We start from the raw sequence: 57158 nt of genomic DNA, 5'->3' as shown, positions 1-57158 counted from the left end.
CCCCGCTCGGGGAGCGCTACTCGAAGGACGCCAACGACGCGTCCGAGCGATCCGGGTCGGCCCGTGTCTCACCATCCGATCCGTCGCCCTCGGTGCTGGCGACCGCCGTCGTGAGATCCGGCATAGCGTCCTCGGCGAGTTCGACGACGGACTCGTGGACGCCGACGAGTTTCACGGTCTCCGAGAGCGCGCTCAACACCTGCTCGACGGGCATGTCGAGTTCGTACTCCCGGTACGTCCCGCCGCGACGGCCCTCGTTGCGCTCGGTCACGGAGATGATCCCGAGCATGGCGAGTTCGCTCAGGTGATCGCGCATCCGGCGCGGGACGAGCGGATCGCGTTCCGCGAGTTCGGCGAAGCGCGTGTACCGCGGGCGGACGTCGCGCGAGCGGATCGGCGTTTCGCCCTCTAGATCGTTCGTCACGAGCGCGTAGAGGACGAGGTGGCCGTGTTCGGTGAGCCCCCTGATCCCCTCTTCGATGCGGCCGCGTTCGAGCGCGGTGCGGCCGCGATCGACGTGGTCTTCGGTAATCGTGGTCGCCTCGTCGTCGCGCGCGACGTCACCCGCCTTCATCAGGAGGTCGATCGACTGGCGGGCGTCGCCGGCGTCCTTCGCGCCGTAGGCCGCACAGAGCGGGATGACGCCGTCGTCGAGAACGCCGTCGTGGAACGCGACGTCCGCGCGCTGTTTCAGGATGGCCTTCAGGTCGGTGGCGTCGTAGGCGGGGAAGTGGATCTCGTTCTCACAGAGCGAGGACTTGACCTTGGGGGAGAGGTCGTCGCGGAAGGAGAAGTCGTTGGAGATGCCGATGAGGCCGACCTGCGTGTCTTCGAGCTTGCCGTTCGCACGGGCGCGCGGGAGCTGATAGAGAATGGAGTCGTCGCCGATGTTGTCGATCTCGTCGAGGACTATGAGGACGGTCCCGCCGTGGGAATCGAGGTCCTCCCAGAGCATCTCGTACACCGTCGCGAGCGGGTAGCCCGTCGTGCTGATCTGATTGTGCTCGGCGCGCAGTTCGTTCACGAGATGGGTCGCGACCTGATAGGAAGAGGAGAGCCCGTCACAGTTGAGGAAAATGATGTCGAGGGCGATGTCGTCGTACTCCTCGGCGTCCTCCCGGAGGTGGTCGAGGAGGTAGCGCGTCGCGGCGGTCTTCCCGACGCCAGTCTTCCCGTAGAGGAAGACGTTGTTCGGCTGCTCGCCGTTGATGACCGGCTGGAGGGCGGACGTGTAGGTGGAGAGTTCCTCGTCCCGCCCGACCAGCTCGGCCGGCTGGTAGTCCTCCCGAAGCGCGTCGCGGTCCCGATAGATATCGGTGTCCCGCTCGAAGAGTCCCATACGAACACCCCTCGTCGGATCGCATAATAAAACCACCGCGTCCGCAGTGTCCGCAGTTCTACAGAATATATATACGACGAACGATGGCACATCAAGATTTCGGCCACGACCCTCCCCCCACTTTGTCCGCAGTAACGAGAAAAATAGTGGGGCGGGAGTGAGAGAAGAGTTTCTAGATGGACGATAGTTCTAAGTAGGAGTATAGCAAATAGTACCCGTACTGGGTTATTAAGGAAATGTTAGTTATTAGAAACGTTGGAGTTCCCGACAGCGTCGTCCTTTACCGATCCCGACAGAGGCGGTGAAAATATCCTCGTGCCGCATTTACCAGCAATATACACTTCTTCTTTCTCCCCCCGTCCGTGCCCCCGAACGCGATTACTGCGGACAAAGTGGGGGGAGGGTTCGTCCCGTCGTCGCGGATCGCGGACGCTCGAAGAACAGCGGACATCGTGGGGTGTCCCTCGTCGGTCATCGTCTCGAATCACGCCGGTTGTCGCCACCCGGTCGTACCGTCTCGCTCTCGACTCGTGTGACCGACACACGTCGTCGGCTCGTACTCCTTTCGACTCTTCGGCCGTGAACCGATCGTCCAACTGCACCGTCTGCTTCCGTCTCGGACCGATTTACTGCGGACAGAGTGGTGTTGCCCGTCGATCCAGTCCCTCGCTGTTGCACCGTCGACGGGGACGATAGCCGTCGATAGAGTTCGGGATCGGTGGATCGATGTGCGTCTGTTCCGTCTTGGCCCAGCGCGACCGACACCACTCTGTCCGCAGTATCGTCGGTCGTGACCGTCTCAGGTTGCAGATTATCGGAACGTCGAATCACTCGACACGAACCTGAACGGTGTCGTCCGACGCGGCCGCCTTCTCCCGGAGACGCTCGACTCGCTCGTCGAGATCCGGGTGCGTGGAGAACCACCGCTCGATCGGGTTCTCCACGTCGTCGTCGTCGCTGTGCACGTAGAACGGCGAGAGGACCGCCCACGTGGGCCGGCTCGCGCGTTCGATCTTCCGTAGCGCCCGCGCCAGCGCGATCGGGTCGTCGGTCACGTCGGCCGCGCGGTCGTCCGCGGCGAACTCCCGGTGTCGCGAGTGCGCGTTGACGGCGAACGTGAGCGCGATGAGGCCGAACCCGATCACCCCATCGAGGACGCGCCGAACCCGTCCGACCGGGTTCTGCGTCCACGTGTCCGGTCGACCGCTGAACCACGCCCAGGCCTTCGCCAGCCCGGTCGTCGACAGGACGGCCGGGAAGAGCACGATCGACAGGAGCCCCGTGAGCGTCTCGCCGACGCTGAACGCGAGCGTCCGGACGAACCCGTCGTGGCTCTCTAAGTGCGCGAGTTCGTGCGCGAGAATGGCGTCGAGCTCCGTCGTGGTGAGGAGACCGAAGAGCGAGCGATCGAGGACCACGACGCCGGTCCCGATGCCGCCGAGTGCGAACGCGTTCGGCATCGCCATCCGGCCGACGTAGAACGCCGGGACGTCCGTGTCCATCCGCTCGCAGAGCGTCGCCGCCCGGTCGTAGAGTCCGGGCGCGCGCTCCCGTGCGATCGGCTCAGCGTCGAGTCGCGCCAGGAGGTGTCGCGTCCCGAACGCGTAGCTGAGAGAGCCGACGACGATCACGGCGACGGCGACGATCGTGAGCGCCGTCGTCGGATCCGGTCGAGTCGTCCAGAGGACGGCGAGCACCCAGTACGCGAGGGCCGCGGCGCCGACGTATCCGACGAGGAGCGCGACACCGACCGCCGCCATCGCCAGTCGGAGCCCGAGTCGCTTCATCGCTCGCGTCTACGGTCGCCTGCCCGAAACGCGTTCCGGCGGTCGCCGTTCCCGCCGGTCGATCGAGTCGCCCTCGGCTCCGCGTCCTACGCCGAGGGTTCCACCTTCGACTCGAAGGCCTCGCGCACCTTCTCGACCTTCGGGCGCGCGTGCATCGTGCAGTACGCGTCGTTCGGGTTCTTCTCGAAGTAGTTCTGGTGGTACTCTTCGGCGCGGTAGAAGGCGTCGAGCGGTTCGATCTCCGTCGCGACGTCGTCCGCGTACTCCCCGTCGAGCGCCTCGATGTACGCCTCCGCCTCCTCACGCTGGCGGTCGTCGTGGGTGAGGACGATCGAGCGGTACTGCGAGCCGACGTCGGGACCCTGCCGGTCCACCTGCGTCGGGTCGTGGATCGTGAAGAACACCTCCAGCAGGTCGGCGTACGAGACGACGCCCGGATCGTACTCGATCTGGACGACCTCCGCGTGGCCCGTCTCGCCCCTGCACACCGCCTCGTACGTCGGATCTTCGACGCTCCCGCCGGCGTAGCCGGACGTGACGTCGACGACGCCTTCGAGTTCCTCGAACGCCGCCTCGATACACCAGAAACACCCGCCACCGAACGTCGCGGTCTCGGTCGCAGTCATACCCCCACGTACGCCACCCACACATATGTAGTTAGCGCGCGCGATGACGCGACGGCGGAATTACCTCGTTGCTAGACTATGTGTGTATCTGATTATTCGGTGGTATCTTCCCGGCTTGGACCGTCCCACGTGCGATCGGGGGTTCGTTTCGAGTCGGCATCGAGACCGCGGACGAACCAAACTATGATTACCGATGGGATCCAACTCGAAAACATGCGCGCTGGCCGAACCGAACGGACGCGGGTCGTATCGACAACACTGCGAACCGAGCGGCTGTCGAGGGTGCGTACGTAGATGTACGAGATCCTCGTGCCGCTCGACGACCCGGATCGCGCCGATAAACAGATCGAGTCCATCCTCGATATGCCACTCCAGATGGACGAGGTCCGCGTGACGCTCCTCCACGTGTTCACGGACAACCCGGAGGGCGCGTCGGTCGGACAGATCGAGTCGGTCCACGAGGCCCAGGACTTACTCGACGACGCGGGCGTGGAGACGAACCTGATCGAACGGAGCGGGGACCCCTCGACCGAGATCGTCGAGGCGGCCCGCGACCTCGACGCGGACCTCATCGCGCTCGCCGGCCGCTCGCGGAGCCCGACCGGCAAAGCGGTCTTCGGAAGCACGACGCAGCGCGTCATCCTCGAGGCCGAGCGCCCGGTCGTCGTCCAGAGCGTCTCGGAGTAGCGCACCCCCGGCCGCGTTGCTCCGGGCGGTTCGGACCGCCACCGTCGACGTTACCGACTGGTGCTGTCGGCCATGCTACACCCACCGAAACTGGTTTGTTCGTTCGCATCCGACTACGCGCGTGAGCAAGCAGTACGTTCGTCCCGTCACCGACCGGGGAACGTTCCGCGCGGCGGCGCGTGACGCACCCGACGGCGCGCGCGTCCCGGTCGAAGTCCGCCTCTCCGTCGAGGACCCGTTCGAGGCCTACCGCCGAGCACGCGGCGGGCGCGTGGCGGACGTCGGGACGCGCGAGCCGTCGTTCTTCTACGAGACGGGCGGGGACGCCGACGGCTGGGGCTACTTCGGTGTCACGCCCGCGGACGTGACGACCATCGGTCCCGAAGACGAGGGGGCCTTCGCGGCCATCGACGCGCTCCTCGCGGACGAGACGCTCGTTCGTGGGGGCTGCGACGTCCCGTATCCCGGCGGCTTCTTCGGCTACCTCTCGTACGACGCGGCGCGGGAGACCGAGGCCATCCCCGAGACGACGACCGACGACCGTGCCCTCCCGCGCCTCGAACTCGCCGCCTACGAGTGCCTCGCCGCGTGGGAGGCGCCGTTCGAACCGGGCGACGACCTCCGCGTGGTCGCCGCGCTCCGCCTCGACGCGCACGACTCGATCGACGAGGCCTACGACGCCGCGCTGTCGCGGGCGACGGCGCTGGCCGAGCGTGCCCGGGAGGGCGATCCGGCCGTCGGGCCGGCGCCCGCGCCGGACGCGACGACGGCGGCGTTCGAGAGCGACGCGGGCCGCGAGGCGTTCGCCGGGCGCGTCGCTCGGATCAAGGAGGCGATCCGCGCGGGCGATACGTTTCAGACGAACGTCAGCCAGCGCCTCCGTGCGCCGGCCGCCGTCCATCCCGTCGAGGCGTATACGGCGCTCCGCGACGTGAACCCCGCGCCCTACGCTGGCCTCGTCGAGTTCCCGTCCTGCGATCTCGTTTCCGCGAGCCCCGAGCTCCTGCTCGAACGGGCGGGCGATCGCCTCGTCACGGAACCGATCGCGGGGACGCGGCCGCGCGGCGAGAGCGACGCCGAGGACGTCGAGTACGAGGCCGACCTCCTCGGCGACGAGAAGGAACGCGCCGAACACGCGATGCTCGTCGACCTCGAACGCAACGACCTCGCCAGGGTCTCGGAGCCGGGATCGGTCGCCGTCGAGGAGTACCGCCGCGTGGATCGCTACTCGCGGGTCATGCACCTTGTCTCGCTCGTCACCGGCCGGATGGCGCCCGATACGTCGCTCGGCGAAGCCGTCGAGGCCGTCTTCCCCGGGGGGACGATCACGGGTGCCCCGAAGCCGAAGACGATGGAGCTGATCGAGTCGGTGGAGACGACCCGCCGCGGACCGTACACGGGCAGCATGGCGGCGATCGGGTTCGACGGCGACGCCGCGTTCAACATCGTCATCCGGACGCTCGTCCGCACGGACGCCGAGTACGCCCTCCGCGTCGGTGCCGGCGTCGTGCACGACTCGGATCCCGACGCCGAGTACGACGAGACGCTCGATAAGGCCCAGGCCCTCGTCGACGCGCTCGATCGCGCGCTCGCCGCCGACGCCGGCGGGATGGAGGTCTCGAAATGACCGTCCTCGTCGTCGACAACTACGACTCGTTCGCGTACAACCTCGTCGACTACGTGGCGAGCGAGAGCGACGCGGACGTCGTCGTCCGCCGGAACGACGCCATCGACGTCGACGACGTTCGCGCGCTCGACCCCGACGCCGTCGTCGTCTCCCCGGGTCCCGGGACGCCCGCGGAAGCCGGCGTCTCCGTGCCGCTCTTCGACACCGACTATCCGATTCTCGGGGTCTGTCTCGGCCACCAAGCGCTCTGCGCCGCCCGCGGTGCCGACGTCGTCCGCGCCGACGCCGTCGTCCACGGCAAGCCGTCCGCGATCCGCCACGACGGTACCGGGATCTTCGCGGACCTCCCCGACGCCGTCACGGTCGGTCGGTACCACTCGCTCGCCGTCGACGCCGACACGCTCCCCGCGCGACTCGCCGAGACCGCGTGGACGGCGGACGGCGAGCGCGACGACGTCGTCATGGCGGTGCGGGACCGCGAGAAACCGCACGTCGGCGTCCAGTTCCACCCGGAGAGCGTTCTCACCGGCCGACCCGACGATCCCGCGGATCTCTCGCTCGGCCGTCGGCTCGTGGCGAACTTCCTCGCGGGCACGGGCGCGGAGCGCCAGCAGTGACGATGCAGTACCACGTCGACGGCGCGCTCGTGGACGCCGACGCGGCGAGCGTGAGCGTCGCCGACCGGGGCTTTCGCTACGGTGACGCGGCCTTCGAGACCCTCCGCGCCTACGGCGGGACGGTCTTCCGGTGGGACGACCACGCGGCGCGCCTCCGGAACACGCTCGACGCGCTCGGCTTCGAGCGGTATCCGGACGCCGCCGACATCCGCGCGCGCGTCCGGGAGACGCTCGCCGCGAACGACCTCGCCGACGCCTACGTTCGCGTCTCCGTCACGCGCGGCGCCCAGCCGGGCGCACTCACGCCCGGCCCCGCGGACCCGACCGTGATCGTCGTCACGAAACCGCTCCCGCGCGGCGGTACCGCCGGCGACGACGTCTGGGACGCCCCGGCGAGCGCACGCGTCGTCGAGACGCGCCGCGTGCCCGACGCGGCCGTTCCCGCGGCCGCGAAGACGCACAACTACCTGAACGGCATCCTCGCGCGGAACGAACTCGACGGAGAGGACGAAGCGCTCCTGTGTGACGTCGACGGCCGACTCGCCGAGGGCGCGACGAGCAACGCCTTCTGGGTTCGCGACGACACCCTCCACACGCCGACGCTCGACGGCGACGTTCTCCCGGGCGTGACGCGACGCGCCGTCCTCGATCTCGCCGCACGCGAGGGGATCGACGTCGAGACCGGAACGTACGACCCGGTGGCTCTCCGGCGCGCCGACGAGGCGTTTCTGACGAACACGACGTGGGAAATCCGACCGCTCGTCGACGTCGACGGGACGGCGCTCCCGGTCGGTCCCCTCACCGAGCGGCTCGCGGCCCGCTTCGACGCGGCGGTCGAGGCGGCGCACTACTAGCGGTCCGCGACTCGCGGCGCCGCGGCCGCGGACTCCCTATTCGCCGCCGTCGACTTCCTCGCGGAGCTGCGCGAGGGGAGCGACGCGTTCGGCGTGGGCGTTGTGCTGGTGGATGGACTCGTCGTTCGACTGCTTCATCGTGACGACGGTCCCGTCCGGCAGGTCCGGATACTCGTCGACCACCCGCTCGGCCATCGCTCGCACGCAGTCCTCGACGAACCGGGCGTTCGCGTGCGCTTCGTACGTCATGTGGTCCTCGTCCGGGCGCTTCGCGAGGTTGTAGATCCGCGCGCTCATCGCGTCGCGCGCGATCTCGATGAGGTCGCGCAGATCCACGTCCGGCGTTCCGGCGGTCTCGACGGTCAGCGTCGCGTGTCCCCGCTGCGAGTGACCGGCCTGCGGGACGTCGCGGAGGAACGACTTCACGTCGTCCTCGTCTACGCCGAGGTCGGCGAGCCGCTCTGCGGCGCGCGCCGACATCATCTCCTGACTGCAGGGACAGACGGTCATCCCGGTCACGCGGACGCCGACCTCCTCTCGGGTCTCCTCTCCCTCGCGTGCCGTCGCCGACGCGATGATGTCCAGCGTCGACTGGGTCGCGCGCTCCGACTCGGGCGTTTCCTCTCGCGTCATGTACGCGGCCTCCATCGAGACCACCGCCTGCGAGGTGTAGTCGTGCTTCTCGAGGAGTCGATCGGCCACCTCGCCACAGACGTCCTCGACCTGGTACGTCGGTTGGTCGATCGCCGACTGGAGCGTCTCGTCGATGACCTCCATGTTTCGGCTCATGTCGATCCCCTTGCGTTCCCGCGGGAGATCGACGTAGACCTCGAACTCCGCCATCAGGACGACGGGGCGCTTCTCCGAGCGTTCGAGCGTCACTAGCTTCTCGACGCCCGTCACGCCCACGTGGCTCAACCCCACCGAGACGTCCGGTGCCGATGCCTGCACGTCCGGAAGCTCGTCTGGCATTACCATTCAGTGGACTGGCATCCGTTTATTCCTTGCTCTTTTCGCTCCCGTCGCCGGACGCTCTCACGACACCGCGTCTCCCCCGGTTCGACGCGAGCCACAGCCGAATCGGACCGACGGAACGTATCCGCGAGTATCGGATATTTTCCGATTCGTGTCGGAAATAAGTGATTCTTTCGCCCTCGATCGACGCCCGACCCGACGGATATTTACGACGTTATGCGTGTAAACGCAATCCGGAGGCGTGTGCTTATCTCCCGAACGATCGCCGGACAGTCGAAAACATCCGATTTTATCGGACGCGTGTCGCGAGGGCCCTCAGGGCGACGTGGCGATGTACTGATCGGCCACTCGCTCGCCCTCGACGATGTTCCGGACGTTCTCCGTCAGCTGGTCGATCGTGTCTTCCCGGCTCGCTTCCGTCATCGCCGCGACGTGCGGCGTCGTGACAACGTTCTCGAAGTCGAGGAGCGGCGGGTCGCTCGGGAGCGGTTCCGTCTCGTACACGTCGAGGCCCGCGCCCGCGATCGCGTCCGAGTCGAGCGCGTCGAGCAGCGCCGCCTCGTCGACCACGGGACCGCGGGCCGTGTTGACGAGGATTGCGCTGTCTCGCATCGCCTCGAACTCCGCCGCGCCGATGAGATCCGTCGTCTCCTCGGTCAGCTCGGCGGTGACGATGACGAAGTCGCTGTGGGCCAGCGTCTCGTCGAGCGACGTGAGCTCGGCCCCGGAGAAGTCGGCGTCGATGCTCGGCACGTAGGGATCGCTCGCGTACAGCTCGACGTTGAACCCCGAGAGCAACGAGGCGACGCGCTTGCCGACGTCGCCGAAGCCGACGATCCCGACGGTCGATTGCGAGAGGCGCGTTCCCAGCGGGTACTCGTCGCGCCACTCGTCGCGTTCGATGATCGAGCGCGCCGTCGGTAGCCGCCGCGCGCTCGCCAGCGCGAGACAGATCGCGTGCTCGGCGACCGAGAGCGCGTTGTGTCCCGGCGTGTGCGTCACGGTGATCCCGTGCTCGGCGGCCGCCTCCAGGTCGACCGAATCGATGCCCGTACCGAGCTTGGCGATGATCTCGAGGTCCTCGGCGTGTTCGATGACCTCGCGCGTCATCGGGATCCGCGAGGTGACGAAGACGACCTCGACTCCCTCGACGGCGTCGAGGAGCGCGCCGCCGCCCTTCTCGATCCCGATTCTGACGTCCCACGACGATGGGAGCGCGTTCGTCAGTCGTCCGCTCGGCGTGATGTCCTGATCGACGATCGCTCGCATAGGCGTGCATCTCGGGCGCGTCACTTGTGCGTGCCGATTGCGCCGACGGCTCCCCCGAGCGCGACGTTTGACCGATAGGTTTTTGCACCCGTTGGATAAATCGGGATGCACAGCGAGCACGGTCACGTGCTGGTGTCACAGATGAATCCGAACCTAACCGAGGTCACCGTTATCGGTGACGACGATACCGGGGTACTCACCCGAGTCACGTCCGTGCTGTTCGAGCACGACGTCGAACTCGAAGAACTCGACCAGCAGGAAGAACAGGGCGTGTTCCGCGTCAAAGCGCTCGCCGACACGTCCGACGCGGACGAGTCGGCCCTCGAGGCGGACCTCGCGGCGGCTTGCGACGATCTCGGCGTCGATCTGCGCGTCCGCTTCCCCGAGGATCAGGGCGGCGATTCGCTCGGTATCCTCGTCACGAAAGAGAGCCACTGCCTCGAGGCGATGCTCGAGGCGGTCGAGAGCGGTGCCCTCGACGCCGACGTGGAGGTCGTCATCGGGAACCACTCGACGCTCGCCGATATCGCCGAGGAACACGATGTCCCCTTCTACGACGTCGGCGACGAGAACGGGAACCCCGACGAGAGCGAGATCCTCCGCCTGCTCGAGGAGCACGGCGTCGACGTCGTCGCTCTCGCGCGCTACATCCAGATAATCAGCCCGGAACTCGTCTTCCACTACGAGAACCGGATCATCAACGTGCATCCGAGCCTCCTTCCGGCGTTCCCGGGCGCGGCCGCCTACCGACAGGCCGTCAACGGGGGCGCGCGGATCGCGGGCGTCACCGCCCACTACGTCACGCCGAATCTCGATCAGGGCCCGATCATCACGCAGCGCGCGTTCAACGTCCCGGACGACGCCGAGGAGGCGGACCTCAAAGAGCAGGGCCAACCGCTCGAGGCCGACGCGCTCATCGAAGCCGTCCGGCTCCACGTTCAGGGCGCGCTCGAAGTCGCGGACGGGCGAACGTACGTCGACGACGCGGACGCCGATCTCGGTCTTCCCATGGAGATCCGAGAGCTCAATCCGTCCGAGCCGACCGACCGGAACTGAGCGACGCGGACGCGTCCGAGCGCTCTCGCTCGCGGGGAAAAGTCGCGGAGAAGTCCGCTCAGAAGACCCCCGATAGACGGTATCCTCCCTGTTACTCACCCGGTCGCCGAACGCCGACCGTCGAGTCGGCCCCGGCCGTTACTCGCCCAGCCGACTCTTCCGCCACGACTCCGTGTCCGGCACCTGGTTGAAGGTGTAGATGTGGAGCGACTGGATGTTGTACTCGGGGTCGTCGGCGTGCGGCTGGAGGCCGTCGATCAGCGCGTCGGGCGTGTAGTTCCCGCGCGAGCCGATGAACTGGCGGAGGAAGCCGAGGATCCCGTTCGTCTTCTGGAGGAAGCGAATGGAGTCGCCGACGCCGACCTTCCGCGAGATCGAGAGGAGGCGGGAGTACTTCATGACGCCCGGGATCCCGACGACGACGGGGAGGTCGACGCCGCGCGCCCGGATCTCCTCGATCCACTCGAGCACCGCGTTCGGATCGAAGCAGAGTTGCGTGGCGATGTACGTCGCGTACGGCGCCTTGTTGTCCATCGACTCGGCGAGCGTCTCGTCCGAGAGGAAGTCGTGACCCTCGGGGTAGCCGGTGATCCCGATCTCCTCGAAGTCGTAGTCGATGCGTTCGAGCCCCTGCAGGAGGTCGTACGCGGACTCATAGTCACCGATCGGCTCTTCGCGATCGCCCCCGGGGACGAAGATGTCGTCGACGCCGATCTCTGTGAGCTGTTCCGCGATCTCGGCGAGGTGGTCGTCGCCGCGGACGTATCGCGCGGAGACGTGCGGGACGACCTCGAAGCCCTGCTCGGCCGCTTCCTCGGCGGCCTCGATCGTCCGCTCGATACCGAGCTGTGGCGAGGCGGTGATCGTGACCGTCGCCCCGTCGGGGAGGTGTTCGATCTGATCGCCGAACGTATCGAACGGCATCAGTTCGTAGCGCGGGTCTGCGAGCAGTGTCGTGGAGTCGCGGGACGTCGATGTGGTTTGTGCCATGATTGTCTCCGGTCTACCGCGGTCGTCCCACCGCCGGCCCACCGTCGCGTGCGGCGGCTGTCAGCCGAGTCGGTCGAACGTACGCACGGTACATCACCTACATTATGCGCGATCAGCACTATAAGCCTTCCCCTCAACATCGCCGCTGAACCGCCGAGCGCTCGAACAGACGGAGCACGCGAATTCCGCGTATCTCGGACGTACACGGAGCTGTGCCCAGTCCCACCACCGAATCGCGCGCTCTCGCGGTCTTGACTGCCGTCTGAACACCGTCGTTTTACGAGAGTATCGATGTAAATGAACGCGTGTCCTGCTCGGGGAGCGATCCGCTCACACGCTCACTCTCTCAAATTTTCCGATCATATCGGACAGATTCGCTGGCGGATCGCGTGGCACCGACGGTCGAGCCCGCGTCGGTGACGCCGGGCGACAGAACTGTTTGACCCGCGCGCGACGTCCGCCTCTGAGCGGTATGGTGAATCGAACCACGAAAGTATTATATAGACCAGGCACAACTGATGAGTTACGACTCACCATGAGCAGAGAGTGGTCATTCAGCGACAGCATGGAAGAGGCAGTCGAAGCGGCCGGAAGCCCGCTCGACCTGATGCGCAACCTCGGCGTCGGCAAGTTCACCGAGGTCCCCGACGAGTACACGCACTGGATCGAAGAGCAGCGCTCCTGGGCCGAATCCGTCGCCTTCGCCGACCAGTCCTACCACATGTCGGACCTCCGTATCAAGGGTCCCGACGCCGTCGAGTTCCTCTCGGACTTCGCCGTCAACAACTTCGAGGGCTACGAGGTCGGGCAGGCGAAGCAGCTCGTCGTCGCCAACCCCAACGGGAACTTCCTCGGTGACGCCATCCTTTTCCACGAGGAGGAGAACAACCTCCTGAGCGTCGGTGCGCAGGCCGGTCACAACTGGCTGCGCTACAACATCGAGACCGGCGACTACGACGTCGAGTACGAGTACCAGCCGCGCCCCGCCGCGACGGGGAACGACCCCAACGACTACCGCTACCAGGTTCAGGGTCCCGACGCCGTCGAGGTCATGCGCGAGGCCGCCGACGACCCGCTCCCGGATCTCGGCTTCTTCAACTTCGAGACGATCACGATCGACGGCGTGGAGACGAACCTCCTCCGCCACGGCATGGCGGGCGAGTCCGGGTTCGAGTTCTGGGGTCCCTACGAGGAGCGCGAGGAGATCCGCTCCGCGATCCTCGAAGCCGGTGGGGACTACGACATCCGCCGCCTCGGTGCCGAGAGCTACCAGACGGCCAACGTCATCCTCGGGTGGCTCCCGCTCGTCGTCCCCGCCATCTTCAGCGACGAGATGGAGGAGTATCGCGAGTGGCTCGACGTCCGCGACGGCCTCCTCTCCGTCGGCGGGAGCTTCGACTCCGACGACATCTCGGACTACTACGTCACGCCCATCGAGCTCGGCTACGACCACATCGTCAGCTTCGACAACGACTTCGTCGGCCGCGAGGCTCTCGAAGAGGAAATCGACAACCCCGAGCGCGAGAAGGTCACGCTCGAATGGGACGCCGACGACCTCCAGAAGGTCCGCGGCTCCCTCTTCGAGGAGGGCGAGACGAACGAGTACATGAACTTCCCGCACCCGCGTAACGCGGCCTGCCCGTACGACGAGGTCCTCGTCGACGGCGAGCACGTCGGCGTCTCTACCGACAAGAGCTACGTCTACAACGAGCGGAAGTTCCTCTCCCTCGCGGTCCTCGACACCGAGTACACCGAGCCCGGGACCGAGGTCACCATCGTCTGGGGCGAGCCCGACGGCGGCGAGGGCAACCCGGTCGTCGAGCGCCACGAGCAGACCGAGATCTCCGCGACCGTCCACCCCGCCCCCTACGGCGAGGACAAGCGGTAACACCACCCTCCCGACCCGCGAGTTCCCCTCCTCGTGAGGGGGCGTGCATGTAACTCGCGGCCCCCTGCGCGGCTTTTGTCCCATCCCGCGTTTCCCGAGCGCATCGAAGGTATTTTGTGCGCTGCGCGTCCTCTGTTCTCGTAACGACCCCGAGGCCACGTTCGCCGCCATCGGTTCGGCGATCCGACGCGTCGTCCGGGGCTCGCGGCGACAACAAGGTGCTACTCAGACATGGCTGACATCATCGACGGGAACGCGGTAAGCGATCGTATCAAGGACGAACTGAGCGAGAACGTCGACGCCCTCGCCGACGAGGACGTGACGCCGGGGCTCGCGACCGTGCTCATGAGCGACGACGGCGCGAGCGAGACGTACGTCTCGATGAAACAGCGCGCCTGCGAGAACATCGGCATCAACAGCGTGCACGTCGAGATCGACCCCGAGGCCCCCGAGCAGGAACTCCTCGACAAGGTCGACGAGCTGAACGACGACCCCGAGGTCCACGGGATCCTCGTCCAGATGCCCGTCCCCGATCACGTCGACGAGCGCAAGGTCCTCCAGCGCATCGACCCGATGAAGGACGTCGACGGCTTCCACCCGGAGAACGTCGGGCGACTCGTCGCGGGCGACGCGCGCTTCAAGCCCTGTACGCCCCACGGCGTCCAGATCCTCCTCGGCGCCGCGGGCGTCGACACGACCGGAAAGGACGTCACCATCGTCGGGCGATCCAACATCGTCGGCAAGCCGCTGGCGAACCTCCTCGTCCAGTCCGGCGAGAACGCGAACGCCACCGTGACCGTCTGCCACTCGAAAACGCAGGATCTCGAGGAGAAGACACGCCGCGCCGACATCGTCGTCGCGGCCGTCGGCGTTCCCGAACTCATCGACGGCTCGATGCTCAGCGAGGGGACGACCGTCATCGACGTGGGCGTCAACCGCGTCGATGCGGACACGGACAAGGGGTACGAACTCGTCGGCGACGTCGAGTTCGAGAGCGCCGAGGAGAAGGCGGACGCCATCACGCCCGTTCCCGGCGGCGTCGGCCCGATGACCATCGCCATGCTGCTCTACAACACCGTGAAGGCGGCGGGCCTCCAGCACGACGTCGACGTCGACCTCCCGGACGCCTGAGGCGGATTCCCACGCGCCTCGCGGCCGGGCGCTGACGCTCGTTTCACCCACACCACAACGCTTACTACCGGTGCGAGCGAACTCTCGCGCGTGCTTGGAGATATCGACCACATCGAAATCGAGGCGAGTGACGCCGAAGAGATGGCGGAGTTCCTGAAGTCCCTCGGCTACGAGGAGCACCGGGAGACGACCCACCACGGCCAGTCCTTCGAACTGGTGCCCGAGGAAGGCGACGGCCCGCTCTTCGAGATCCACACGGTCGAGGGCGAGGAAGTCCCCGGCATCAACCACATCGCCTACGCCGTCGACGACATCGAGGCGATCACGGAGAAGCTCAAGGAGGACGAGAACGTCGATCAGGTCTCCGATCCCTATTACGTCGAGCACACGGGTCGCACCATCACGAACTTCCGCGACCCCGACGGCCGTCGCTTCCAGATGGTCGAAGACGACGAGTAACGCCGCCACGACCACCCGTCTTTTATCGCGCGACCGCCGCGTAGCACCCGCTCCACTCGTTCGATCTATCGGAATCTATAACTTCGGAGGCCGTGCACGACCAGACGGTATGGATCAACACAACTCGTTCCGCGAGCGCATCGAGAACGGCGAAGTCGTCCTCGGGGCTCGCTCCGTGACGTTCTCGCCGACGGTCATCGAGGTGTACGGCGACCTCGGTATCGACTTCGTCTGGCTCGACTTCGAACACCAGGGCCCGAGCCCGTACGACAGCACGCTCTTCGAGGACCTGACGCGTGCCGCCGAGGTCGGCGGCACCGAACTCTTCGTTCGCCTCCCCTCCGCCGACCCCGCGCTCATCCGGAAGGTCCTCGACGCGGGCGTCCGCAACGTCTTCATCCCGCGCGTCGACTCCGCCGAGGAGGTCCGCCGGGCCGCGAAGGCGACGCGCTTCGTCTACGACGGCGAACCCGGCGAGCGCGGCCTCGCCAGCGGGCGCTCCCGGACGTGGGGGAGCGCGGACGACTACGTCGAGACCGAGGACGAGGAGGTCTGTCTCGGCGTCATGATCGAGAAGACGACCGCCGTCGACGACCTCGAAAACATCCTCGACGTCCCGGAACTCGGCTTCGTGTTCATCGGCCCCTCGGACCTCTCCGTGCAGATGGGTCATCCGAACGAGAAGTCCCACCCCGAGGTCCGAGACCAGATCGCCGACATCCAACGGCAGTGTCTCGACGCCGGCGTCCCGATGGGGTGCATCGCGAACGAGCCCGAGGCGGTCGCCGAAGCCATCGACGACGGCCACCAGATCATCCGGATGGGCGGCGACCTCTCCTCCGCGAAGTCCGTCCTGAGCGAGCGTCTCGATCGGATCGACGACCTCCGATAACGCCCGCTCGCCCGTCACGAGACGGGACGCTTCTTCATCTTCCGGCACGAAGGAGAGGTAATGACGGACCACACGGATCAGAAACGAGAGACGGCGGCGTCGTTCGGCTCGGCGACGGACGCCTACTTGGCGAGCGACGTTCACGGGGAGGGCCGCGACCTCGAAACGCTGGCGGACTGGTGCGCCGACGCGACGACCGCCCTCGACGTCGCCACGGGTGCCGGCCACGCCGCGGGCGCGGTCGCCGATCGAGGCGTTCCGGATGTCGTCGGACTCGACGCGTCTCCGGAGATGGTGCGAACCGCGACCGACGCCTTCGACGGCGTCGCTGGCGTCGTCGGTGACGCCGAACGTCTCCCGGTCGCCGATGACAGCGTCGACGCGGTGACGTGTCGTATCGCCGCTCACCACTTCCCCGATCCCGAAGCCTTCCTCGCGGAGGCGGCGCGCGTCCTCACCGCGGACGGTCGCCTCGTGATCGAGGACAACGTCGCGCCCGCGGACGCCGACCTCGCCGCCTTCCTCAACCGCGTCGAGCGCCTCCGGGATCCGAGTCACGTCGAGTCCTACACCGTCGAGCGGTGGCGCGAGTGGCTTCGCGCCGCGGGGTTCGAGGTCGAGCGGACGGCGCGATTCAAGAAGACGCTCGACTTCGATGCGTGGGCAGCCGCCCAATCGCTCGACGGCGCGACGCGCGAGCGCGTCGAGACCGTCCTCCGAGAGGCCGACGCGGACGCCCGCGCGCTGTTCGAAATCGAGACGAGCGACGGCACGGTCGAGTCGTTCGCGAACCTGAAGGCGATCTTCGACGCGACGCCGCGCGAGTGAGCGTCAGTAGACGTTCTCGACGATACTCTCGTCGAGGTCGTCGAAGCCCTCGAGGTAGTCACGGCGCTCCGCACGGAGCTCTCGGCGCTTTCGATCGTAGTCCATCACGTAGTCGGCGACGTCGTACTCGTCTACGTCCAGTCCGGGGACGGACGTCGGAACGGCGAACCCGCGCTCGGCGGCGTCGTCCCATTCGACGCGCCCGCGCGAGATCTCGCGGAGGATCGTCGTCGACTCCTCGACGCCGATGGACTTCACCCCGTCCCCGAGGGAGCCGGTGTTGAGGACGTAACACTCGACGTCGAGGTCGTCGACGAGGTCGCGGAAGCGGTTGCCCTCCTCGCCCTCGGAGCCGATGATGAAGGGGTTCGTCCCGACCACGCGGATGGCCTCCCCGGCGCTCGACGGATCGCCCGCGCTCGTCTGGACCGACTCACCGAGCATGAACGCGGCCGCGGCCGCGTCCGCCGGGAGCTTCGCGACGGGGGGCATCGTCGGATTCCGGGTGATGAAGAACACCTGCTGTGCGCGTTCGAGGTCGATCTCCTCGGCCGCGGAGTCGAGGTGCTCGCGGAGCACGGTGGCGCGCCCGTTGCTGGTGTATCGATCGCTGTCGAAGTCGACCGTCCCGTCCTCGGCGATGTCGACGTTCTCCAGGACGGCGGACTCGTGCGTGACGGCGTCGTACACCTCGGGCTGCTCGTCGGCGTCGAGGCCGATCGTCTTGAGGTACAGCCCGTTGCCCTCGCTCCCGGCGACGGTTCCGTTCGGTAGGAGCGCGCAGACGTCGTCCTGTACCATGACGGCGTCCTCGGGATCGTCGAGGCCGAGGCCGTGCGCGGTGAGCGTCGACTTGCCGGTGCCCGAGAGCCCGAGGAAGACCTGTCCGACCGTTCGGAGGTCGCCCTCGTCGTCGCGGACCGTCACGCGCTTGCTCCCCGCGTGGAGGCCGAGCCCGCCGGCTCGCTTCGCGCGGTACATGAAGAGGCGGAGGGCCGCCTTCTTCGCCTCGCCCGTGTAGTCGCTTCCGAGTACGGCGGTGACGCCGGCGTCCGGAACGGCGCGAATGGCGAGCTCGTCGTGGTCCGGCAGCTGAACGGTGAGGAAGTCGGGGTCAGCGTCGGCCGGCGCGGGCTCGAAGAGGCGGGTAACGGCGAGCGCGATGCGGCCGTACGCCTTCGGGACGTAGTACCGATAGCAGTACGTGTGCTCGGGGTGACGCCCCACCTGTCGGTCGATACAGAGCATCTCGTGCTCGCGCGCGTACGCGATCGCGTCTCTGATTCGGCCGTAGTCCTCGCTTCCGAACTCGTCGTCGACGTCGTTCTTCGTCCGGCCAGACGAGCGCGAGCGCTGCTCGCTGACGTACGCGGGCGAGCCGAACTCGGTCGTCGTCTCCAGGTGCGCGGAGAACTCCCGTAACCGCTCTTCGCTGGGGTCGTACACGACGTTGTCCGCGTCGGCCGGATCGGGTAGCGCCTCCGCTGCCGGCGGCACGGCGTCTTGCTTACTCATTGCTACCCGACCGTTGTGTCCCCACCAACAAATAGTTATATATCGCTCCGAGCGGCCGCGGTACTCGGTATCGCTCACCGCGCCCGGTCGTCCGAGCGCTCTCATTCCCATTCAGTCTCAGTGGTACGGAAGGCTTAATGATGAGTCACGAATGATGTTCACGTATGTCCGAGCCAGAACTAGCACGTATTGGGCACGTCGCGCTCGAAACGGCTGACCTCGACGCGTCCTTAGAGTTCTTCGTGGACGCGGTCGGATTCGAAGAGGTCGAACGGGAGGACGGAACGGTCTACCTCCGCGCGGTCGACGAGTTCGATCACCACTCGGTCAGTCTGACGGAGGCCGAGCGAGCCGGCGTCGCTCACATCGGCTGGCAGACCCGTAATCCCGAGGACCTCGAAGCGTACGCGGACCTGCTCGAAACCGAGGAGGACATCGACGTGACGTGGGTCGACGCCGGCGAGGAGGCGGGACAGGGCGAGGCGATCCGCTTCTCGACGCCGCACGGTCACCTCTTCGAGTTCTACCACGAGATGGAGAAGCCCGATCCGCCCGCGGAACGGCGCTCGAAGCTGAAGAACAAGACGTACTCCCGGACGACAACGAACCCCGTCGCCCCCCGTCGGATCGACCACGTCCAGATCTGGGACGCCGACGCGCCGGGCTGTGCCGAGTGGCTTCAGGAGACCTTCGACTTCACGGTCCAGGAGTACTACGACCGCGAGGACGGCTCGCGCTGGGGGACGTTCGTGAGCTCGAACGGCAACAAGATCGAGGCCGCGGTCATCGACGACGAGGCGGAACAGCCCCCGGGACTCCACCACATCGCCTACAAGGTCGATAGCGCCGACGACCTCTTCGACGCCGCCGACGCGATGAACGAGCGCGGCGTCCCCACGGACGGGATCGGGCAGCACTCCATCTCCCGCGGGAAGTTCCTCTACGCGCGCGACGAGGAGAGCGGCCACCGCATCGAGTTCAACGCCGGCGGCTACCTCGTCTTCGACCCCAACTGGGAGCCCATCGCGTGGCAGGAGGGCGACCTCGAGGATCGCCAGTGGATCGGCCAGATCGAGTCGACGGAGCGCGTCCAGTACTGACACCCGACGGCCGCCTTCGGTTTTTCCGCACGCTACCCGCGTAGCGACGCCTCCCTTCCGTGAGCCGATCCCCACTTCGACCATCCGAATATTCCGGAAAATATATCGGCATCAGTCACGGTAGTTACGGGTATGAGCGATGATCCCCGTTCGCTGACGACGATTCGGCGGGCGTTCGAAGTACTCGATGTCCTCCAAGAGACGAACGGGGCCGGCCCGACCGAGCTCGCAAAGCGCATGGACCTCCCCAGCAGCACGATGTACGACTACCTCCGGACGCTCCACGAGACCGGCTACGTGACGCGGGAGGACGGGGAGTACCGACTCAGCCCTCGGATATACACGATGGCCGGGCGGATGAAGCACCGCGATCGGCTCTTTCAGACCGCGAAACCGGAGATGAAGCGCGTGGCGAACGACACGAACGAGCTCGTCGGGCTCACGATCGAACACGACGGCCGGGGGCTGATCCTCCATCAGGAGGAGGGTCCCCAGGCGCTGAACCTCGGGACCTATCCGGGCGCGATGACGCCCCTCCACACCCACGCGTCCGGAAAGGTCATCCTCGCGTACCTCCCGGACGACGAGGCCGAAGCGCTGTTGCGCGACGGGCCGCTGGCGGAGCGCACGGAGCGGACCGTTACCGACCCCGACGCGCTCTGGGCCGAGCGCGAACGCATCAAGGAGCGGGGCTACGCGGTCGACTGGGACGAACAGGTGATCGGGATGGGCATGATCGCGGTCCCGATCCTCATCGACGAGCGACTCCACGGCGCGTTGAACATCGTCGCCCCCTCGGGACGCGTACAGAACGAGTCGTACCAGGAGGAACTCCGTCAGAAGATCGAGGAGTCGGTCAATCGCATCTCCATCAACTATCAGTACGGCGGTTCGGGGACGCCCCGCGAGCCCTGATCTCTCGGAGCATTTCGGACGCTCTCGAATCCCTCCCGTCGACGTCCGTACCGGCGGAATCGGTGGACCGTCGCCCGATCGCGGTTGATTAGATTCCCCAAAGACGCACTTCTTTACGAGAATATATTTGTAAATATACGCCGGGAGATGTCACGCAATATCCGATACTATCGGATACTGTGCTGGACGCGGACGAGCGGCTGAGCCGGGGAGACGCGCTGGGCTGTGGCTACGCGGGGCGACGCGGGCGCACGGTTCCGAGAGACGGGAGAAAACGGCCGGCTGACGGTTCGCACGCGGTACGACGACGCAGAACCGTTACTCGATCGCTTCTTCGAGCGGATCGCGCACCTTGTCGGGGATGACCATGCTCTGTTTGTTCTTGTCGACGCAGACGTGTTGCTCGTGGCCCTCGAAGGCGATCTCGCCGTCCTCGTGGCGCGCCGTGAAGTCGAACCCGAGGCTCTTGGTGCCGATGTCCGGTTCGACCTCGATGCTGATCGTGTCGCCGACGAACACCGGCTTCCGGAACTCCATGTCCATCGCCACGAGCGGCAGGTCCATGTCGAACTCGTTGACGTCCATGTAGGAGATCCCGATGCTCTCCATGAACTCCTCACCGGCCTCGTGCATCGCGTCGACGAGACGCGGGTAGTACGCGATTCCTGCCGGATCGACCTGCCCCCAGTGACACTTCCATTCGTGCTCGAACATCACCCGGAAGATGACGGTTATACACAAATCCCTTTCGGTGCCGCCGCCGGCGTTCCCCACCAGTTCGGTCGTGCGTCGCCGACGGAGTGTCTCGCCTGAGCGACTGGACGCTAACGGCGAGACGCGCCGATACTCCCGTTGATCCGAACTCTCAAACTATAAGTAATCGCAGGATTATCTATCGTTATATGCAACACGGGTCCGAGCACGACGTTCCCCCGATTAGCGACCTCTCGGCCATGGCAGCGGAGAACAACCCGAAGGGGACGGCGTTCGGGAGCGGAGTCGAAGGACGGACGATGACGTGGGAGGAGTTCGACCGGGAGAGCAACCGGGTGGCGAACGGACTCCGGGAGTACGTCGCGCAGGGGGACCGGGTAGCGATGTTGTGTCAGAACTCCCTGGAGCACGTCTCGCTGTGGAACGGGGCGCTGAAAGCCGGGTGTACGGTCTCGAACCTCCACATCCGGGCGTCGCCGAACACGGTCCAACACTGCATCGACGAACTCCGTCCGCGCGTGCTCGTCGTCGACGAGCGCACTGCCGAGTTCTTCGAGGAGCGCGTCCGGGAGAAGATCACCACGGACCTCGCCGCCGTCATCACGCTCGCGGAGCCGCAGGCCGACTACGAGCAATCGAAGGCCGACCTCGTCGAGGGCCAGTCCGCCGCCGAACCCGACATTCGCGTCACTGAGGACGACCTCGCCGCCGTTCTCTGGACCTCCGGCACGACCGGCCAGCCAAAGGGCTGGTGTTTCACCCACCGCGCCCTCTACCTCCGCGGCAGCACGCTGGTCGATGTCGCGGAGGTGAATCGCTCGTCGCGTCAGCCGAACACGTTCACGCCGTCGTTCGCCGCGTGGTATTCGGTGATGCTCCCCGCGCTCGTCTCCGGCGCCGAGACCCATTTCCTCAGCAACTGGGACGCCGAGACCTACCTCGACATGATCGAGACGCACGAACTCACCACGGGGATGCTCGTCCCGACAATGTGGCGCGAGATCCTGCGCTCGGACGCGCTGGCGGAGCACGACGTCTCCTCGCTCGAAGCGATCACATCCGCCGGCGAGGTGCTGGACGCCACGACGCTCCGCAACCTCCGCGAGAACCTCTGCTCCGAAGTGAAGAACATGTACGCGGCGACGGAGTCGTTCTCGACGGTGATGCAGAACGCGGAGCTGAACGAGGAACGCGTGGAGAGCGTCGGGAAACCGGTCCCGGGCGTTCGCCTGCGCATCGTCGAGGAGGGCGGGTCGTACGACGACATCGTCCCGCAGGGCGAAGTCGGGGAGCTCGTGATCAACGCGCCCGACGCACCGGTGTGGGCGTGGGGCGACACCCCGAAGACGGATGAGTCCTTCGAGGACGGCTGGTGGTACTCGGGCGACCTCGGCTACCGAAGCGAGGACGGCTTCATCTATCTGGAGGGCCGCAGCGACCTGATGATCCTCTCGAAGGGCATCAAGGTCTACCCCGCGCCCATCGAGGAGCGCCTCAACGAACACCCCGGCGTCGAGGAGGCGGCGATCGTCGGCGTCACAGACGAGGAGTACGGCGAGAAGGTCACCGCCTACGTCAACCGCTCCGACCCGAGCGTCACCGCCGACGACCTCGACGACTGGTGTATCGCCAGCGACAACCTTTCACGGATGGAGCGCCCGCGAACGTACCATTTCGTCGACGAGCCCCTCCCTCGCACCGCCACCGGAAAACTCGACCGCCTCAGCGCCAAGCAACTCGGCGACGGCGAGTAGCGCCCGACGCTCTCTCCCCTGCTTCCGGTATCCACTCGTTTCGCGCGACCGCCGTCGTCCCCGGCCGCCGGCATCGTCGAGGTGTCGGCCGCCGCTCCGGTCGCTCTCTCGATCGACCGCCCGTCCACCATCACGCACTATTATTATATTGCCACGAGCGAACGTACCCCGAAAGCATTAACCTCCCCGAAAGATAATGGACGGACCAGTGATGCTCACACAGATGCTTTCGTCCGCCACTCCGGGACGGCGGGCGGACGAACGCTCCCCGCTGGGTCGGTGGTACCGTGCTCTCTATTGAGGGGCTGACCAAGGAGTTCGGTTCGCTCGTCGCCGTCGAGGACTTGAATCTGGAACTCGAACCCGGCGAGATCCACGGGCTCATCGGTCCGAACGGCGCGGGGAAGACGACGACGATCAACCTCATCACCGGCGAGCTCTCCCCGACGCGCGGAACGATCACGTACAAGGGGGAGAACATCGCCGGTCGATCGCCGACGGCCATCGCCAACATGGGGATCGGTCGGTCCTTCCAGGTCGTCCAGTACTTCCCGGAGATGACGGTTAGAAAGCACCTCCGGCTCGCGGCGCGCGACTCGAAGCGGACGGTCCTGAGCGCGTTCACCCCCCAGGAGGACTACACCGAGGAGATCGAGGAGGTCGCCGAGATCGCGCACCTGGACGGCGAACTCGACACCGTCGCGAAGAACCTCTCGCACGGCGAACAACGGTTCCTCGACATCGCCATGGTGCTCGCCATGGAGTCCGAGGTGATCCTCTTCGACGAACCGGCGGCCGGACTCAACCAGTCCGAGACCGAGGAAGTCCGTCAGATCTTCGAGGAGATGCGCGGCGACTACACGATGCTCGTCATCGAACACGACATCGACCTCGTGCGCGCGCTCTCCGATCGCATCACCGTCCTCCACAACGGTTCCATCCTCACCACCGGGTCGCCGGACGACGTCGTCGCTAACGAGACGGTGAAGGAGGTGTACCTCGGTGAGTGACCTGCTCTCCGTCGAGGAGCTGAACGCCTACTACGGCGAGAGTCAGATCCTCTTCGACGTCTCCATCGACGTCGGCGACAACGACGTCGTCGGCATCTTCAGCCGGAACGGCATGGGGAAGACGACGCTGCTCGACAGCATCGTCAACCGCATCGACCGCAAGACGGGCCGGATCGTGTACGACGGCGAGGACATCTCGGAGTGGGAGACCCACGACATCATCCGGGACAAGATCGCGTACGTCCCCGAGGACCGGGAGATCTATCCGGCGCTGACCGTCCGCGAGAACCTCGAACTCGCCGCGCCCCGTGACATCGACAAGGCGACGCGCGAGGAGCGCTTGGCGGAGGTCTTCGAGCAGTTCGAACGCCTCGGCGAGCGCCAGTCGCAGCGCGGGGGAACGCTGAGCGGTGGCGAACAACAGATGCTCGCCATCGGTCGCGCGCTCGTCACCGACCCGGACCTCCTCCTCCTCGACGAACCGACGGAGGGGCTCGCGCCGACGATCATCGACGACGTCATCGACATCCTCGAGGACCTCGTCACCGACGACCGCGCGGTGCTGATCGTCGAGCAGAACATCACGCGGATGCTCCCGCTCATCGATCGCGGCTACATGATCGAGACGGGCCGCATCGTCGCCGAGGGCGACGCGGCGCTCCTCGACGACGAGGAGCTACAGGACGAATACCTAACGGTCTGAGGGACGGCCGCACGCCGCTATCGCGGCAGTTAACAGAAGACATAATATGGTGTGGCATCACCTCTACCCCAATACGAAAGATAATGACTATCGAAACCACCTCGGACGGCGACGTCGGGACACGGACGCTCGTCGCTCCACCCCTCGTGAACCACTGATGGACAACGACACACAACCCACGCCGTAATGTACGAGCTACCACTCCTCACGTCGAGCGAGTTCGTCACGTACCTGTTGAACGGCATCAGCCAAGGAATGATCATCTTCCTCGTCGCGAGCGGCCTGACCCTCATCTTCGGCCTCATCGGGCTCATCAACTTCGCCCACGGGGCCCTCGTCGCGCTCGGGGGCTACGGGACGCTCCTGATCGCGGACGCGACCGGCAGTTTCTGGGCGGGCCTCGCGGGCGCGGTCGTACTGGTCGCCCTCCTCGGTCTCGTCCTCGAACGCAGCGTCCTCCACCGGGTGTACGAGCGCCCGCTTCTCGGTTTCTTAGGGACGTTCGGGATGTACGTCGTCATCGAGGAACTCCTCTCCTTCCGGTTCGGTGATCAGGCCCGACAGATCGCCGCGCCGTTCCCCGGCTCGGTGAGCGTCATGGGCGCGTCGTACCCGAAGCATCGCCTCCTCATCATCCTCGTCGGCGCCGTCGTCGCCATCGGCATCGGCGCCCTGCTCTCGTACACCCGCCTCGGAATGGAGATCCACGCGACCGCGACGGAGCCCGAAACGGCCGAGATCCTCGGTGTCGACTCCGCACACGTCTACACCCTGACGTTCGTCATCGGGGCGTCACTCGCGGCACTCGCCGGCGGCCTCACGGGGCCCGTGACGTCCGTCTCGCCCGGCATGGGCATGAGCTACATGATCCTCGCGTTCCTCGTCATCATCGTCGGCGGTATGGGGAGTTTCAAAGGGTCGCTGCTCGTGAGCCTCATCGTGGGTCAGATCACCGCGTTCGGCTGGCTGTTCCTCCAACCGACGTACGTCCGCCTCGGCGTCTTCGTCGCCGCGATGGTGTTCATCCTGTACAAGCCACGTGGCTTCTTCGGGAAGCCGGAGGTGTTCGAATGAGCACCGTCGCCGAACTCCGGCGTTACTTCACGGAGACGAGGCGGTGGCTGCTCGTTCCGGTCGTCCTCCTGGCGATCCTCCCGCTCGTCAGCGAACAGCACCTCCTCAGCATCGCCACGCAGGCGATCATCCTCGGGCTGTTCGCCATCTCCGTCGACATCGCGCTCGGTTACGTGGGGCTGTTCACGCTCGCTCCCGCGGCATTCTTCGGGATCGGCGCGTACTCGGTGGCGAAACTCGTCGTCGACTACGGCTCGTCGTTCTGGCTCGGCTTCCCGGCCGCGATCGTCCTCGCGGCGGTGATCGCGCTCCTGATCGGCTACGGGCCGATCAAGCGCCGGATCGGACTCGTCTACTTCGTCCTGTTCACGCTCGCGTTCGGCGTCCTCGTCCACGACTTCACCTACACCACGACGTGGCTCACCGGCGGGTCGAACGGGCTCGGCTACCTGACCGCGCCGACCGTGTTCGGGATCGACCTCTCGCAGACCGTCCCCTACTACTACTTCGCGCTCCTCGGCGTCGTCGTCGTCGCGGGGCTGCTCTACTGGATCCTCTCGTCGGACTACGGCGACGTCCTCCACGCGACGCGGCAGAACGAGGTCCGGATGCGGTACCTCGGCTACGACACGGACCGCGAGAAGCTCATCGCGTGGGTCATGTCCGCCACGGTGTCCTCCATCGCCGGCGCGATGTACGTGGCGACGGTCGGGATCGCCTCGCCGTCGCTCATGGCCTTCAGCCTGACCGGTGAGGTCACGATCTGGGTCGTCATCGGTGGCCTCGGTACCTTCTTCGGGCCGTTCGTCGCCGCGTTCGCCCTCACGATCTTCGAGTCCTACCTCGGGACGGTGATCCCCGAGGGGTACCTGTTGATCCTGGGCGCGCTCTTCATCGTCTTCGTCTTCGTCCTTCCGGACGGCCTCGTCGGCCTGCTGCAGCGCTGGCGCGACGGCGAGTAGCCGTCCCGCGCCTTCCCGGATACAGAAGCGTTATAAACTCGGGGCACGACTCGTAACCCACACCATGGCTAATAATAATGAACAGAGCTCGGTGCGACGGCGTCGGTTCCTCAAAGCCGCGGGAGCCACGGCCGCCGCGACCGCCCTCGCCGGCTGCGGCGGCGGTGGCGGCGGTGGTGGCGGTAACGACAGTGCCAAAATCGGTATCCTCGCCCCGCTGAGCGGCGCGACGCCGACGACCGGACAGGAGGTCCGGCGCGGGACGGAGATGGCGAAAGAACACCTCGGTGGGCAGATCCTCGGCTCCGATTTCGAACTCGTCGTCCGCGACACGCAGTCCACCCCCTCGGGCGCCCTCGAAGGCGCGCGCTCGCTCGTCACGCAGGAGGACGTCGACGCGATCATCGGCCCCTCGCTTAGCTCCTCGACGGCGTCCGTCGTCCCGTACATCAAGAACGAAGCGCAGATCCCGATCCTCCCGACCCAGGCGTCCGCCACGGAAGCGCGTGAAGGCGACAACTGTTCGGACTACTCCTTCTTCATCTGGCCGAGCAACCGGCACGCCGTCAGCGCCGGCGTCGACTTCATCAACGATCTGTCGGACCACATCGATCGGGACTTCGACCCGAAGCGGATGCACTTCTTCGCCGCCGACTACTCCCTCGGGCAGAACAACCTCTCGCTGCTGCGCGAGCGCCTCAGCGAGGAGGGCGGGGAGGTAACCGGGACGACGCTGGCTCCCCTCGGGACGCAGGACCTCTCTTCGTACATCTCCGAGCTACTCAACAGCGACGCCAAACTCATCACGGGCGTCATGCCGGCCAGCCTCGCCATCACGCTGATCAATCAGGCGCAGGACTACAACCTCAAAGAGGAGAAGATCCTCATGTTCAACTCCGGGAAGCCGGTCAACCAGATCGTTCAGGCCTCCGTCGGCGGCGCCGCCGACGGCTGGTACGGGACGACCTTCTACAACCCCACGAGCGACAGCGAGATCAACCAGACGTTCAAGGAGCTCTACCCCTCGGACAGCACGAGCCTCCTGCCGAACGCGCCCTGTGGGAGCGGCTTCGAGACCCTGCGCGCGCTCGCCAAGGCGATGGAGCAGGCGGGGAGCACCGACGGGGACGACGTCGTCAACGCCCTCGGCGGCCTGAACTGGCAGTCCGTCTTCGGCGACACGACCTTCCGCGCCAGCGACGGCCAGATCGAGGTCGACTTCATCGGCGCGACGCGTCAGAACACCGAGTTCACCCCGATGGAGGAGTACAGCGACGTCATTCCGCCGAACATGTGCTGATCCGCGCGCCGTCTCGCTGACGGGGCCACGCGGGACGACGTGTCGTTCGTCTCCCGTTCGCCGCGCGTCGCCGCCGTTTCCGCTCTTCGGCTTTTTTCGCTTCGCCGCGACGGATCCCCGGTCTACGATCGCGGTCCGAGGTACCCCCACGCTTGGAGGCGATCTCCGTCACCGTCCGTCCAGCGCTCGCCGATGTCGTCGCGGTAGTACATGTTCGGCATCACGATCCGGTCGATGCGCTCGTAGGCCTGCTCGCGGGCCCGCCGCATCGTCTCCCCCTTCCCGGTGACGACGAGGGGCATGCCGGACTCGCCGGCGACGCGCCACTGTCCGTCGACGTTCTTCGCGTCCTCCAAGTGGACGCCGTCGCGCGAGTCGTCGTCGAAGACGACCGCAGCGTTCCGCGAGCTCTCGTCGTACGTCTTCTCGTCGTCGAACGGGAACGGCGGGAGGACGATGCGCACACCGACCTGGTAGCCGTTGTGTACTTCGAGGATCGGGTCGTTTCCGTGCGCGAGATCGTAGAAGAACTGCCCCGTCGGGGATTCGAAGGACTCTTCCTGTAGGGCGATCGTTGGATACCCGAAGCGCGGCGTGAACTCTAAGGGGTAGATCCCCGTCTCGTTCACGATACAGTTGACGTCGATACTCCCGACGTACCCCTCCTCAGCGAGCCACCCTTCGAGCTTCCCCAGCGTCTCCTCGAAGAGCCTGTTCCGGCCGCCCCAGAACATTGACGTCCCCATCTCCCCCGTCGACGGGCCGATGTTTCCGGGGAAGAGCTTCTTGTGCTCGAAGTTGAAGTTGACCTGATCGATGAACCGATCGCCGTCGAAAAAGCCGCAGATGGCGACTTCGACGCCTTCGACCTTCCGCTGGAGTTGGAACCCCTTCATCCGGTGCCCCCACGCTTTCTTGTACGCCTTGAGCACGTCGACGACGTCGCTTCCGTCGTCCTCGTCACCGACGTAGAGGAGGCGCTTGACGTTCTGGACCTCGCCGAGCGGCTTGATGACGTAGGGTGCGGGGTTCTCCCGGACGTGCCGGATTCCCTCGTCGAAGTCGTCGAAGATGTGGTGTTCGACGGTGTTCACGCCGTGCGCTTCGAGGATCTCCATCGCGTAGCCCCGATCCTCCTCTAGGTGGTCGGTGTTGGGAGTGCCACCGACGACTGCTTTCCCCTGCTCGCGGAGTTCTTGTGCGAGCGCGCCGGTCCCGATGTCGGAGCCGACCCAGATGTCGTCGAAGACGATGACGTCCGCCCACTCCACTTCGGCCTCCCAGTCCTCCGTCTTCGGGACGAACCCGTCGCCGATCTCCTGATCGCTCTCCGCCTCGATGTAGTACTTGACGTCGTGGCCCTCCCGGTGGACCTGCCACGCAACGTCCGTGATGAGCGCTGCGTCGAGCGAGCAGAAGAGGAATTTCTTCGCTTCCATACTCTAGTCTCTGGCCGACGAGAGATAAAAACTGCTGCCGGATCGCTCCGGCCGCCGACCGGCGACGCGTCGATCGCCCCCGATCGGTGAGACGGCGAGACGAGAGCACTGGACGTTTCGGACGGCCATTCTGGGCTTCGGCACGCGACTCTCCGTCGTCGGGCGTGGGCTCTCTTCGCTCGACGGGCGCCCCGTCGGAACGCGGTCGACATCGGCTACACACCGGCCCGCCATCCCCCTTCCCTCGATCGATCGGGCGGCTCGTTCCGCGTCGGTTCGTCGCGTGACGATCGGTACCCGTGACGGTCCCGCCGCCCGAACCATCCACATTGGACATACTGTCTGAGTGTACTGCGCAGTATTACTGAATGGTGCGTTCTCGCAGACCGGTCGGTCGGAGCGTCCGGCGGGTTCGTCCCCCGAACCGTGGGATACACTTACATACCCCACCCACCAAGCGGTGAACGTGACGACGTCGTTCACGGCTGTCGACACCACGCCCCGCACGGACACCACTCTCGGCCGGTCCGTCCCGGCCGTCGTCCGCGACCGGCCTCTGTGGCGGTCTCGCGGAACCGACGGGGTGGTCGCCCGATGACGACCGCGACCGTCGGCGACGTTCGCTGTGCCGTCTGCGACACCGAGTTCGCCGTTCTCGACGACCTCTTCGATCACGACTGCGACGACGCGACCGGTCGCGCGCTCGCCGTCGCGGACGACTGATCGCCGCGACCGGTGATTTGATCCGCCCGCCGGGCGGACCCGATACCATGGAGTACACCAAACTCGGCGCGACGGGCGTCGACGTCTCGCGGCTCTGTCTGGGCACGTGGCGATTCGGCAAGGAGTCCGACGGCGTCGTCGAGACGGACCGCGAACAAGCCCACGACCTGCTCGACGCGTTCGCGGACGCCGGCGGGAACTTCATCGACACCGCGAACGGCTACGGCGACGGTCGCTCCGAGGCGTGGATCGGCGAGTGGCTCGACGAGCGCGACCGGGAGGATTACGTGCTCGCCTCGAAGGTTTACTGGACGCAGGAGTCGCGCTTCCAGGAGAACCTCTCGCGGAAGACGATCCGCGCCGAGATCGAGGGGACGCTCGATCGCCTCGGCACCGACTACCTCGACGTCTACTACATCCACCGCTGGGACGACGAGACGCCGATCACCGAGACGCTCGACGCGCTCACCGCTCTCGTCGATGCGGGCAAAGTGCACTCCCTCGGTGCCTCGACGATGGCCGCGTGGCAGCTCACGAAGGCTCTCTGGAAGGCCGATACCGAGGGCTACCAGCGCTTCGACGTCACCCAGCCGCTCTATCACGCCGCCTACGAGCGCGACGTCGCCGACTACCTCTCCGTCTGCGCCGATCAGGACCTCGCGGTCTGCCCGTATTCCCCGCTCGCCGGCGGCTTCCTCACCGGCAAGTACGAGCGGGCGGGGCAGGGGACGTACGACGTGAAGGCCCCGGAGGGATCGCGCGGCCAACTCGACGAGCTGTTCTCCGATTACTACGTCTCCGAGCGCGGGTGGCACGTCCTCGACGCGATCCGCGCGGTCGCGGACGAACTCGACGCGACACCCGCGCAGGTCGCGCTCCGCTGGCTCGTCGAGCGCGAGGCGTTCACCTGCGTCCCGATCGTCGGGGCGCGCACCACCGACCAGCTCGCCGAGAACCTCGGGGCCGTCGACATCTCGCTCTCCGACGACCAGCGCCGACGGATCCGCGACGCGCGTTACGACGAGAGCGGCGACTACTACGAGACCTCGGCCTGATTCACGCGGGGAGCGCGATCCCGACGGCGTCCGCCGCGCGTCCCGCTGGCCGGCCCGCCGACCGCGACGACGTCTCGCTTCGTCTTACCCCTCGCGCTTCTCCGCGTACCGTTTTCGCCGTGCTCGTTCAGTGCATGTCGCACCCCCGCCCGCCGAAAGTCGACAAAAAATTGATCACCTACCATAACGATCTTTCGATATGGTGGATGCTACCATCGACGTCATCGATCGCGGGGGGCTCGAATGCGACCTCAACTACCTCATTGAGGGGAACACGCTCGGGAGCCACGACGAACCGAACCCGGACACGGACTACGTCGAGATCCCGGTGTACAACCTCGTCATCGACCATCCGGAGGCGACGATCCTCTGGGACACCGGCAACCACGAGGAGGCGCTCGACGGCGCGTGGCCGGAGGAGTTGAAGCAGGCCTTCTACCCGCACGACGTCCGCGAGCACACGCTTGCGGGGGACCTCGCGGACGCCGGCTACGACCTCGACGACATCGACGCCGTCTTCCAAACCCACCTCCACCTCGACCACGCCGGCGGTCTCCATCACTTCGACGGGACGGACGTTCCGGTGTACGTCCACGAGAAGGAGATCAAGTTCGCGTACTACTCCGCGAAGACCGACGAGGGGAGCGGCGCTTACATCCTCAACGACTTCGATCACGACCTGAACTGGCAGGTGCTCCATCGGGACAGAGAGACGCACTTCGAGGACGTGGAGTTCATCCGCTTCCCCGGCCACACCCCGGGACTCACCGGAACGATGGTTCACCTCGACGACGCGGGCACCGTGATCTTCACCGGCGACGAGGTCTATCAGGCCGAGAACTACGAGAACGGGACGCCGCTCGGCGCCCAACTCCTCTGGAGCGGTCGACACTGGTTCGACAGCCTCCAGACGATCCGCGACCTCCAGCGGCGCCACGACGCGGAGGTCGTCTACGGCCACGACCCCGAGCAGTACGCGGAGATCGGCGGGGGGTGGTCGTAGATGGCGTACGAACGCTCCGTCTCCGCGGCCGATCACGACCTCGTGCCGGAGAGCGTCTGGAACATCCGCCTCCCCGAGCTCCGCTTCGGGCGCGACGCCACCGCCGAACTCCCCCACCAGATCCGCGACATCGGCGTCCCCGACGGCGCACACGGCCTCCTCGTCACCGACGAGACGCTCGTCGACGTCGGACACGCCGGCCGGGTCCGCGACGTCCTCGTCGACGCCGGCCTCGACGTCGACGTCTACGACGACTGCGAGCGCGAGCCGTCCGTCGCGGCCACCGAGGACTGCATCTCCTTCGTCCGCGACGAACAGGGCGAGGCGGGCTACGACTTCTACGTCGGTCTCGGCGGCGGGAGCTGTCTGGACACCGCGAAGGTGACGCGCTCCGTCATCGCGAACGGCGGCGAGCCCCTCGACTACATCGCCGAACCGACCGGCTCCGGCGAGCCCCTGGAGACGTCCGGCGCGCCCCTCGTCCTGATGCCGACGACGGCCGGGACCGGCTCCGAGATCTCGCCCGTCGCCATCCTCTCGGTCCCCGAGAAGGAGATCAAGGAGGGGATCTCCAGCGCGCACGTCCGCGCCGACGCCGCCGTCCTCGACCCGACGCTGACGACGACCCTCCCCCCCGAGCTCACCGCGCGTACGGCGATGGACGCTCTCGGACACGCCATGGAGGGGTACACGACCCACGAGTACGACTCCCTCCTCCGCCCGAACGACCCCGCGGACCGGCCGGTCTACGCGGGGCGGACGCCGCTCACCGAGATGTTCTCCGAGAAGGCCATCGATCTCCTCTCCTCGAACGTCCGGCGCGTCGTCCACAACGGGGACGACCTCGACGCCCGCGCGAACATGCTCCAAGGTGCGCTCTTCGGTGCCATCGCCGGCCTCACCGCCGGTGCGAGCCTCTGTCACGCGATGGCCTACCCCGTCGGAAACAAGTACCACACCTACCACGGCGAGACCATCGCGGTGTTGACGCCCGCGAGCACGATCGACTACAACTCCGCGAGCGATCCGTCTCGCTTCGCCGACCTCGCCGAACTGTTCGGAATCGAGACGACCGGCCTCACCGATCGGGAGGCCGCCGACGAACTCAAATCCCAGTACGTCCAGCTCCAGCGAGACCTGAACGTCCTCCCGAGCGGCCTCAACGAACTCGCCGGGATCGAGGAGGAGGACATCGACTGGCTCGCGAGCCAGACCGTCGACACGCAGGCGCGCCTCCTGCGCTGCAACCCCCGGCCCGTCGAGAAGGCCGACGTCGCCGCGATCTTCCGCGACGCCCTCCACAACTGGGAGTAATCCCTCCTTCTTTCGGCGGGCCCGCGACGTTGAGCGGCGTCCGCGATCGACAGGCCGTCAGGACGACGGTGAGCACCGCGAACCCGGCTGTCGAACCCCGTAGCGGCGCGAGACGGTCTTTCACCGCTCGTCGATCGCCGCGGTCTGATTTCGCCAATCTCCCCGGCGTCGGGAGGTAGAGTTACGGTCGTCGCCGCCGACGCCTCTACTACATGCCACAGTCCTCGTTCGACGTCACGACGAAGTCGGGACACGAGACCGGTACGACCCTCGTCGTCGGCCAGACGCATCCCGGGCTCGCGGGTGTCACGTCCGCCGACTACCTCGTTCGCCACCTCGACTCGGAACGGACCGGTCACGTCTCGACCGACGACCTCCCGGCCATCGCTCCCTTCGAGGCCGGCGTCCCGCGCCACCACAGCCGGCTGTACACCCTCGACGACGCCCCGCTGTCCGTGCTCGTCGGCGAACTGTTCGTCCCCTTCGGGGCCGCGCGCTCGTACGCCGACACTCTCCTCGCGTGGGCGGAGACGCAGGGCGTCGACGAGATCGCGGTCCTCCACGGCGTCCCGTTCGCCCACGGACCCGACGAACACGCGGTCTTTCACGTCGCGACTGACGGCTACCGGACGGATCGCCTCCCCGACGACGTCTTCCGCCCGCTGGCGAACGGCTTCCTCGACGGCGTCGCCGGCGAACTCGTCACTCGGAGCCTCGACGGCGCCGCGCCCGAGGTCGGCGTCTACATCACCCCGACGCACCCGCCGGGACCGGACGTCGACGCCTCGCTTCGGTTGCTCACGGCCCTCGAAACCGTCTACGGCTTCGACGTCGACGAGAGCGAGCTCGAAGCGTTGAGCGAGCAACTCCGCGAGTACTACGGGAAGCTCGCCGAGCGCGTCGCGTCCGCCGCCGAGGGCGAGGAGGCGCTCGGCGATTACGACACCCAGAACGGGATGTACATGTGACCGTTCGGCTGTAGCTCCCCACCCAATGAGATCCGTTCCCATATACACAACGATAAAACGTTATGAAATCGTCCGCGTGGAACCGGCTACCCGATCCGCCGGCGGTACCGGCGCGCGCCGCCGCCAGCGCCGTCGAGTCCCTGCTCGCGCTCTGCGCCGCGCTCGGCGTCGCGTGCTGCGCGCTCGGACTGCTCGTCGGCACGCACGGTGCGGCGAGCGTCGGCGCTGCGGGCGCCCTCGGAAGTCTGGTCGTCGCGTCGGCGTACACGCGGACCGACGGCGACGGCCGACGTCGCTAACCGCGTTCCGCGCTCTCGGACGCCTCAGTCCGCCCCGCTCCGCACCGTCAACACCGGCGCGTCCGCCGTCCGGACGACGCGCTCGGTGACGCTCCCGACGAGCACCCGGTCGAGCCCGCGGCGACCGTGCGTCCCCATGACGATGAGGTCGATGTCGTTGGCGCGCGCGTACGCCGTGATCGACTCGTGGACGTTTCCGGTCGTAACGGACCCCTGCGCCTCGACGCCCGCGTCTTCCGCGGCCGCCGTGACGTATTCGACCGCAACCTCACCCTCGTCCTCCAAGTCCTCCACGACCGTCTCCGTCGCGTCTAGCGTGGCGTACGCGCTCGTGTCGACGACGTAGAGCGCGTGGATCCGCGCGCCGTACGTCGCCGCGATGTCGACGGCGTGCTCGACGGCCGCCTCCGCCTCGGGGCTCCCGTCCGTCGGAACGAGTATGTCGTCGTACACGATTCGCACTACGAGCGCCACCGCATAAACACCGTGCCTGACCGCCGCGCCGACCCCCGTCGCTGACTCACCCGCCGTGGTCGGGTACCTCGACGGCCGACGCGTCGACGCGCGCCATCGACCGAAGAGACGAAGCGCACGCGTCCGGGACATCGCGGTAATGGGATCGCAACCGCTGACCGATCGCCTGCTCGCCGCCCTCGACACCGACGACGAGGCCGACGCAGTCGCCGCACTCGAGCGGTGCCGCGACGCCGACGTCGACGTGCGAAAGGACGCCCTCCGCGCTCTCCGCGATCGCGCCGCGGACCACCCCGACACGCTCGCCCCCGTCGTCTCCGATCTCACCGCCTTCCTCACTGACACCGACCGCGCCGTCCGACTGATCGCCGCGAAACTGTTCGCCGCGCTCGCCGACGCCACTCCCGCACACGTCCGGCCGGTCGTCCCCGACCTCGCGGAGCGCCTCGCCGACCCCGACGAGTTCCGCTACGTCCGCGCGCGGAGCGCCGAGGCGATCGGCCGCGTCGCCGGCGTATACCCGTCCGACGCTGTGACGCCGGAGATCGTCGCCGACCTGCTTCTCGGCCTCGACGACGCCACCGACGACGACGTCGCGGGGCGGTTCGCGCTCGCCGTCGAGCGCGTCGCGCTCGGGGACCCCTCACGGCTCCGCCACCACGCGGGGCGCCTCGCTCGCCACCTCGACGCCGACGCCGCCCTCGCTCGCTATCACCTCTGCACGGCGCTCGCGGCCATCGGCTGCGAGCATCCCGACGCCCTCGCCGACGCGCGGGACGCACTCGGCGACGCGCTCGACAACGACGCCCCGTGGGTCCGCGCCCGCGCCGCCGAGGCCCTCGGTCTCCTCGCGCGTTCGGACGCCGATGACGCGCCCCCGGACGCCCTCGCCACGCGCCGCGACGACGACCCATGCGTCGCGGCCCGCGCCCGATTCGCGCTCGTCGACGCGGACGCGAGCGACGCGGACGATCTCGGCTCGGTCGACGGCCTCCGCCGGACGACCGCCGACGCCGCCGAGGCGATCGCGGCCCCCGACAGCGAGTGTCCGAACTGCGGCCTCGCGCTCCCCGACGCCGGCCCGCCGATGTGCCCGCGCTGCGGCGCGCCGTACTGAGCGACACGCTCGACGGCCGGCGCGTCGCGTCCGTGAAACCGAAGGGGTTATACAGGATTAGGCAAGCCTAAAAATATGGCAAGGAACGAACCGACGCGACGCGACTACCTGACGTACGGCGGGCTGGCGCTCGGGAGCGGCCTGCTCGCCGGATGTGCGGGATCCGGGGGAGCCGAGTCGACGACGTCGACGACGACCGATGCCGCCACGACCGAGGACACCACGACCGACGCCGACGCGTCGTACAGCGTGACGATGGCACCGATGGGCGACGTGACGTTCGAGACCGTCCCGCAGGACGTGTTGGCGGGCTCGACGAACTACCTCGACATCATGGCCGCGATCGGTCACGGGAGCGCCGCGACGTCGACGTCCAGTCCGTCGACGACGACGCCCTCGCTCGAATACTACTACTCGACGCTCGACGTGTCCACGGACTGGCTGGATCTGGAGAAGGCGGGCGAGTACGCGAAGGAGAAACTCTACGAACTCGACAGCGACGTCCACTTCGTCGACCCCGCGTATCTCAGCACGCTGGACGGCTGGAGCCAGTCCGACCTCCGCGAGGTCGAGGAGAACGTCGGGCCGTTCTTCGGGAACATGTACAGCCGCAAGCACCGACGGCCCCCCGAAGCGTACCGGGACAGCTATCAGTACTACACGCTCTGGGAGCTGGCGTCGAAGTACGCGGCCGTCTTCCGAGAGCGGGAGCGCTTCGAGCAACTGCACAGCCTCAAGCGCGGCCTCATGCGCGACGTCGAGGCGAATCTTCCGCCGGAGCGCGAGCGGCCGACCGTCGGCATGGTGTACCCTCGGCTCTCCGAGGACGCGTTCTACGTCCACAAGCTCAATCAGCCGGGCTACTTCTTCGCACACACGCGACCGCTCGGCGCGAACGATGTCTTCGCGGACATCCAGACGGGCGAGTACGGCGGGAAGCTCGTCGACTACGAGGCGATGCTCGACGCCGACCCGGACGTCATCATCATGAACCACGGGATCTCCTCGTACTACGACGTCCCCGAGACGAAGGCGTCCATCCGCTCGCACAGCGTCGGCTCGCAGCTCATCGCCGTCGAGAACGACCGCCTCTACGCGTCCGGGAACCCGCGTCAGGGCCCGGTCATGAACCTCTTCCAGCTGGAGATGACCGCCAAGCAGTTCTACCCCGACCTGTTCGGCGAGTGGCCGGGCTTCTCCGTCGATCAGTACCCGGAGATCCCCGAGAGCGAACGGCTGTTCGACCGCCAGCGGCTCGCTGACGTCATCAACGGGGAGTTCTGATCGTGAGCGACGACCCTCGCACGACCCACCTGACGCGTCGGAGCTACCTGACGTCCGGCGGCGCGCTCGTCGGCGGCGGTCTGCTCGCCGGCTGTACGGGCGGCGGCGACGGATCGACGGCCACGACGAGTGCGACGAGTACGACCACCGACGAGACGACCGCGACGGCGGACGCCCCGTACACGGTGTCGATGGCCCCGATGGGCGACGTGACCTTCGAGGCCGTCCCCGAGACGATCTTCACGCGGCTCACCCACCTCGCGGGCATGGCGTTCGCGCTCGGGCGCGGAGACGACGTGAACGCGCTGCACGCGCCCGACTACTACGACGCGCTCTGGAACCAGTTCACGCCGCGCCTCCCCGGCGTCGAACTCGACTGGACCGGCCGCTACTCCTCGTGGACCACCTCGAAGGAGAAACTCTACGAACTCGACAGCGACGTCCACCTCGCCGACCCCGCGAGCGTCGTCGCGCTCGACGACTGGGACGTCGCGGACATCGCGGAGATCCGCGACAACGTCGGGCCGTGGTTCGGGAACACGCTCAGCGACGACCACGCCGAGCCACCGGAGGCCTACGCCGACGCGTACGAGTACTACACGCTCTGGGAGCAGTTCGAGAAGGTCGCGCAGGTCTTCGCGGACGAGGACAAGTACGACGCGCTCGCCGCGATCCACGACGACGTGCTCGACCGCGTCGAGTCGCCCCTCCCAGCGGAAGCGGAGCGCCCGAGCATCGTCATGGGCGGGTTCAGCGACCCCGCCGCGCCCTACGTCTACAACGTCGACACGCCCGGCTTCCTCACCGCGCACGTCCGCCCGTTCGAGCCGGTGGACGCGTTCGGCGACGGCGTACAGTCCGGATCGCGGGTGGACATGGAGTCGCTCGCGGAGGCGAACCCGGACGTCATCCTCGTCTTCGGCGGCCTCCATCCGACCTACGACATGGCGGAGATCCGCTCGTCGCTCGAAGACGACCCCGTCGGCGCGACGATCCCCGCCGTCGAGAACGGCCGTATCTACCCGCAGGGCGGTCGCTACCAGGGTCCCGTCCTCGATCTCTTCCAGCTGGAGATGACGGCGAAGCAGCTCTACCCGGACGTCTTCGGCGAGTGGCCGGAGTACGTCGAGGGGCCGTACCCCGAGCTCCCGGAGAGCGAGCAGTTCTTCGACCGCCAGCGCGTCGCCGACGTCATCAACGGGGAGTTCCGACGATGACTGAGAGCGAGAGCCGAACGGACGGACCGACCCGACGCGATTACCCCACGTACGGCGGCGAGCGCGCCGCCACCATCGTCACCGGCGACGGAGGTGTCTGACCCGTGTCGAACGACGAGGGCGAGCGCGACGCCGACGCTGGCACCGACGCGCTCGCGTACGACGTCGTGATCGTCGGCGGCGGCCCCGCCGGCTCTTCCGCCGCCGTCTTCACCGCCCGGTACGGCCTCGACACGCTCGTCTTCGACCGCGGGAACGCCTCGATACAGCGCTGTGCGTACCTCGAAAACTACCTCGGTTTCCCCGCGGGCGTCGACATCGAGACCTTCTATGACCTGATGCACGACCACCTCGACACCGCGGGCGCGGAACGCCGCGACGCGCTCGTCGAGTCGGTCGAGCCCCACGGTTCGGGATTCGCGCTCACGACGGCGGACGGCGGGACCGTCACGGCGCGCCGCGTCGTCGCGGCGACGCGCTACGACGGCGACTATCTCCGGGGCCTCGACGACGCGGACGCGCTCTTCGAGACCCACGAACGCGACGGCGAGACCCACGAGCACTTCGATCGGGAGTACCCCGACGAAGACGGCCGCACGCCGATCGACGGCGTCTACGTCGCGTCGCCGACGAGCACGGCGGACGCGCAGGCGATCATGGCCGCCGGTCAGGGCGCGCGCACCGCCCGGGCGCTCATCGCCGACGTCCGGCGCGAGCGCGGCTACCCGGCCGCCGTCGCCGATCACTACGACTGGGTGCGCCGCGAGGCCTCGCGCAGCGGCGAGTGGACGACGCGCGAGCGCTGGCGCGAGTGGTTCGCGGAGCGCGCCCCGGACGACGTCGACCTCGACGACGAGCGCGTGGTCGAACTGCGCGAGCGGGAGATCGACCGCCGCTTCGACGCCTATCGCACGGCCGACGAGATCGAGGCCGCCGCGGAGCGCGGACAGCGCCGCCTCCTCGATCACGTCGACGACGAGTACATCCTCGACGCCGCCCGCGAGATCGAGGCGGCGCGCGACGACGGGGGTGACTGAGCGTGGCGGGAGCCTCGCACGACGCCGAACGCCCCGGGCGCCTCCGGCGCGTCGTCGACGATTACAGCGCGCTGTTCACGCTCTGTCTCGCGAGCACGCTCGCGATCGTCGCAGGCGGGCTCGTGCAGGTGAGCTTCGGATCGTACACGATGACGCTCGTGCAGGCCTGGCAGGCGGTCTTCAACCCCAACGTGCTCTTCAGCCTCGACGCGTGGGAGGCGTTCGTCTTCGGGTCGCCGGTCCCCGAGATGTCCCGCGCGAGCCTCATCGTCTGGAACATCCGCCTCCCGCGGGTGTTCGTCGCGGCGTTCGTCGGGATGAACCTCGCGGTCTCGGGCGCGATCTTTCAGGCCGTCACGCGCAACGAACTCGCCAGCCCGTACATCCTCGGCGTCTCGTCGGGCGCGGGGCTGACGATCCTGCTCGTGCTCGTCGTGTTCTCGGGCGTCACGATCGCGATCCCGTACGTCTTCGGGACGCTCGTGCTCGGGATCTCCTCGCTCCTCCCGGTCATCGCCGCGCTCGGGGGCATCGTCGCGTTCCTCATCGTCTACGTCATCGCGTGGAAGAACGGCACGAGCCCCGTCAGGCTCGTGCTCGCCGGCGTCATCGTCGGGACCGTCTTCAGCTCGCTCCAGACCGGCGTGTTCTTCTTTGCGGACGACCTCGGCGTCGTCCAGTCCGCGATCTCGTGGACGACCGGGTCGCTGACCGGGACGGACTGGGCGCAGGTGCGGATGGTGCTCCCGTGGACGATCGTCGCCATGGGACTCGCGCTGATCAGCGCCCGCCAGCTCAACGTCCTGTTGCTCGGCGAGGAGACCGCCCGCTCCCTCGGGATGGACGTCGAGAAGATCCGCTTCGCGCTCTCCGGCGTCGCGGTGCTGGCCGCGGCCGCGAGCATCGCCGCCGCCGGTATCGTCGGCTTCGTCGGCCTCATCGTCCCGCACATGGTGCGCAACATCGTCGGGAGCGACTACCGGCAGCTCGTCATCGGATGTCTGTTCGCCGGTCCCGCGCTGATGGTCGTCGCCGATGTCGGCGCGCGCCTCGCGCTCAGCCCGACGCAGATCCCCGTCGGGATCGTCACCGGCATCGTCGGCGGACCGTACTTCCTCTACCTCATGCGCAAGCAGCAGAACATGGGTGCGATCTAACTCACCCGTCGCCCATTGCTCGCGGCGATTACCGCTGCTTTCCTCCTCGATATTGGCTGCGTCACTCGCTCTCGTCGAGCGCCGCCCGCTCCTCGATCAGCTGGGCGGCCAGCCCGGCCCAATCGCCCCGTAGGACGCCGGCGCCGACGATCGCGGCTCGGGCGGCCCACGAGAGAACGATTCCGACGCAGACCCCGACGATCCCGAAGCCGAGCGTGACCGCGAGGACGTAGGACGATCCGAGCAGAAAGCCGTACGCACCAACGAGGCCGCCGTAGAACGGCGTCCGGGTGTCCCCCGCGCCCTTCAGTGCCCCGGCGAGCGGGAAGTAGACGCCGATGCAGGCCATGGCGACGGCGAACGCCCGGGTGAACGCGACCGCATCATCGATCGTCGCGGCGTCGTCCGTGAACAGCCCGACCAGCGGCTCCGCACCGACGAACAGCCCCGTGCCCGCTGCCCCGAGCGTCAGCAGACTGAGCGCGCAGACCGCGCCGGCGACGTATCGCGCCTCGTCGCGGTCCCCGGCGCCGAGCGCCTGTCCAACGCGGATGCTCGACACCGTCCGGAACGCCCGGAAGAGCGGCGCGGTGAGCTGTTGATAGAGCCGATTGGCGATGTGGTAGGCCGCGGTCGCCTCGGTGCCGAACAGGAGGAGGAGCGCGTTGAACGGGAAGTTGGCGACCTCGGTGCTCAGGCCGCCCGCGACGTCCGGGGTGCTCACCGCGAGGAGCTGTCGGGTCACGACGATATCGCGGGGCCGCGCGAGCGATACCGCCGTGCGCGGACTCCGGATCGCGCCGATGAGGAGCGTGGCCTCGACCACGCGACTCGCCGCCGTCGCGATCCCGACGCCGACGATACCGAGGCGCGGCGCGGGCCCGACCCCGAGCCCCAGCGCGACCGAGAGCAGGATGTTGAGCCCCGTCGCCGCGCCGTTGACGAGCATCGGGGTGCGGGTGTCGCCGATCCCCTGTAGGGCGCGCGCGCCGACGAACCCCGTGATCCGGAACGGCGCGGCCGCCAGCACGACCGCCAGATACTGACCGCCGAGCAGAACGACCCCACGCTCGGCCCCGAGCGCGTCGATCAGGAACTCGCTTCCGAGCACGCCCACGACGGCGATCGGGAGGCCGGCGAGCGCGCCGACGAGCAGGGCCTGAGCGATGGCGCGATCCCGCGTCGCGCTCGACGCCCGCCCGGTCTCCTGACTCGAGATGGCGATCGCGCCGCTCCCCAGCCCCATCCCGACGCGGAGCGGGACGCGCGAGTAGAGGTCCGCGAGACCGATCGCCGCCACCGCTGCCGGGGAGAAAAAGCCCGTGATCAGGACGTCGACGGTCCGCATCAGCGTGTTCAGCGTCTGTTGGAGCGCGATCGGCCAGCCGAGCGAGACGGCGTCCCGCCAGACCGACCGGACGCGGGCCGACACGACGGTCATCGGCCGACGCTTTCGACGGGAGCGACAAATAGGTTCGCGGGAGGGGTCTGCCGGGTGCCGGGGGGCGGCTCGGTATCGGCACATGCGATATATCGGGATCCGCGAGCGTGGGGGTGGGACTACCGCGGGATCACCGCAGAGACGTGATTCGCGATCGACTGATTCGGTGTGCGGGAACTGATCTGCGTGCTCTCCAAACGCTGATCGTACAGCGGTACGTGGACGACTGATTCGGCGCCTCCGTGTTCGCCCCGCTGGAACCACGGTTCGGCGACGAGGCGAACGTCCGATTCAAGTCCGGGGAAGAGTGGGCGATCTGGCAGACGAGGCGCTTCGAGACCCACATTTCGAGGTCACGAAAGGGTGCTGACCATGGGATCTCACGTACGTCTCCACCCGATCGATACCGACTCCTATGCGATCGTAACGGTAGTCCCCTCGACTGCGTCAGTGATCCATCGTGGGTGCATCGGTAGTATTCCCCCCGGGTGTCGGTCCGTGTCGAAGAATCCGACGTCGAGTGCCTCATCTCGATCTGCTTCGAGCGTACCGCCGTCGACGCTACATAGAAAGCAGTTCGTCACGAAATGGACCGTCTCTCCGGACGGATACGAGAACACCTGCTGCTTCGGGTGGGAATACACCCCCGTTAGTCGGTCGACCGTGACTCGAAGACCGGTCTCCTCTCGCACCTCTCGCGAGATCGCCTCCACGACTGCTTCACCCCGTTCGACCGTCCCCGTCGGGAGTGCCCATCGTTCTCTGTCGGCCCGCTTTAACAGCAACACCTCTCCGGACTCATTCAGGACGACCGCACCGACCCCCGGTCGGATGTCCTCTGGCCACGAGTAGTCGGGGCTTTTCCAGGGAGTCGCTGTCCGTGAGAACAACCCCGCAAGCGATCGAATCACTGCGTCGGGGTGAGCGAAATCTCGGGCCGAGGCTGCTACTGGTGTTTCATCTGCGACGAGAACTCCCGTGAGGCCCGCGCGATGTGCGCCGCGGATATCCGTTGCCGGATTATCGCCGATGACGACTCCATTCTGGCCGACGGGGAGTCCTTCGAGGGCCGCCTCAAACATCAGCGGCTCGGGCTTGCCGACGACGGTAGGCGATGTCCCCGTCGCTGTTTCGACCGCGCGAACGATGGCCCCTGCCCCAGGTGCGGGACCGTCAGGGGTCGGAAATGCACCGTCCGGACTCGTCCCGATGAACTGTGCCCCTCGATCGATGTGCCTCGTTGCCCGTCTGATGTCTGCATACGTTGTTTGTTCATCAGCTCCAACAACGACGGCGTCCGGCGACTCATCTGTGACTGTGATTCCCTGCTGACGGAGCTCCGTCTGCAACCCTTCGCTTCCTACCGCCGCCGCCGTGGCGACTCCTTCACGACGAAGGTGAACTGCAGCCGCCCAAGCCGCCGTTACTATCTCCCCTTCGTCCACCCTGATTCCGAGCTCGCGAAGACGCGACGCGACCGTCTCCCGCGTCGGTCGTGGATCGTTCGTGAGAAACCGGATTCGCTTTTCTCGCTCGTAGAGCCGATTTACGCTGTCAACGGCGTGCGGGAGCGCTTCATCGCCGAGGTGGACGACGCCATCGAGGTCGAACAGAAACGTTTCAAATTGGTCAGCGATCATTGCAATCACGTGGTAGTATCACCTACTTATATCTGTTTCTGTGGTTCTGAATACGACGCTTGGGTAGCAGGAAGGGGCCACGAGAAGCCGGCCATGGCGTCCGATGGTCCGCTCAATCCCGCCGCGCCGGCAGTCGCGCTCGCCCCGACAGCGACGATATACATTGCGGTGGCGGGCCGCACCCATTGGCCAGTGAGCCCGGTGCATGATTTATACGTCGCAAGTCGCCACGTCCCCGTATGGACCGTCGGCACTTCCTCGCCGCCGCACTGGCCCCGCTCGCCGGGTGCGCGAACGTCGACGACGCCGAGACGAGCACGTCGCGTACGGACACGACCGCCGTCGACGACTCGGCGTTCGAGCCGGTGCCGGAGGGCGACTGGGAGCGCGCCGACGCCCCGCCCGAGTGGGAGCGAGCGGCCGACCGGCGCATCGACCGTCACCGCCGCGGCGACGTGACGGTCGCGGTCAGTCGGGACGGCGATCCGGTCCCCGACGCCGACGTCAGGCTCCGACTCCGCCGACACGCCTACGACTTCTCGACGGCGTACAACGTCGCGCGCCACTGGTCGAGCGATCCGGACGGCCCGTACCGCCGCTGGGTCTCCCGGCTGTTCAACGAGGCGGTCTTCGAGAACGCCTACAAGTGGCGTCAGTGGACGGCGCCCGACGGCCACCAGCGAACGCACGGCGTCATCACGTTCCTGCGCGCGAACGACGTTGCCGTCGCCGGCGCGCCCGTCGTCTGGCAGAACCACGAGAAGGACGTCCTCCCCGACGAGGTCTGGTCCGCTTACGAGAACGGCGACATCGATCGACTGCGGGAGCTCATCGACGATCACGTCCGCACCTTGGTCGGTCACAATGCCGGCGATCACGGAGTCGAGGACTGGGTGCTCTTGAACGAACAGCTCGGCTTCCACGACTTCACGGACGCGCTCGCGGACGCCCCGCCGACGCGCTCACCGCCGCTGCGCCACTGGTTCGACATCGCGCGCGACGCGGCTCCCGACGCGACGCTCGCCGTCAACGACTACGACATCCTCACGCTCGACCGTCCCGAGCACCGCGATCGGTACGCCGACCTCGTCACGTACCTCCTCGGCGGAGCGGCGCCACCCGACGAAGTCGCGTTTCAGTCGCACGTCACGACGCCCGACGGTTCGATCGGTCCCGCCGAGCAGTACGCCCGCCTCGATCGCTTCGCCGGCCTCGGCGATATCGACCTCGTCGTCTCCGAGTTCGACACGCCCGGGATCGCGGACGAGACCGCGGCCGGCGACTACCTCTATCGAACGCTCAAGACCGTCTACAGCCACCCCGCGAGCGCCGGCTTCCGCCTCTGGGGCTACTGGGACGACCAACACTGGCGCGGGGACGCCCCGCTGTTCCGCGCGGACTGGTCGAAGAAGCCCGGGTACCACGCGTACGTCGACCTCGTCTTCGACCAGTGGTTCACGGACGTCCGCGGGACGACGGACGCGACCGGCGAATTCTCGACGACCGCCGACCTCGGCCGCTACGACCTGCGCGTCGCCGCCGACCCCGAGACGGTGAGCGACGTTCGGGCGATGACCGATCCCGACGGCGAGACGCGCCTCCGCGTCGAACTCTGAGATACCTGTCCCCTCTCCTCTCCTCTCCTCTCCTCTCCTCTCGGCCTTTACCGCCCCGGTTCATGCCCCTCACCCGACTCGCCGTTCGGATCGGCGTCGTCGTCCCCACCGGCTCCGTCCCGCACGAGCGCGCCGGGGACGTTCTGCTTCACGGAGTCGAGCGTCCCCTGCACGCGCTTCGCCCCGCGCTCGATCGCGGGGACGTCGTTCGCCTCGCCGTACGCCCGGAGCGCCGCCGCCGACGCGTCGAGGTCGGCGACGAGCGCCCGCAGTTCGTCCAGATCGTCGGGTGCGTCCTCAGACATGGTTCTCACGTCGGTCGTCCAGCCGATCGGCCTTCAGCTCGGGTCGCTCCAGCGACTCGTACGGCACGACGTCGATCCGACAGGTGATGCTCGTCGTCTGTTTGAGCGTCTTCCGTAGCTCCTCGCTCGCCTCGTCGGCCGAGACGTCCGTCTCCGGGTTCTCCTCGGCGACGACGGTCACGACGTCGAGGTCCGGCTTCTCCTCGTGGTCGTCGATGATCACCTCGTACTCGTCGGAGACGCCGTCGTAGGAGCGGACGGCGTCCTCGATGGCGGTCGGCGCGAGCAGGACGCCGTTGACCTTCGTCAGGTCGTCGAGCCGCCCGAGGACGCCGCCTTCGGCGAACCGGAACGTCCGCCCGCAGTCGCAGACGGCCGCGCCCTCGCGCAGTCCGATTTCGTCGCGCAGCTCGAAGCGGATGTACGGCTGGGCGGTTCGGTTCAACGGCGTGATGACGATTTCGCCCGTCTCGCCGGGATCGACGGGCTCCCCGTCCTCGTCGAGCACCTCGATCAGGAACTGGGCCTCGTTGAGGTGGAGGCCGACGCTCTCGCCGTCACAGGAGAACCCCCACGCGCCCGCTTCTGTCGCGCCCGCGTGGTCGTAGACGTCGGCGCCCCACGCCTCCTCGATGCGCGCTTTCGTCCCCGGCACGCTCGCGCCGGGTTCGCCCGCACAGACGACGGTGTCGACCGCGAAGTCCGTCGGCTCGAACCCCTCCTCGCGGGCGACCTCCGCCAGCCGAAGCGCGTACGTCGGCGTGCTGGCGAACGCCGTCACGTCGATCTCGCGCATCTTGCGCACGCGCTGTGCGGAGGAGAGGTTCCCGCCCGGCACGACCTCGGCGCCGATGCGCTCGCAGGCGTAGTGCGCCGCCCAGAAGGCGACGAAGACGTTGTACGAGAAGGGAAAGAAGACCCGATCGTCGGGGCGGATGCCCTGCGCCCAGAGCACGGTCGCCCAACAGTCACCCCACCACTCCCAGTCGCTCCACGAGTCGGCCTGTCGAACGGGCTCGCCCGTCGTCCCCGACGTCTGGTGATACTCCGTCACCCCCTCGGGAGACGCCGCGAGCAGGTCGCCGTACGGGAAGGGCTCGCCGCCCTGCGCCTCGCGCAGTTCGCCCTTCTTCGTCGTCGGCACCGCCCGCACGTCCTCGAACGTCTGGATGCCGTCCGGGTCGATCCCTGCCGCGTCGAGTTTCCGCCGGTAGAACGGCGAGTGATCGTAGGCGTGTCGGACCTGCTCGCGGAATCGATCGACCTGAAGCGCCCGCAGGTCCGCGCGGTCCATCGTCTCCAGCATCGGGTTCCACATCCGACTCATCGATGTCGCCCCGCCGCGTCCGTGTCTCGTCCCATCGATACCTCGACGGAGACTACCACGAACAATAATGTTTGTGACCGTTCGGCAACGTCGCGCGAACGAATTACGCGAGCCGGGAATCGATGTTCTGGACGTTACGCGGTGCGGACCGCGGTCGCCAGCATCTCGATCGGCGTCGGGGGACGCTCGGCGTCCTCGTCGCGGTCCCCGAGCTGGGTGCGACAGGACGCGCCCGGCGCGACGACGCGATCACCGTCGCTCTCCGCGACCTGCTCGAAGAGGACGTCGCCGATCGCGTCGCTCATCGAGGTGTGCTCGGCCTCGTAGCCGAACGAGCCCGCCATTCCACAACAGCCCGAATCGAGCGGGTCCACCTCGTAGCCCGCCCGCCGGAGCGCGCCGACCGCGTGGTGGTCCTTCTTCACGGCCTTCTGGTGGCAGTGGCCGTGGTAGGTCAGCGTCTCCGCGGGGTCGCGCGTGTCGAGCTCCTCGACGAGCCGGTGCGCGTCGAGGTACTCCATCACGCCGTAGGTGTTCTCCGCGACGGCCTCGACGCGCTCGCCCGAGAGCAGGTCGCGGTAGTCGTGCTGGACCATCACGGCGTCCGAGGGCTCGACGAGGACGACGTCCCACCCGTCCTCGACGCGCGGGTGGAGCTCCGCGACGTTCTCGGACGCCGTCGCGCGCGACTTGTCGAGGAAGCCCTTCGAGTGGGCGGGCCGGCCGCTGTCCGTGCGCTCCGCGAGGTCGACGTGGACGCCCGCGGCCTCCAAGACCTCGATCGCCGCCTTCCCGACCGCCGGGTGGCTGTAGTTCGTGTAGGTGTCGACGAAGAAGACGACCCGCCGTTTCGCCTCCGCTTTCGACACCCGCGAGCCGCCGCGCGCCTCGAACCAGTCGTGCAGCGTCTGCGCACGGAAGGACGGGAGGCTACGCTCCGACGTGATGCCGAGCGTCCGTTCGAGGAGCGCGCGGGAGCCCGGGATCTTCGCGGCGAGGTTCGAGAGCGGCGCGGCCATCGACCCGAGCTTCGAGAGCGTGTCCACGTTGGCGAAGATCCGATCGCGCAGGCTCGCGCCCTCGCGTTGGTGGTACTCGTGGGTCACCTCGGCCTTCATCTTCGCCATGTCGACCTCGCTCGGACAGTCGTTCGAACAGCCCTTACAGCCGATGCAGAGGTCCATCACCTCGTGCATGAACTCGACGTCGAACTGCTCGTCGGGGAGGTCGCCGCTCATCGCCTGCCGAAGGAGGTTCGCGCGGCCGCGAGTCGCCTGAATCTCCTCGTCGCTCGCGCGGTACGTCGGGCACATCACGCCCCCGGCGGTGTCCTGGTCGGTCCGACAGCCGCCACAGCCGTGACAGAGCTCGACCATCCCCTCGAAGCCGTTGTCGTTCTCCCAGACGAGCTCGGGTTCGAAGTCCGCGTCGAACTCGTAGTCGGGGTCGTAGCGCAGGTCTTCCGTCATCGAGACGCGTCGCGCGCGCTTGGGGACGCCCTCGGGCAGGGTCTCGTCCGGGTCGTAGCCACAGACCTGTCCCGGATTGAGCAGCCAGTCGGGATCGTACGCCGTCTTGAGCTCCCGGAACGTCTCCCAGAGCTCGCGCCCGTAGAGCTTCTCGTTCCACTGGGTGCGCGCGCGCCCGTCACCGTGCTCGCCGGAGACGCTTCCGCCCAGTTCGACGACGAGGTCCGTCACCTCGTCCGCGATGCTCTCGTACGCCGCGAGCCCCTCCTCCGTCTTCGTCGTGATCAACGGACGGATGTGCAGGACGCCCGGCCCCGCGTGGCCGTAGAACGCCCCGAAGGTGTCGTGGTCCGCGAGGATCTCCCGGAAGCCCGCGACGTACTCCGGGAGCACGTCCGCGGGCACCGCGCAGTCCTCGATGAACGAGAGGTGCTTCTCGTCCGTCGTCCGCGAGAGCAGGATCGGGTTGCCTGCCTTCCGGAGCTTCCACACGCGCCCGCGTTCGTCCTCCCCGTGCGCCTCGATCGCGTCCATCGCCGCCGTCCCGACGCGGTCGGCGACGAGCGCGTCCACCTTCTCGCGCCCCTCGTCGTCGCTCTCGGCGTAGAACTCGACGAGGAGCGCCGCCCGCGTCCCCTCCGGAAGCATCTCGACGACGTCGTGGAACTCCGAGGTGTCGCCCGCGAGATCGATCAGCGTGTCGTCGATGAACTCCACGGCCGCCGGGTCGTGTTCGAGCACCTCCGTGACGTCCTCGACCGCCGCCGTCAGCTCGTCGTAGGTGAGGAGCGCGACGGCCTTCGTCTCCGGGATGGGTTCGAGTGAAACGGTCGCTTCCGTGACGATCGCGAGCGTCCCCTCCGACCCCGCGAGCAGGCGCGCGAGGTTCACCGTCGCGTCGTCGGGAAGCGCGTCCCCCTCGTCGGCCGCATCCGCACCCGCGTCCGCGTCCGCCGCGGCCCGCGCTCCCTCGTAGGCCTCGTCGACGAGCATGTCGAAGTTGTAGCCGGAGACGTTGCGCTTCAACTCGGGATAGCGCGCGTCGATCTCCGCGCGCTCGGTTTCGAGCACGTCGAGGACGGCCGCGTGGATGCGCCCCTCGATGTCGCCCTCGGCGTCCGCGCGCTCGCGGATCTCGCCGATCGACACCTCACCGAAGCGCGTCACGCTCCCGTCCGCGAGGACTGCCTCGACCTCCTCGACGTACGCGTCCGTCTTGCCGTACTTCAGCGAGTGCGACCCCGTCGAGTTGTTCCCGATCGCGCCGCCGATGACGCTCCGGTCGCCCGCCGCGGGATCGGGCGCGAACTTCAGGTCGTAAACCGAGAGCCCGTCGTTCAGCCGCGCGAGCGTGATGCCGGGCTGGACGCGCACCGTCCGGGCCTCCGGGTCGGCGTCCGCCGCGCCGTCCATGTGGCGCGTGAAGTCGAGGACGACCGCCTCGTTCACCGTCTGGCCCGCGAGGCTCGTCCCGCCGCCCCGCGGGAGCACTGGGACGTCCTCGGCCGCGCAGTACTCCACCACCGCCGCGACGTCCGCCGTGTTCCGCGGGAAGACGACGCCGATCGGCGTCACCTCGTACGGGCTCGCGTCCGTCGCGTACAGTTCGCGCGAGTACGAATCGAAGCGCACCTCGCCGTCGGCGCGCCGGTCGAGCGCGTCGAGCAGATCGGGCCGCTCGACGTCCTCGCCCGCGTAATCGTAGTCGGCGTCCGATGCCGTCGCCGGATCCGGCGGCGCGGCGTCCGTCTGTCGCGTCGTCATGGTGTTATCGTGAGAGTGGTCGCTAGCGTTATCAAAGTACACCGTCGGGAGACGGGGACCGGTCCGGCTCGGTCCGTGCTCGTCGCGCGCCCGCGACTCCCGGTGATCAGTACTGGCCGATGGAGACCGGCGGGCTCCCGTGTGGCCCGTAGGGCGCGTCGTCGAGCCACTCGCCCGCGGGCTCGTAGTAGTCCGCGAGCGCCGCCGCGAGGCGCTTTTTCGCCTTCGTCACGACGCGCTCGCCCTGGAGGTATTCGAGCGCTTGTGCCGCCGCGTCCTTGTTCCACTCGCCGGCGCGCCGGCGGCGCTCGGCGCACTTCTCGATCTCCGCGCGCGCGACCGCGTCGACGTCCGCGGCGAGCGCGCCCGCGATGGCCGAGGCGACCGCGTCCGCGTCCGCGATCCCCGAGTTCATCCCGCGCGCCCCGAACGGCGCGAAGAGGTGGGCAGCCTCGCCCGCGAGCAGCACGCGAGCGTGCTCGTCGGCGTACGCGTCGGCGTTGACCTGTTTGAACTGGTAGGCCGACACCCACTCCACGCGGTCGCGGTACCGCTCGCCGAGCGCGCGCGCCGCGTACTCCGAGATGACCGCGTCGCTCGTGATCCGGTCCGGGTCGTCGTCCGGCTTACACTGGATGTCGACGCGCCAGCCGCCCTGGAACGGGACGATCAGGAGGTTGCGACCGCCGAGCTCGGGCGCGTCGTAGTGGAAGACGCGCTCGGGCGGGCGCGGATCGTCCGGGACCTCCTCGATGTCCGCGATGATGAAGTAGTTCTCCGACTGATCGCCCGCGAAGTCCGCCCCGATCTCCTTGCGGACGGTCGAGCCCGCGCCGTCCGCACCCACGACGTACGACGCCTCGTGCGTCTCGCCGTCCCCCGTGTCGACCGTGACGCCGTCCGGGCGCGATTCGACGGTCTCCACGGGCGTGTTCCAGTGAATGTCGATCCCGACGTCGTCGAGCGTGTCGAGCAGGACGTCCTCCGTCCACACCTGCGGGAGGCTGGTGAACGGCGGGAGCCCGTCATCCGCGTCGAGTGGGTCGTCGTACGTGCGCAAGAAGACTTCCTCGCCGCGGAACAGCGTCCGTCGGGTCGGCCAGACCATCCCTCGCTCGGCGAGGTCCGAGCCGAGGTCCGGATGGAGGGCGTCCAACGTCCGCAGCGTCGCACCGTGGACGAAGATGGCGCGACTCCCCGGTCGATCGCGGTCCTCTGGGTCCGCCTCGTACAACTCGACGGGGATACCCCGCGCCTGCAGACCGAGCGCCGCGACCATCCCGGTCGGCCCCGCGCCCGCGACGATGACTTGGTCCTCACTCATCTTTCCTGATCAATCTATTTCGGTCCACTTGGTGTTTACGCATCTACCTACGATCGGCTATCCAATGACCGAAGAACGAGAAAACACGCTATTTCTCTTACGACAGACGATGAGCCGTCAGGGGGTCCGTACTCGATCCCGCTAGTCGGTGCCCTCCGTATCGGTGGCCGTGTCGATCTCCCCGTAATGCTCTTCGAGGTACGCGCGCCCCTCCGGCGTCTCCACGAGGATGTCGTCGAAGATGGCCGCGTCCGTCTGGAACTTGTGGACGTTCCGGAGCATCGTGTTGTGGAAGTCCTCGAGGAAGTCGCCGTGCTCCTTGAAGAACTCGTGCACCCACCGTCCCATCTGTTCGTCGCTGCGGAACTGCGTGACGAGGTGCCAGTGATACCGGCTGTCGGCGTTGAAGAACATGAGCACGTGCGGGTCCTCCCGGAGGTCCCAGTAGCACGACTCCCACCCCTCCGCGAAGTTCGGGTAGTGAAACGCGATCCGGAAGAGGTAGTGGCGGAACATCTCCTGGTTCGGGAAGATCGTCTCGCGGAACGCGCCCGACTCGGAGAGCTCGCGGAGGATCTCGTTGATGCGGTTGTGCGAGAGCTCGATCCCGTACTCGTTTTTCAGGATATCGCTGAGCTCGCGCGTCGAGACCGTCGGATACTCGACTCGCACCTTCATGATGACCACGTCGCGCGGTGAGATGTCGAGATCGCCGTTCGAACTGCTCATGGCGGCTCTTTCGCCCCCGCTTCACGAAAACGTTCGTGCTGTTTTCCGCCCTCCCGGACCGTGCGTCGCCGTCGTCGCCTCGCCGCGCTGCGGTCGACGGTATCGCGGAGCCGCGCTCGCCGGGCCGCGACTCACCGATCACCCCGCCGCGGGACGATCCCGATCTCCCTTTTCACGCACAGCCGTTCCTCGGTCGTTCGCCCCTTGGCTCGTCCCTCCGACGACACCGACGACACCGTTCGAACCGCCCGGCGGCTCATGCGAACCGTCCGCACCGGCTGTACACTCTGTCTACTCAGACAACACGTCCAACAATCCTGAATGGAACCCCCATCTGGCAGTGTTGATCAGAATATCTGTACGGAAAGTACACTCGGTAATTCTGAGCAGTATTACTAGAATACCGAACCACCTGGCTCCCTACTCCCCCTCGACTCGAATCCGACCGATCCGCGGTCGAACGGCGCGCCCCCTCAGATCTCGGTCACGCGCCGGTAGTCGTCGTCGAGCGCCTGCGCGTCCTCCGGCAGGAGCGCGACGGCGATGTACGGTGCGTACTCGTGGAAGTAGTCGACGAGCGCCGCGATCCGACTCGAATCGATGGCCTCCAGCGAGTCCAAGAGCATGAACGGACACTCCTCGTACACCTCGTGGACGAGGTAGCCCGCCAGTCCGAAGACGAGCCCGATGACCTCGCGTTCGGACTCCGAGAGGTGCTCGACCGTGTCCTCGTACGCCGTGCCGTCCGCCCCCGTCCGGATCACGTGGAGCCGGAAGGCCGTCCGCTCGACCTTGCGGCGCCCCTCGCGGACCTGCTCGGTGGCGCGCTCGATCCAGACCCGCGAGACGTTCCCGTAGTCGAGCACGTCGAGCACCGTCTCCATGTGCTCGTTGAACGATTCGACGGCCTCCGCCTCCAGTCGCTCGATCCGCGTCCGCAGCTCCGCGAGCTCGTCCGCGATCGACTCGCGTTTCTCCGTCAGCTCCGACTTCCGATCGACCTCGGCTTCGAGCGACGCGATCTCGGACTCGATGTCCTCCAAGTCGTCCTGCAGGTCGTTCAACTCGAACTGGAGTTCGTTCGCCTCCCGGTGGAGGTCGAGCACGGCGCTGTGTCGGCCCGCCTCCAGCTCCTCGACCGTCTCCTCCAAGTCCTCGACGGCGTCGGCCGCCTCCTCGCGGCTTTCGGTGAGTCGCTCGACGTTGGCCTCGCGGGTCTCGATCTCCTCGCCGAGCTCTTCGAGGCGCGCCTCGAGGTCCTCGCGGCGCTCGACGCGCGTCTCGATCTCGTTGCGTTCCGACTGGACCTCCTCGAGTTCGGTCGTCACCGACGATCGCTCCTGTCGCTTCTCCCGAGCGAGCTCGCGGAGCGTGTCCAGCGTCTCCTCGATCTCTTCCATCGACACCTCAGAACCGCACGTCCAACAGCGCCCCGCCGCGCTCTCCGCGCCGGCGAGGAGCGCGTCCGTCACCGCGTTCGACCCGTCTCCGCCCTCGTCGTCGGCGAGCAACTGGAGCACCTCGGTGTGCTCGCCCTCCAACATCTCCTCGTTGAACTGGATGAGGCTCTGGAGCTGCGTGATCGTCGAGTCGAGCTCGCGCTTTCGATCGCGAAGCGACGACACCTGTTCGTCGAGGTAGTCCGCGCGCTCCTCCGAGACGCTCTCTAACTCCTCGAGCGTCGCGGCGACGTCCTCGCGCTCCGACCGCACCGACGAGAGGCTGGATCGCTCGTTCTCCAGCCGGGAGGCGATCCGGTCCAGCTCCGCTCGGCGATCGTTGAGGTCGTCGAGCGCGTCTTCCAATTCGTCGCGCTCCTCGCGGGACTCGTCGACGTCGGCGTCCGCGTCGTCGATCTCCGCTTGCTTCTCTTCGAGGGCCTCGCGTTTCGCCTCGATCTCGTCGAGCAGCTCCACGCGGCGCTCCTCCAAGTCGGGGATCCGCCGTCCCGCGGCCTCCGCGTTCTCGATTTCGTCGTCGATCCGATCGCGCTCCGCGACCAGTTCGTCGATCCGATCGTTGATCGCCTCGGTGTCGACCGGCCGCATCACGAGCTCGCGCAGGTCGCCCTGCGTCGCCACCGCGCGTCGCGCCTCGTTGTCCTCCAACAGGAAGGCGAACAGGTCCGCCACCTCGGCGTCGTCGACGATCGGATCGCCGGAGAAGTCGACGCCGTCCCCGCGCCGCGTCAGCACGCGCGTGAATGTCTCTCCGTCGAGATCGGCCTCGACGCGTCCCTCCTCGCTGTCGCCCTTGAGCGTGGCGCGCTCGCTGCCCGCGACGGCCATGAGCGACTGCAGGAACGACGTCCGGTTCGTCGCGTTCCGTCCGACGAGGACGTTCACGCCGGGTGTGAGGCTGACTGCGGTCTCTTCGATACCGCCGATGTTGGACACGCGCACGTCGACACCCGTGCCCGTCTCTCGGCTCGTCTGCATACCACCGTGGTACGACGCCCGCCGACTTATATGTACTGCAGACTCAGGCGGTCGAGTCGAGGCGGCAGTCACAGCCGCCGGCTTCGAGGAGGTCGCCGAACTCGTGGCGCCGCCCGCACTCGTCGCAGGTCACGTGCGTCGTCACGATGACGTCGAAGCCGTCGATCGCCACCTCCTCGCCCGCGAGTCGTTCGAGGTTGTTCGCGGCGATCTTCTCCGTACGCGTCTCCAGCGATCCGACCGTGTTCCGCGTCGAAGCGACGCGATCCGCCGGCTCGGGGTTCTTCTCGACGTCCAGACACTCGCGGAGGTGCGTGTGGATCGATTGGTGAGAGACGAAATCCCGCCGCACCGCCTCGACGTCGACGCCGTCGCGTTCGAGTCGGCCGATCGCTTGCGTCCGCATCCCCGCGCTCACGTCGTCGTCCGTCAGGAGCCGATACGTGTTCTCCAGTTCGCCGTCGAGCACCTCGACGTTCGCCGCGCGTAGCGCCGCCTCCAGCACGCGCCGATTGAAGTACTGCTTGAGATCCCGGAGGCTGTACGACTCCCCGTCCTCGCCGCGCCACAGCGACGCGAGCTCGCCGTCGATGTCGTCGAGCCCGTACGCGTCCGCGACGCGCCCGACCTTACAGTCACAGGACCGTTCGTCCGAACTCATCTATACCTCGCATAAGCTGAGATCGTATATAGTAGCATCGGTCATCGGTTTACAAAACTATACGTGTAAGTGATAACGGACGCGTCAGCCGCCCGTCTCGGCGTGTCTACCGGTCGTATCCCCACTCCCGAAGGACGTCCGCGGCTTCGTCGAGATGGCGCATCCCCGCGAGGTAGATCGCCTCGCGCGCGTCGAGTCTATAGACGTCCTCGCCGAGGAGCTTCTCGAGGTCGCGCTCCGCGTCGCGCGCCAACGTGTCCGTCTCGTCGCGGACGAACAGCTGATGGACGTCCGGTCGCTCGTCTTTCACCTTGTCCCGACGGTAGATGTACGGGAACTCGGACGTGTCGGTCCCCCCGTTCCTGCTCTCGGTCGACGCGTCGCTCCCGTCGGCGTCCGACGAGTCGCTCGTCGCCGCCTCCGCGTTCGTCGGGGCGTCGACGGTCTCGCTCCCGGCCGTCTCCTGTTCGGCCGCTTCCGCCTCCGCGGCGGACTCGGTCTCCTCGTCGTCGGCGAACGGATCGCTGGCGCCGGGTTTCATACTCGCTCCTCCGTCGGGACGTCGTCCGCGTCGATCTCCACGCCGAACTGCTCGGAGACGTACCGCGCGAGCGCGTCGAACTGTTCGAGCGTTTCGAGCTCTCGGTCGCGGACCCGGTCGCGTCCCGTGGCGAACGCGTACGGGGTCACCTGCTCGTCCCACGCGCCCTCCAGCATCGCGCGGCGCTCGCGGATCTCCACTGGCGCGACCGGGAACTCCTGCGCTTCGAGGTCGGCCTCGTATTCCGCCTGCTTCTTCGTGTTCGAGACGCGGTTCGGGACGACAGCGAGGACGCCGATCTCCACGTCGTTGAGCTCCGACTCGATCCCCTCGACGGTGTCGCGCATCCCCTCCACCGACTCGCGGCCCTTCGCCGAGAGCTCCAGCGGAATCAGGAGATTCGACGCCGCGTACACCGCGTTGTAGACGTGCTGGCCGCCCGTCGCCGGCGGGTCGATCAGGATGACGTCGTACTCCGCGGGTACGTCGTTCTCCTCCAGGACGCGCCGGAGCTGACGCTCGGGGACGAATTCTTCGCCCATGTCCTCCTCCATCCGCTGTGCGCGCAGGAGGTTGCGTTCGAGCGACTCCAACATGTTGTGACTCGGCACGAGGTCGATCCCGTCCGCGACCGTCGTCACGAGGTCGTCGAAGTCGCCCTTCGGCCGCTCGATCATGTGTCGGACGAGGTTGTCCGCCTCGGGATTCGCCCGATCCTCGGTCGCGCCGAAGTGGTGGGTCGCC

At 67.3% G+C, this 57158-nt stretch carries 51 protein-coding genes (1 of these 51 only partly in view); 30 read left to right on the top strand and 21 right to left on the bottom strand.

Features of this window, described 5'->3' with window-relative positions; translation table 11 throughout:
- Positions 1–16: 16 nt before the first annotated feature.
- The 3 genes from IEX91_RS04220 to msrA all read right to left on the bottom strand — a co-directional run bounded on the left by IEX91_RS04220 (position 17) and on the right by msrA (position 3752).
- Positions 17–1339 (bottom strand): orc1/cdc6 family replication initiation protein, encoded by a 1323-nt coding sequence (locus tag IEX91_RS04220; protein WP_188877288.1) that lies wholly within the window; start codon positions 1337–1339, stop codon positions 17–19.
- Between the two features lie 827 nt (positions 1340–2166).
- Positions 2167–3126, bottom strand: a complete 960-nt coding sequence (locus IEX91_RS04215) for a M48 family metallopeptidase (RefSeq protein ID WP_229772783.1) — start codon at positions 3124–3126, stop codon at positions 2167–2169.
- 86 nt (positions 3127–3212) lie between these two features.
- Positions 3213–3752: a peptide-methionine (S)-S-oxide reductase MsrA gene (gene msrA / locus IEX91_RS04210; protein WP_188877286.1), complete on the bottom strand. Its 540-nt coding sequence runs from the start codon at positions 3750–3752 to the stop codon at positions 3213–3215.
- A gap of 294 nt (positions 3753–4046) precedes the next feature.
- On the opposite strand from msrA, the gene IEX91_RS04205 reads away from it, so the two are divergent.
- The 4 genes from IEX91_RS04205 (at position 4047) to IEX91_RS04190 (ending at position 7537) form a co-directional block, all read left to right on the top strand.
- On the top strand, positions 4047–4439 hold the full coding sequence (locus IEX91_RS04205; protein WP_188877285.1) for a universal stress protein: 393 nt from the start codon (positions 4047–4049) through the stop codon (positions 4437–4439).
- 121 nt (positions 4440–4560) lie between these two features.
- Positions 4561–6066, top strand: coding sequence for an aminodeoxychorismate synthase, component I (gene pabB, locus IEX91_RS04200; RefSeq protein ID WP_188877284.1), 1506 nt, complete (start codon positions 4561–4563; stop codon positions 6064–6066).
- Positions 6063–6683 carry an anthranilate synthase component II gene (locus tag IEX91_RS04195; protein ID WP_188877283.1) on the top strand — a complete coding sequence of 207 codons (621 nt, stop codon included), beginning with the start codon at positions 6063–6065 and terminating at the stop codon, positions 6681–6683. Before pabB ends, IEX91_RS04195 begins: the two co-directional genes overlap by 4 nt.
- 2 nt (positions 6684–6685) lie before the next feature.
- Positions 6686–7537 (top strand): aminotransferase class IV, encoded by an 852-nt coding sequence (locus IEX91_RS04190; protein ID WP_188877282.1) that lies wholly within the window; start codon positions 6686–6688, stop codon positions 7535–7537.
- A 36-nt stretch (positions 7538–7573) separates the two neighbouring features.
- Here the strand turns inward: IEX91_RS04190 and mptA are convergent, their stop codons facing one another.
- Both mptA and IEX91_RS04180 read right to left on the bottom strand, forming a co-directional pair.
- Positions 7574–8509: a GTP cyclohydrolase MptA gene (gene mptA / locus IEX91_RS04185; RefSeq protein WP_188877281.1), complete on the bottom strand. Its 936-nt coding sequence runs from the start codon at positions 8507–8509 to the stop codon at positions 7574–7576.
- Between the two features lie 318 nt (positions 8510–8827).
- Positions 8828–9781 (bottom strand): NAD(P)-dependent oxidoreductase, encoded by a 954-nt coding sequence (locus tag IEX91_RS04180; protein ID WP_188877280.1) that lies wholly within the window; start codon positions 9779–9781, stop codon positions 8828–8830.
- Between the two features lie 141 nt (positions 9782–9922).
- Here IEX91_RS04180 and IEX91_RS04175 point away from each other — a divergent pair, with 141 nt between their 5' ends.
- A complete protein-coding gene (locus IEX91_RS04175) occupies positions 9923–10837 on the top strand; it encodes a formyltetrahydrofolate deformylase (RefSeq protein WP_188877367.1) in 915 nt (304 codons plus the stop codon).
- A 138-nt stretch (positions 10838–10975) separates the two neighbouring features.
- On the opposite strand, the gene IEX91_RS04170 is transcribed toward IEX91_RS04175, so the two are convergent.
- Entirely contained in the window at positions 10976–11827 is an 852-nt protein-coding gene (locus IEX91_RS04170) for a methylenetetrahydrofolate reductase (RefSeq protein WP_188877279.1), read from the bottom strand.
- A gap of 565 nt (positions 11828–12392) precedes the next feature.
- Between IEX91_RS04170 and IEX91_RS04165 the strand changes: the two genes are divergently transcribed.
- The 5 genes from IEX91_RS04165 to IEX91_RS04145 all read left to right on the top strand — a co-directional run bounded on the left by IEX91_RS04165 (position 12393) and on the right by IEX91_RS04145 (position 17025).
- Positions 12393–13715 carry an aminomethyl transferase family protein gene (locus IEX91_RS04165; RefSeq protein ID WP_188877366.1) on the top strand — a complete coding sequence of 441 codons (1323 nt, stop codon included), beginning with the start codon at positions 12393–12395 and terminating at the stop codon, positions 13713–13715.
- A 231-nt stretch (positions 13716–13946) separates the two neighbouring features.
- Entirely contained in the window at positions 13947–14846 is a 900-nt protein-coding gene (locus IEX91_RS04160; RefSeq protein ID WP_188877278.1) for a tetrahydrofolate dehydrogenase/cyclohydrolase catalytic domain-containing protein, read from the top strand.
- A gap of 90 nt (positions 14847–14936) precedes the next feature.
- Positions 14937–15305, top strand: coding sequence for a VOC family protein (locus IEX91_RS04155; RefSeq protein ID WP_188877277.1), 369 nt, complete (start codon positions 14937–14939; stop codon positions 15303–15305).
- 109 nt (positions 15306–15414) lie between these two features.
- Positions 15415–16197 (top strand): HpcH/HpaI aldolase family protein, encoded by a 783-nt coding sequence (locus tag IEX91_RS04150; protein ID WP_188877275.1) that lies wholly within the window; start codon positions 15415–15417, stop codon positions 16195–16197.
- Between the two features lie 60 nt (positions 16198–16257).
- Complete coding sequence (locus IEX91_RS04145; protein ID WP_188877274.1) at positions 16258–17025, top strand: class I SAM-dependent methyltransferase; 768 nt, start codon at positions 16258–16260, stop codon at positions 17023–17025.
- A gap of 3 nt (positions 17026–17028) precedes the next feature.
- Here IEX91_RS04145 and IEX91_RS04140 read toward each other — a convergent pair whose 3' ends face one another.
- Positions 17029–18540, bottom strand: a complete 1512-nt coding sequence (locus tag IEX91_RS04140; protein ID WP_188877273.1) for a phosphoenolpyruvate carboxykinase (ATP) — start codon at positions 18538–18540, stop codon at positions 17029–17031.
- Between the two features lie 164 nt (positions 18541–18704).
- Here IEX91_RS04140 and IEX91_RS04135 point away from each other — a divergent pair, with 164 nt between their 5' ends.
- Together IEX91_RS04135 and IEX91_RS04130 are read left to right on the top strand one after the other, a co-directional pair.
- Complete coding sequence (locus IEX91_RS04135) at positions 18705–19640, top strand: VOC family protein (protein ID WP_188877272.1); 936 nt, start codon at positions 18705–18707, stop codon at positions 19638–19640.
- A gap of 132 nt (positions 19641–19772) precedes the next feature.
- Positions 19773–20555, top strand: a complete 783-nt coding sequence (locus IEX91_RS04130; protein WP_188877271.1) for an IclR family transcriptional regulator — start codon at positions 19773–19775, stop codon at positions 20553–20555.
- 318 nt (positions 20556–20873) lie between these two features.
- Here IEX91_RS04130 and IEX91_RS04125 read toward each other — a convergent pair whose 3' ends face one another.
- On the bottom strand, positions 20874–21269 hold the full coding sequence (locus tag IEX91_RS04125) for an acyl-CoA thioesterase (protein WP_229772781.1): 396 nt from the start codon (positions 21267–21269) through the stop codon (positions 20874–20876).
- Positions 21270–21457: 188 nt separating this feature from the next.
- On the opposite strand from IEX91_RS04125, the gene IEX91_RS04120 reads away from it, so the two are divergent.
- From IEX91_RS04120 to IEX91_RS04095, 6 genes are all read left to right on the top strand, one after another.
- On the top strand, positions 21458–23023 hold the full coding sequence (locus IEX91_RS04120) for a class I adenylate-forming enzyme family protein (RefSeq protein WP_188877268.1): 1566 nt from the start codon (positions 21458–21460) through the stop codon (positions 23021–23023).
- Positions 23024–23310: 287 nt separating this feature from the next.
- On the top strand, positions 23311–24033 hold the full coding sequence (locus IEX91_RS04115) for an ABC transporter ATP-binding protein (protein WP_188877267.1): 723 nt from the start codon (positions 23311–23313) through the stop codon (positions 24031–24033).
- Positions 24026–24736 (top strand): ABC transporter ATP-binding protein, encoded by a 711-nt coding sequence (locus IEX91_RS04110; protein ID WP_188877266.1) that lies wholly within the window; start codon positions 24026–24028, stop codon positions 24734–24736. The genes IEX91_RS04115 and IEX91_RS04110 overlap by 8 nt, the downstream gene beginning before the upstream one ends.
- A gap of 186 nt (positions 24737–24922) precedes the next feature.
- Positions 24923–25810, top strand: a complete 888-nt coding sequence (locus tag IEX91_RS04105) for a branched-chain amino acid ABC transporter permease (RefSeq protein WP_188877264.1) — start codon at positions 24923–24925, stop codon at positions 25808–25810.
- Positions 25807–26772 carry a branched-chain amino acid ABC transporter permease gene (locus tag IEX91_RS04100; protein WP_188877263.1) on the top strand — a complete coding sequence of 322 codons (966 nt, stop codon included), beginning with the start codon at positions 25807–25809 and terminating at the stop codon, positions 26770–26772. The genes IEX91_RS04105 and IEX91_RS04100 overlap by 4 nt, the downstream gene beginning before the upstream one ends.
- A 64-nt stretch (positions 26773–26836) precedes the next feature.
- Positions 26837–28072, top strand: coding sequence for an ABC transporter substrate-binding protein (locus tag IEX91_RS04095; protein ID WP_188877365.1), 1236 nt, complete (start codon positions 26837–26839; stop codon positions 28070–28072).
- 122 nt (positions 28073–28194) lie between these two features.
- Here the strand turns inward: IEX91_RS04095 and IEX91_RS04090 are convergent, their stop codons facing one another.
- A complete protein-coding gene (locus tag IEX91_RS04090) occupies positions 28195–29511 on the bottom strand; it encodes a phosphoribosylglycinamide synthetase C domain-containing protein (protein ID WP_188877261.1) in 1317 nt (438 codons plus the stop codon).
- A gap of 594 nt (positions 29512–30105) precedes the next feature.
- On the opposite strand from IEX91_RS04090, the gene IEX91_RS16460 reads away from it, so the two are divergent.
- From IEX91_RS16460 to IEX91_RS04065, 6 genes are all read left to right on the top strand, one after another.
- The gene (locus IEX91_RS16460) at positions 30106–30234 is read left to right on the top strand and encodes a hypothetical protein (RefSeq protein WP_268238660.1); all 129 of its coding nucleotides are present in this window, start codon (positions 30106–30108) and stop codon (positions 30232–30234) included.
- Positions 30235–30281: 47 nt separating this feature from the next.
- Entirely contained in the window at positions 30282–31289 is a 1008-nt protein-coding gene (locus IEX91_RS04085) for an aldo/keto reductase (protein ID WP_188877260.1), read from the top strand.
- Between the two features lie 199 nt (positions 31290–31488).
- Positions 31489–32292 (top strand): N-acyl homoserine lactonase family protein, encoded by an 804-nt coding sequence (locus tag IEX91_RS04080; protein WP_188877259.1) that lies wholly within the window; start codon positions 31489–31491, stop codon positions 32290–32292.
- Positions 32293–33606, top strand: coding sequence for a hydroxyacid-oxoacid transhydrogenase (locus tag IEX91_RS04075; protein WP_188877258.1), 1314 nt, complete (start codon positions 32293–32295; stop codon positions 33604–33606).
- A gap of 212 nt (positions 33607–33818) precedes the next feature.
- A complete protein-coding gene (locus IEX91_RS04070) occupies positions 33819–34574 on the top strand; it encodes a proteasome assembly chaperone family protein (RefSeq protein ID WP_188877256.1) in 756 nt (251 codons plus the stop codon).
- A 62-nt stretch (positions 34575–34636) separates the two neighbouring features.
- Entirely contained in the window at positions 34637–34873 is a 237-nt protein-coding gene (locus IEX91_RS04065) for a hypothetical protein (protein WP_188877255.1), read from the top strand.
- Between the two features lie 24 nt (positions 34874–34897).
- On the opposite strand, the gene IEX91_RS04060 is transcribed toward IEX91_RS04065, so the two are convergent.
- Positions 34898–35326, bottom strand: a complete 429-nt coding sequence (locus tag IEX91_RS04060) for a universal stress protein (protein ID WP_188877254.1) — start codon at positions 35324–35326, stop codon at positions 34898–34900.
- Positions 35327–35486: 160 nt separating this feature from the next.
- On the opposite strand from IEX91_RS04060, the gene IEX91_RS04055 reads away from it, so the two are divergent.
- The 5 genes from IEX91_RS04055 to IEX91_RS04035 all read left to right on the top strand — a co-directional run bounded on the left by IEX91_RS04055 (position 35487) and on the right by IEX91_RS04035 (position 41159).
- Positions 35487–36464, top strand: coding sequence for a HEAT repeat domain-containing protein (locus IEX91_RS04055; protein WP_188877253.1), 978 nt, complete (start codon positions 35487–35489; stop codon positions 36462–36464).
- Between the two features lie 75 nt (positions 36465–36539).
- Positions 36540–37748 carry an ABC transporter substrate-binding protein gene (locus IEX91_RS04050; RefSeq protein WP_188877252.1) on the top strand — a complete coding sequence of 403 codons (1209 nt, stop codon included), beginning with the start codon at positions 36540–36542 and terminating at the stop codon, positions 37746–37748.
- Positions 37749–37795: 47 nt separating this feature from the next.
- Positions 37796–38965 carry an ABC transporter substrate-binding protein gene (locus tag IEX91_RS04045; RefSeq protein ID WP_188877363.1) on the top strand — a complete coding sequence of 390 codons (1170 nt, stop codon included), beginning with the start codon at positions 37796–37798 and terminating at the stop codon, positions 38963–38965.
- A gap of 104 nt (positions 38966–39069) precedes the next feature.
- Positions 39070–40002: an NAD(P)/FAD-dependent oxidoreductase gene (locus tag IEX91_RS04040; RefSeq protein WP_188877251.1), complete on the top strand. Its 933-nt coding sequence runs from the start codon at positions 39070–39072 to the stop codon at positions 40000–40002.
- Positions 40003–40073: 71 nt separating this feature from the next.
- A complete protein-coding gene (locus IEX91_RS04035) occupies positions 40074–41159 on the top strand; it encodes a FecCD family ABC transporter permease (protein ID WP_229772789.1) in 1086 nt (361 codons plus the stop codon).
- Between the two features lie 61 nt (positions 41160–41220).
- Here IEX91_RS04035 and IEX91_RS04030 read toward each other — a convergent pair whose 3' ends face one another.
- Positions 41221–42600 carry an MATE family efflux transporter gene (locus IEX91_RS04030; protein WP_188877250.1) on the bottom strand — a complete coding sequence of 460 codons (1380 nt, stop codon included), beginning with the start codon at positions 42598–42600 and terminating at the stop codon, positions 41221–41223.
- A gap of 413 nt (positions 42601–43013) precedes the next feature.
- Complete coding sequence (locus tag IEX91_RS04025) at positions 43014–44240, bottom strand: HAD-IIA family hydrolase (RefSeq protein WP_188877249.1); 1227 nt, start codon at positions 44238–44240, stop codon at positions 43014–43016.
- A 239-nt stretch (positions 44241–44479) separates the two neighbouring features.
- Between IEX91_RS04025 and IEX91_RS04020 the strand changes: the two genes are divergently transcribed.
- Positions 44480–45856 carry an endo-1,4-beta-xylanase gene (locus IEX91_RS04020; RefSeq protein WP_188877247.1) on the top strand — a complete coding sequence of 459 codons (1377 nt, stop codon included), beginning with the start codon at positions 44480–44482 and terminating at the stop codon, positions 45854–45856.
- A 47-nt stretch (positions 45857–45903) separates the two neighbouring features.
- On the opposite strand, the gene IEX91_RS04015 is transcribed toward IEX91_RS04020, so the two are convergent.
- The 9 genes from IEX91_RS04015 to IEX91_RS03975 form a co-directional block, all read right to left on the bottom strand.
- On the bottom strand, positions 45904–46161 hold the full coding sequence (locus IEX91_RS04015; RefSeq protein WP_188877246.1) for a hypothetical protein: 258 nt from the start codon (positions 46159–46161) through the stop codon (positions 45904–45906).
- Positions 46154–47488, bottom strand: coding sequence for a phenylacetate--CoA ligase family protein (locus IEX91_RS04010; RefSeq protein ID WP_229772779.1), 1335 nt, complete (start codon positions 47486–47488; stop codon positions 46154–46156). The genes IEX91_RS04015 and IEX91_RS04010 overlap by 8 nt, the downstream gene beginning before the upstream one ends.
- A 134-nt stretch (positions 47489–47622) precedes the next feature.
- Positions 47623–50721, bottom strand: coding sequence for an FAD-binding and (Fe-S)-binding domain-containing protein (locus tag IEX91_RS04005; RefSeq protein WP_188877245.1), 3099 nt, complete (start codon positions 50719–50721; stop codon positions 47623–47625).
- Between the two features lie 106 nt (positions 50722–50827).
- The gene (locus IEX91_RS04000) at positions 50828–52045 is read right to left on the bottom strand and encodes an FAD-dependent monooxygenase (protein WP_188877243.1); all 1218 of its coding nucleotides are present in this window, start codon (positions 52043–52045) and stop codon (positions 50828–50830) included.
- Positions 52046–52186: 141 nt separating this feature from the next.
- Positions 52187–52774, bottom strand: a complete 588-nt coding sequence (locus IEX91_RS03995; RefSeq protein WP_188877242.1) for a helix-turn-helix domain-containing protein — start codon at positions 52772–52774, stop codon at positions 52187–52189.
- A 473-nt stretch (positions 52775–53247) separates the two neighbouring features.
- Positions 53248–55212, bottom strand: coding sequence for an archaea-specific SMC-related protein (locus tag IEX91_RS03990; RefSeq protein ID WP_188877241.1), 1965 nt, complete (start codon positions 55210–55212; stop codon positions 53248–53250).
- Between the two features lie 43 nt (positions 55213–55255).
- Positions 55256–55873: a rod-determining factor RdfA gene (gene rdfA, locus IEX91_RS03985; RefSeq protein ID WP_188877240.1), complete on the bottom strand. Its 618-nt coding sequence runs from the start codon at positions 55871–55873 to the stop codon at positions 55256–55258.
- Between the two features lie 106 nt (positions 55874–55979).
- Complete coding sequence (locus tag IEX91_RS03980) at positions 55980–56414, bottom strand: hypothetical protein (protein ID WP_188877239.1); 435 nt, start codon at positions 56412–56414, stop codon at positions 55980–55982.
- A protein-coding gene (locus IEX91_RS03975; RefSeq protein ID WP_188877236.1) for a ParA family protein crosses the window boundary here: on the bottom strand, positions 56411–57158 show its 3' portion. The gene runs 137 nt beyond the window's last position; only the last 748 of its 885 coding nucleotides appear in the window; its start codon lies off the right edge, out of view; the stop codon is at positions 56411–56413. The genes IEX91_RS03980 and IEX91_RS03975 overlap by 4 nt, the downstream gene beginning before the upstream one ends.

It is taken from the genome of Halarchaeum nitratireducens, assembly GCF_014647155.1.
GTDB lineage: Archaea > Halobacteriota > Halobacteria > Halobacteriales > Halobacteriaceae > Halarchaeum > Halarchaeum nitratireducens.
Note: the sequence above shows the minus strand (reverse complement) of the source record. Positions and strands in the feature narration are given on the sequence as shown.

What these genes read in the sequence shown, in the direction of transcription:
- IEX91_RS04205 (WP_188877285.1), top strand. Translation starts at nt 4,047, where the DNA reads ATGTACGAGATCCTCGTGCCGCTCGACGACCCGGATCGCGCCGATAAA.
- IEX91_RS04000 (WP_188877243.1), bottom strand. Translation starts at nt 52,045, where the DNA reads ATGAGTGAGGACCAAGTCATCGTCGCGGGCGCGGGGCCGACCGGGATG.
- IEX91_RS03995 (WP_188877242.1), bottom strand. Translation starts at nt 52,774, where the DNA reads ATGAGCAGTTCGAACGGCGATCTCGACATCTCACCGCGCGACGTGGTC.
- IEX91_RS04070 (WP_188877256.1), top strand. Translation starts at nt 33,819, where the DNA reads ATGCCACAGTCCTCGTTCGACGTCACGACGAAGTCGGGACACGAGACC.
- IEX91_RS04085 (WP_188877260.1), top strand. Translation starts at nt 30,282, where the DNA reads ATGGAGTACACCAAACTCGGCGCGACGGGCGTCGACGTCTCGCGGCTC.
- IEX91_RS04190 (WP_188877282.1), top strand. Translation starts at nt 6,686, where the DNA reads ATGCAGTACCACGTCGACGGCGCGCTCGTGGACGCCGACGCGGCGAGC.
- IEX91_RS04090 (WP_188877261.1), bottom strand. Translation starts at nt 29,511, where the DNA reads ATGGAAGCGAAGAAATTCCTCTTCTGCTCGCTCGACGCAGCGCTCATC.
- mptA (WP_188877281.1), bottom strand. Translation starts at nt 8,509, where the DNA reads ATGCCAGACGAGCTTCCGGACGTGCAGGCATCGGCACCGGACGTCTCG.
- IEX91_RS04215 (WP_229772783.1), bottom strand. Translation starts at nt 3,126, where the DNA reads ATGAAGCGACTCGGGCTCCGACTGGCGATGGCGGCGGTCGGTGTCGCG.
- IEX91_RS04220 (WP_188877288.1), bottom strand. Translation starts at nt 1,339, where the DNA reads ATGGGACTCTTCGAGCGGGACACCGATATCTATCGGGACCGCGACGCG.
- IEX91_RS04030 (WP_188877250.1), bottom strand. Translation starts at nt 42,600, where the DNA reads ATGACCGTCGTGTCGGCCCGCGTCCGGTCGGTCTGGCGGGACGCCGTC.
- IEX91_RS04015 (WP_188877246.1), bottom strand. Translation starts at nt 46,161, where the DNA reads ATGTCTGAGGACGCACCCGACGATCTGGACGAACTGCGGGCGCTCGTC.
- IEX91_RS04100 (WP_188877263.1), top strand. Translation starts at nt 25,807, where the DNA reads ATGAGCACCGTCGCCGAACTCCGGCGTTACTTCACGGAGACGAGGCGG.
- IEX91_RS16460 (WP_268238660.1), top strand. Translation starts at nt 30,106, where the DNA reads ATGACGACCGCGACCGTCGGCGACGTTCGCTGTGCCGTCTGCGACACC.
- IEX91_RS04010 (WP_229772779.1), bottom strand. Translation starts at nt 47,488, where the DNA reads ATGAGTCGGATGTGGAACCCGATGCTGGAGACGATGGACCGCGCGGAC.
- IEX91_RS04195 (WP_188877283.1), top strand. Translation starts at nt 6,063, where the DNA reads ATGACCGTCCTCGTCGTCGACAACTACGACTCGTTCGCGTACAACCTC.
- IEX91_RS03980 (WP_188877239.1), bottom strand. Translation starts at nt 56,414, where the DNA reads ATGAAACCCGGCGCCAGCGATCCGTTCGCCGACGACGAGGAGACCGAG.
- IEX91_RS04095 (WP_188877365.1), top strand. Translation starts at nt 26,837, where the DNA reads ATGGCTAATAATAATGAACAGAGCTCGGTGCGACGGCGTCGGTTCCTC.
- IEX91_RS04180 (WP_188877280.1), bottom strand. Translation starts at nt 9,781, where the DNA reads ATGCGAGCGATCGTCGATCAGGACATCACGCCGAGCGGACGACTGACG.
- IEX91_RS04135 (WP_188877272.1), top strand. Translation starts at nt 18,705, where the DNA reads ATGTCCGAGCCAGAACTAGCACGTATTGGGCACGTCGCGCTCGAAACG.
- IEX91_RS04065 (WP_188877255.1), top strand. Translation starts at nt 34,637, where the DNA reads ATGAAATCGTCCGCGTGGAACCGGCTACCCGATCCGCCGGCGGTACCG.
- IEX91_RS04165 (WP_188877366.1), top strand. Translation starts at nt 12,393, where the DNA reads ATGGAAGAGGCAGTCGAAGCGGCCGGAAGCCCGCTCGACCTGATGCGC.
- IEX91_RS04170 (WP_188877279.1), bottom strand. Translation starts at nt 11,827, where the DNA reads ATGGCACAAACCACATCGACGTCCCGCGACTCCACGACACTGCTCGCA.
- IEX91_RS04130 (WP_188877271.1), top strand. Translation starts at nt 19,773, where the DNA reads ATGAGCGATGATCCCCGTTCGCTGACGACGATTCGGCGGGCGTTCGAA.
- IEX91_RS04025 (WP_188877249.1), bottom strand. Translation starts at nt 44,240, where the DNA reads ATGATCGCTGACCAATTTGAAACGTTTCTGTTCGACCTCGATGGCGTC.
- msrA (WP_188877286.1), bottom strand. Translation starts at nt 3,752, where the DNA reads ATGACTGCGACCGAGACCGCGACGTTCGGTGGCGGGTGTTTCTGGTGT.
- IEX91_RS04075 (WP_188877258.1), top strand. Translation starts at nt 32,293, where the DNA reads ATGGCGTACGAACGCTCCGTCTCCGCGGCCGATCACGACCTCGTGCCG.
- rdfA (WP_188877240.1), bottom strand. Translation starts at nt 55,873, where the DNA reads ATGAGTTCGGACGAACGGTCCTGTGACTGTAAGGTCGGGCGCGTCGCG.
- IEX91_RS03990 (WP_188877241.1), bottom strand. Translation starts at nt 55,212, where the DNA reads ATGCAGACGAGCCGAGAGACGGGCACGGGTGTCGACGTGCGCGTGTCC.
- IEX91_RS04005 (WP_188877245.1), bottom strand. Translation starts at nt 50,721, where the DNA reads ATGACGACGCGACAGACGGACGCCGCGCCGCCGGATCCGGCGACGGCA.
- IEX91_RS04120 (WP_188877268.1), top strand. Translation starts at nt 21,458, where the DNA reads ATGCAACACGGGTCCGAGCACGACGTTCCCCCGATTAGCGACCTCTCG.
- IEX91_RS04080 (WP_188877259.1), top strand. Translation starts at nt 31,489, where the DNA reads ATGGTGGATGCTACCATCGACGTCATCGATCGCGGGGGGCTCGAATGC.
- IEX91_RS04050 (WP_188877252.1), top strand. Translation starts at nt 36,540, where the DNA reads ATGGCAAGGAACGAACCGACGCGACGCGACTACCTGACGTACGGCGGG.
- IEX91_RS04055 (WP_188877253.1), top strand. Translation starts at nt 35,487, where the DNA reads ATGGGATCGCAACCGCTGACCGATCGCCTGCTCGCCGCCCTCGACACC.
- IEX91_RS04140 (WP_188877273.1), bottom strand. Translation starts at nt 18,540, where the DNA reads ATGAGTAAGCAAGACGCCGTGCCGCCGGCAGCGGAGGCGCTACCCGAT.
- IEX91_RS04020 (WP_188877247.1), top strand. Translation starts at nt 44,480, where the DNA reads ATGGACCGTCGGCACTTCCTCGCCGCCGCACTGGCCCCGCTCGCCGGG.
- IEX91_RS04160 (WP_188877278.1), top strand. Translation starts at nt 13,947, where the DNA reads ATGGCTGACATCATCGACGGGAACGCGGTAAGCGATCGTATCAAGGAC.
- IEX91_RS04150 (WP_188877275.1), top strand. Translation starts at nt 15,415, where the DNA reads ATGGATCAACACAACTCGTTCCGCGAGCGCATCGAGAACGGCGAAGTC.
- IEX91_RS04175 (WP_188877367.1), top strand. Translation starts at nt 9,923, where the DNA reads ATGAATCCGAACCTAACCGAGGTCACCGTTATCGGTGACGACGATACC.
- IEX91_RS04145 (WP_188877274.1), top strand. Translation starts at nt 16,258, where the DNA reads ATGACGGACCACACGGATCAGAAACGAGAGACGGCGGCGTCGTTCGGC.
- IEX91_RS04125 (WP_229772781.1), bottom strand. Translation starts at nt 21,269, where the DNA reads ATGTTCGAGCACGAATGGAAGTGTCACTGGGGGCAGGTCGATCCGGCA.
- IEX91_RS04105 (WP_188877264.1), top strand. Translation starts at nt 24,923, where the DNA reads ATGTACGAGCTACCACTCCTCACGTCGAGCGAGTTCGTCACGTACCTG.